General features: G+C 61.8%; 48 protein-coding genes and 1 tRNA gene (1 of these 49 running past the window's edge). 11 read left to right on the plus strand and 38 right to left on the minus strand.

Annotated features, from left to right (window positions below; all coding sequences use genetic code 11):
• The 4 genes from AC07TV_RS05375 to AC07TV_RS05390 form a co-directional block, all read right to left on the minus strand.
• On the minus strand, positions 1-131 hold a 131-nt coding region (locus AC07TV_RS05375; protein WP_494647748.1), incomplete at its 3' end, for a type II toxin-antitoxin system Phd/YefM family antitoxin.
• 246 nt (positions 132-377) lie between these two features.
• Positions 378-1,280 carry an arginase gene (locus AC07TV_RS05380; protein WP_494647382.1) on the minus strand — a complete coding sequence of 301 codons (903 nt, stop codon included), beginning with the start codon at positions 1,278-1,280 and terminating at the stop codon, positions 378-380.
• Positions 1,277-1,915 carry a YceH family protein gene (locus AC07TV_RS05385; protein WP_494647383.1) on the minus strand — a complete coding sequence of 213 codons (639 nt, stop codon included), beginning with the start codon at positions 1,913-1,915 and terminating at the stop codon, positions 1,277-1,279. The genes AC07TV_RS05380 and AC07TV_RS05385 overlap by 4 nt, the downstream gene beginning before the upstream one ends.
• A complete protein-coding gene (locus AC07TV_RS05390; RefSeq protein ID WP_494647749.1) occupies positions 1,908-2,564 on the minus strand; it encodes a 3'-5' exonuclease in 657 nt (218 codons plus the stop codon). The genes AC07TV_RS05385 and AC07TV_RS05390 overlap by 8 nt, the downstream gene beginning before the upstream one ends.
• 89 nt (positions 2,565-2,653) lie before the next feature.
• On the opposite strand from AC07TV_RS05390, the gene AC07TV_RS05395 reads away from it, so the two are divergent.
• From AC07TV_RS05395 to AC07TV_RS05405, 3 genes are all read left to right on the plus strand, one after another.
• Complete coding sequence (locus AC07TV_RS05395) at positions 2,654-2,905, plus strand: hypothetical protein (RefSeq protein WP_494647384.1); 252 nt, start codon at positions 2,654-2,656, stop codon at positions 2,903-2,905.
• Positions 2,902-3,174, plus strand: coding sequence for a GIY-YIG nuclease family protein (locus tag AC07TV_RS05400; protein ID WP_226494894.1), 273 nt, complete (start codon positions 2,902-2,904; stop codon positions 3,172-3,174). Before AC07TV_RS05395 ends, AC07TV_RS05400 begins: the two co-directional genes overlap by 4 nt.
• A gap of 80 nt (positions 3,175-3,254) precedes the next feature.
• Positions 3,255-4,883 carry a mechanosensitive ion channel family protein gene (locus tag AC07TV_RS05405; RefSeq protein WP_494647385.1) on the plus strand — a complete coding sequence of 543 codons (1,629 nt, stop codon included), beginning with the start codon at positions 3,255-3,257 and terminating at the stop codon, positions 4,881-4,883.
• Between the two features lie 33 nt (positions 4,884-4,916).
• On the opposite strand, the gene AC07TV_RS05410 is transcribed toward AC07TV_RS05405, so the two are convergent.
• Positions 4,917-5,966, minus strand: coding sequence for an SH3 domain-containing protein (locus AC07TV_RS05410; RefSeq protein WP_494647386.1), 1,050 nt, complete (start codon positions 5,964-5,966; stop codon positions 4,917-4,919).
• 103 nt (positions 5,967-6,069) lie between these two features.
• Here AC07TV_RS05410 and AC07TV_RS05415 point away from each other — a divergent pair, with 103 nt between their 5' ends.
• Both AC07TV_RS05415 and AC07TV_RS05420 read left to right on the plus strand, forming a co-directional pair.
• The gene (locus tag AC07TV_RS05415; protein WP_494647387.1) at positions 6,070-7,761 is read left to right on the plus strand and encodes an ABC transporter ATP-binding protein/permease; all 1,692 of its coding nucleotides are present in this window, start codon (positions 6,070-6,072) and stop codon (positions 7,759-7,761) included.
• 238 nt (positions 7,762-7,999) lie between these two features.
• Positions 8,000-8,629, plus strand: a complete 630-nt coding sequence (locus tag AC07TV_RS05420; protein WP_494647388.1) for a hypothetical protein — start codon at positions 8,000-8,002, stop codon at positions 8,627-8,629.
• Positions 8,630-8,704: 75 nt separating this feature from the next.
• Here the strand turns inward: AC07TV_RS05420 and AC07TV_RS05425 are convergent, their stop codons facing one another.
• The 5 genes from AC07TV_RS05425 to AC07TV_RS05445 all read right to left on the minus strand — a co-directional run bounded on the left by AC07TV_RS05425 (position 8,705) and on the right by AC07TV_RS05445 (position 12,142).
• A complete protein-coding gene (locus AC07TV_RS05425) occupies positions 8,705-9,067 on the minus strand; it encodes a DUF4124 domain-containing protein (protein ID WP_494647389.1) in 363 nt (120 codons plus the stop codon).
• Positions 9,068-9,518: 451 nt separating this feature from the next.
• Positions 9,519-9,668 carry a hypothetical protein gene (locus tag AC07TV_RS05430; protein WP_494647390.1) on the minus strand — a complete coding sequence of 50 codons (150 nt, stop codon included), beginning with the start codon at positions 9,666-9,668 and terminating at the stop codon, positions 9,519-9,521.
• Positions 9,669-9,762: 94 nt separating this feature from the next.
• A tRNA-Ser gene (locus AC07TV_RS05435) sits at positions 9,763-9,855 on the minus strand.
• Positions 9,856-9,909: 54 nt separating this feature from the next.
• On the minus strand, positions 9,910-11,130 hold the full coding sequence (locus AC07TV_RS05440) for an aspartate kinase (protein ID WP_494647391.1): 1,221 nt from the start codon (positions 11,128-11,130) through the stop codon (positions 9,910-9,912).
• Between the two features lie 85 nt (positions 11,131-11,215).
• Positions 11,216-12,142: a histone deacetylase family protein gene (locus AC07TV_RS05445; RefSeq protein ID WP_494647392.1), complete on the minus strand. Its 927-nt coding sequence runs from the start codon at positions 12,140-12,142 to the stop codon at positions 11,216-11,218.
• 120 nt (positions 12,143-12,262) lie between these two features.
• On the opposite strand from AC07TV_RS05445, the gene AC07TV_RS05450 reads away from it, so the two are divergent.
• The 4 genes from AC07TV_RS05450 to mltB are packed head-to-tail and all read left to right on the plus strand — an operon-like array spanning position 12,263 to position 17,140.
• The gene (locus AC07TV_RS05450; RefSeq protein ID WP_494647750.1) at positions 12,263-13,210 is read left to right on the plus strand and encodes an AAA family ATPase; all 948 of its coding nucleotides are present in this window, start codon (positions 12,263-12,265) and stop codon (positions 13,208-13,210) included.
• A gap of 5 nt (positions 13,211-13,215) precedes the next feature.
• Positions 13,216-14,169, plus strand: coding sequence for a DUF58 domain-containing protein (locus tag AC07TV_RS05455; protein ID WP_494647393.1), 954 nt, complete (start codon positions 13,216-13,218; stop codon positions 14,167-14,169).
• On the plus strand, positions 14,166-16,097 hold the full coding sequence (locus AC07TV_RS05460; RefSeq protein ID WP_494647394.1) for a transglutaminase TgpA family protein: 1,932 nt from the start codon (positions 14,166-14,168) through the stop codon (positions 16,095-16,097). The genes AC07TV_RS05455 and AC07TV_RS05460 overlap by 4 nt, the downstream gene beginning before the upstream one ends.
• Complete coding sequence (mltB, locus tag AC07TV_RS05465) at positions 16,094-17,140, plus strand: lytic murein transglycosylase B (RefSeq protein ID WP_494647395.1); 1,047 nt, start codon at positions 16,094-16,096, stop codon at positions 17,138-17,140. The genes AC07TV_RS05460 and mltB overlap by 4 nt, the downstream gene beginning before the upstream one ends.
• Here the strand turns inward: mltB and rpoS are convergent.
• The 8 genes from rpoS to AC07TV_RS05505 form a co-directional block, all read right to left on the minus strand.
• Positions 17,103-18,032: an RNA polymerase sigma factor RpoS gene (gene rpoS / locus AC07TV_RS05470; RefSeq protein WP_494647396.1), complete on the minus strand. Its 930-nt coding sequence runs from the start codon at positions 18,030-18,032 to the stop codon at positions 17,103-17,105. The two genes, mltB and rpoS, sit on opposite strands and share 38 nt — an antisense overlap.
• Positions 18,029-18,934, minus strand: coding sequence for a peptidoglycan DD-metalloendopeptidase family protein (locus tag AC07TV_RS05475; protein WP_494647397.1), 906 nt, complete (start codon positions 18,932-18,934; stop codon positions 18,029-18,031). The genes rpoS and AC07TV_RS05475 overlap by 4 nt, the downstream gene beginning before the upstream one ends.
• Positions 18,931-19,563 (minus strand): protein-L-isoaspartate(D-aspartate) O-methyltransferase, encoded by a 633-nt coding sequence (locus AC07TV_RS05480; RefSeq protein WP_494647398.1) that lies wholly within the window; start codon positions 19,561-19,563, stop codon positions 18,931-18,933. The genes AC07TV_RS05475 and AC07TV_RS05480 overlap by 4 nt, the downstream gene beginning before the upstream one ends.
• 26 nt (positions 19,564-19,589) lie before the next feature.
• Positions 19,590-20,330: a 5'/3'-nucleotidase SurE gene (surE, locus tag AC07TV_RS05485; protein WP_494647399.1), complete on the minus strand. Its 741-nt coding sequence runs from the start codon at positions 20,328-20,330 to the stop codon at positions 19,590-19,592.
• 2 nt (positions 20,331-20,332) lie between these two features.
• Complete coding sequence (locus tag AC07TV_RS05490; protein ID WP_494647400.1) at positions 20,333-20,650, minus strand: H-NS histone family protein; 318 nt, start codon at positions 20,648-20,650, stop codon at positions 20,333-20,335.
• A gap of 273 nt (positions 20,651-20,923) precedes the next feature.
• Positions 20,924-22,675 (minus strand): alkaline phosphatase D family protein, encoded by a 1,752-nt coding sequence (locus tag AC07TV_RS05495; protein ID WP_494647401.1) that lies wholly within the window; start codon positions 22,673-22,675, stop codon positions 20,924-20,926.
• 137 nt (positions 22,676-22,812) lie between these two features.
• Entirely contained in the window at positions 22,813-23,109 is a 297-nt protein-coding gene (locus AC07TV_RS05500) for a hypothetical protein (RefSeq protein ID WP_494647402.1), read from the minus strand.
• A gap of 146 nt (positions 23,110-23,255) precedes the next feature.
• Positions 23,256-24,767 (minus strand): 3-hydroxybutyrate oligomer hydrolase family protein, encoded by a 1,512-nt coding sequence (locus tag AC07TV_RS05505; protein ID WP_494647403.1) that lies wholly within the window; start codon positions 24,765-24,767, stop codon positions 23,256-23,258.
• Between the two features lie 308 nt (positions 24,768-25,075).
• On the opposite strand from AC07TV_RS05505, the gene AC07TV_RS05510 reads away from it, so the two are divergent.
• Entirely contained in the window at positions 25,076-26,491 is a 1,416-nt protein-coding gene (locus AC07TV_RS05510) for an esterase-like activity of phytase family protein (protein WP_494647404.1), read from the plus strand.
• Between the two features lie 54 nt (positions 26,492-26,545).
• On the opposite strand, the gene AC07TV_RS05515 is transcribed toward AC07TV_RS05510, so the two are convergent.
• From AC07TV_RS05515 to gspG, 7 genes are read right to left on the minus strand one after another with little or no spacing between them, the layout of a single operon-like run.
• Positions 26,546-27,094, minus strand: coding sequence for a hypothetical protein (locus AC07TV_RS05515; RefSeq protein ID WP_494647405.1), 549 nt, complete (start codon positions 27,092-27,094; stop codon positions 26,546-26,548).
• On the minus strand, positions 27,091-27,660 hold the full coding sequence (locus AC07TV_RS05520) for a hypothetical protein (RefSeq protein WP_494647406.1): 570 nt from the start codon (positions 27,658-27,660) through the stop codon (positions 27,091-27,093). The genes AC07TV_RS05515 and AC07TV_RS05520 overlap by 4 nt, the downstream gene beginning before the upstream one ends.
• Positions 27,642-28,169, minus strand: a complete 528-nt coding sequence (locus AC07TV_RS05525) for a hypothetical protein (protein ID WP_494647407.1) — start codon at positions 28,167-28,169, stop codon at positions 27,642-27,644. The genes AC07TV_RS05520 and AC07TV_RS05525 overlap by 19 nt, the downstream gene beginning before the upstream one ends.
• On the minus strand, positions 28,162-28,929 hold the full coding sequence (locus tag AC07TV_RS05530) for a hypothetical protein (RefSeq protein WP_494647408.1): 768 nt from the start codon (positions 28,927-28,929) through the stop codon (positions 28,162-28,164). Before AC07TV_RS05530 ends, AC07TV_RS05525 begins: the two co-directional genes overlap by 8 nt.
• A complete protein-coding gene (locus tag AC07TV_RS05535; RefSeq protein WP_494647409.1) occupies positions 28,910-30,619 on the minus strand; it encodes a GspE/PulE family protein in 1,710 nt (569 codons plus the stop codon). The genes AC07TV_RS05530 and AC07TV_RS05535 overlap by 20 nt, the downstream gene beginning before the upstream one ends.
• A gap of 8 nt (positions 30,620-30,627) precedes the next feature.
• Positions 30,628-31,812, minus strand: coding sequence for a type II secretion system F family protein (locus tag AC07TV_RS05540; RefSeq protein ID WP_494647410.1), 1,185 nt, complete (start codon positions 31,810-31,812; stop codon positions 30,628-30,630).
• Positions 31,813-31,825: 13 nt separating this feature from the next.
• Positions 31,826-32,269 carry a type II secretion system major pseudopilin GspG gene (gspG, locus tag AC07TV_RS05545; RefSeq protein ID WP_494647751.1) on the minus strand — a complete coding sequence of 148 codons (444 nt, stop codon included), beginning with the start codon at positions 32,267-32,269 and terminating at the stop codon, positions 31,826-31,828.
• A gap of 193 nt (positions 32,270-32,462) precedes the next feature.
• Between gspG and AC07TV_RS05550 the strand changes: the two genes are divergently transcribed.
• Entirely contained in the window at positions 32,463-33,077 is a 615-nt protein-coding gene (locus AC07TV_RS05550; RefSeq protein WP_494647411.1) for a lytic transglycosylase domain-containing protein, read from the plus strand.
• A 70-nt stretch (positions 33,078-33,147) separates the two neighbouring features.
• On the opposite strand, the gene phoB is transcribed toward AC07TV_RS05550, so the two are convergent.
• The 13 genes from phoB to AC07TV_RS05615 all read right to left on the minus strand — a co-directional run.
• On the minus strand, positions 33,148-33,846 hold the full coding sequence (phoB, locus tag AC07TV_RS05555; RefSeq protein WP_494647412.1) for a phosphate regulon transcriptional regulator PhoB: 699 nt from the start codon (positions 33,844-33,846) through the stop codon (positions 33,148-33,150).
• An 87-nt stretch (positions 33,847-33,933) separates the two neighbouring features.
• Positions 33,934-34,635 (minus strand): CAAX prenyl protease-related protein, encoded by a 702-nt coding sequence (locus tag AC07TV_RS05560; RefSeq protein WP_494647413.1) that lies wholly within the window; start codon positions 34,633-34,635, stop codon positions 33,934-33,936.
• Complete coding sequence (locus tag AC07TV_RS05565) at positions 34,632-35,156, minus strand: hypothetical protein (protein ID WP_494647414.1); 525 nt, start codon at positions 35,154-35,156, stop codon at positions 34,632-34,634. Before AC07TV_RS05565 ends, AC07TV_RS05560 begins: the two co-directional genes overlap by 4 nt.
• A 52-nt stretch (positions 35,157-35,208) precedes the next feature.
• The gene (locus AC07TV_RS05570; protein ID WP_494647415.1) at positions 35,209-36,840 is read right to left on the minus strand and encodes a putative porin; all 1,632 of its coding nucleotides are present in this window, start codon (positions 36,838-36,840) and stop codon (positions 35,209-35,211) included.
• A gap of 36 nt (positions 36,841-36,876) precedes the next feature.
• Positions 36,877-37,536: an energy transducer TonB family protein gene (locus AC07TV_RS05575; protein WP_494647416.1), complete on the minus strand. Its 660-nt coding sequence runs from the start codon at positions 37,534-37,536 to the stop codon at positions 36,877-36,879.
• 5 nt (positions 37,537-37,541) lie between these two features.
• Positions 37,542-37,946 (minus strand): ExbD/TolR family protein, encoded by a 405-nt coding sequence (locus AC07TV_RS05580; protein WP_494647417.1) that lies wholly within the window; start codon positions 37,944-37,946, stop codon positions 37,542-37,544.
• A 3-nt stretch (positions 37,947-37,949) separates the two neighbouring features.
• Positions 37,950-38,354: an ExbD/TolR family protein gene (locus tag AC07TV_RS05585; protein WP_494647418.1), complete on the minus strand. Its 405-nt coding sequence runs from the start codon at positions 38,352-38,354 to the stop codon at positions 37,950-37,952.
• Positions 38,355-38,369: 15 nt separating this feature from the next.
• On the minus strand, positions 38,370-40,103 hold the full coding sequence (locus AC07TV_RS05590; RefSeq protein ID WP_494647419.1) for a DUF2341 domain-containing protein: 1,734 nt from the start codon (positions 40,101-40,103) through the stop codon (positions 38,370-38,372).
• A gap of 58 nt (positions 40,104-40,161) precedes the next feature.
• Entirely contained in the window at positions 40,162-52,443 is a 12,282-nt protein-coding gene (locus AC07TV_RS05595) for a filamentous hemagglutinin family protein (RefSeq protein WP_494647420.1), read from the minus strand.
• Positions 52,444-52,472: 29 nt separating this feature from the next.
• Positions 52,473-54,053 (minus strand): ShlB/FhaC/HecB family hemolysin secretion/activation protein, encoded by a 1,581-nt coding sequence (locus tag AC07TV_RS05600; RefSeq protein WP_494647421.1) that lies wholly within the window; start codon positions 54,051-54,053, stop codon positions 52,473-52,475.
• 295 nt (positions 54,054-54,348) lie between these two features.
• Complete coding sequence (locus tag AC07TV_RS05605) at positions 54,349-55,797, minus strand: hypothetical protein (RefSeq protein ID WP_494647422.1); 1,449 nt, start codon at positions 55,795-55,797, stop codon at positions 54,349-54,351.
• Positions 55,798-55,855: 58 nt separating this feature from the next.
• A complete protein-coding gene (locus tag AC07TV_RS05610) occupies positions 55,856-56,611 on the minus strand; it encodes an FxDxF family PEP-CTERM protein (RefSeq protein ID WP_494647423.1) in 756 nt (251 codons plus the stop codon).
• A gap of 367 nt (positions 56,612-56,978) precedes the next feature.
• Positions 56,979-57,671, minus strand: the 3' portion of a protein-coding gene (locus tag AC07TV_RS05615; protein WP_494647424.1) for a hypothetical protein. Its footprint extends 138 nt past the window's final position; only the last 693 of its 831 coding nucleotides appear in the window; its start codon lies beyond the right edge, outside the window; the stop codon is at positions 56,979-56,981.

The following is a 57,671-nucleotide window of genomic DNA, read 5'->3' on the forward strand; positions in this document are numbered from 1 at the left end:
TCAATCACCATGGTGGCCTCACCATTCTGGGTGATCACAAACGGATTCCCGTTCATTTCCAATTCTTCAGAAATCTGCGCCGCATGGCTTTTCAGGTACGAAATGGATTTGATGTTGGCGATTGACTGCATGTTACCTCCTGGAATTCATTAGACCCAAATTTAGTACCGAATTTGGTTGACGTCAATGAGGTCGCGGCTTGCCGTCGAATTCGTTGGCAGCTTCTGCCTGTCAGAAAAGGCCCCAAACCTCAACAGAATGGGGCTTTCACCATATCGCTCGCAAGCGACTCAACCGGAATTGAGAGGGGCTTGCCCTGCAGGCCAGAAAGGGAATCGAGAAAAAGCCAAATGCTCGACGCCGGTCGTGCCGGCGAACTACCTGTCGCTACCCGGTGGCAGCAACTCCCCGATCAAATCCGAGATCAGCCCGGCCGTTGTGCCATGGCGGTCGCGGTCCGGGTTGTATTCGACGATTTCCAGGGCTTTCAGCCCGGGCAGGCCGCCGATTCGGCGCATGGCCTCGACGGCATCGTGCACGACCAGACCATCGGGCTCTGGGCTGCCGACGCCGGGGGCCAGGCGTGGGTCGATGGCGTCGAGGTCGAGCGTGACGCCAAAACCGGCCGGGGCGCTGGCGACGATGGCTATCGCTTCGTCGAGACAGGCGGCGAAGCCGCGGCGAAGTATTTCGTCGCTGTCGATAATGCGCACTTGCATGCGCTGCAGGAATTCGAGTTCTTCCGGTTCGTAGCTGCGCGGCCCGAGGACAACGGTGTGGGCAGCGCTGATCTGGCTGCCTTCCAGCCCGATGTTGAGCAGGCGTTTGTCGCCACGGCCGAGCAGGCAGGCCAGCGGCATGCCGTGGATGGCGCCGGAGTAGCTGGTTTCCGGGGTGTGGCTGTCGAGATGGGCGTCGATCCAGAGCAGGCCGATCGGTTCGGCAATGGCGCGGGCAACGCCGCTCCAGGTGCCAATGGCGACGGAGTGGTCGCCACCAATGACAACCGGAAACTCGCCGGCGCGCAGGGCGAGCACGACTTCGTCGGCGAGATTGCGGCATAACGCGGCGATTCGACCGGTGATCGAGGCATGATCGCCTTGCGGGGCAAACAGTGTCTTGCCCCAGTCAATCAACGGGTGATGTTCGAGTTCATGCCAGGCTTGCGAACGATGAAAAGCGACCGGGCCGTCTTCGCAGGCGCGATCCTGCGCCCCGATGCCGCTGGCGGCGCCGATGATGCGGATGCGGCCGGGACTGGCCGTATGGCGAGGTTTCATGCGCCGATTGCGGATAGCCGGGTGCGCATTTCAGCCAGCTCGGTTTCGAGCGCGGTCACCCTCGCCTTCAATTCTTCGATTTCCTGGTTGGGCGTATGCGACGACTTTGCCGGCAGCATGGTTTCGATTTCCGGCTCGCCGCTGAGCAGGTGCATCCAGCGGTTTTCACGCGATCCGGGCAGGCGCGGCAGTTCGACGACCAGAGCGCCCTCTTCCCGGCTGGCCAGTTCTTCGAGGAAGGCTTCGACCGACGAGATGTCGGCAAAGCGGTGCAGGCGTTCGCAGTTGAGGCGCAGTTCGCCGGCCGTTTGCGGCCCGCGCAGCATGAGCACGGTGAGCAGTGCCGAGGCTTGCGTCGGCACGCCGAGTATTTTCTCGAGACGGTGCTCGAACCGGCTGACCCGGCTGCCGCTGATTTCATTGACCAGCCAGAGGCCTTTCAGGACATCGATAGCTTGAACGACGTCGCTTTCGCTGGCTTCGATGACCGGATTCCGGCTGGTTTTCTGGTTGCAGCCAGCGAGCAGCGCATTGACCGAGAGCGGATAGGTGTCGGGCACGGTGCGCTGTTTTTCGACGAGGGTGCCAAGTACGCGGGTTTCCAGCAATGACAGCATGGGCAGTGATTCAGCCATGATTTTCGTTTCCTGAGCTTGGTTGAATTGCCGCGGCCGGCACGGTTTGCGCCAGACGCTCGGGGTCGCGCAGCCAGGCCCGGTAGATTTGCAGGGCGACGTGCGCGTCGTTGGCAGCGTATAACAACTGGCGCTCGTTGAGGCGCGCACTGGCCCAGTTGCTGGTGCCGACTTTTTTCGATTTCTGGAATTTCTGGCCGAAGTAGTGGGCGACGGCGACTTTGGCCCCGACCGTGCCGCGATGGCCGGGCCCGCGCAGGGCTTCGCCAAGGTCGAGGACATTGGCCAGTTCGATGCCGAGGCGCGCACGCAGGGCGCTGCGGTCGTTGCCAAGACCGAAGCCGACTTTGAGCACGTTCTGGGCGGCAAGGATTTGCCGCAGCACATCATGATTGGCGGCGAAGACGACGGGGAATAGATAGACGTGTTCGTCGGTGGCCAGTTGAACAAGGTGCGGCCCGGTGGAAATCTCGCCTTTCAGAAAGGTGGGTTTCGACTCGGTATCGAAACCGATGGCCGGCACCGCCAGCAAGGCGGCCAGGGCCCGCTCGGCCAGGGCGGCATCGCCGACCAGGGTGATTCTGGCCATCGAAACGCCGTTGTAGATCGGCAACTCACTCGCGGCGAGCATGCTGCGGCTGATTGTCACTTCGCTCAAGTTCGTGCGCTCCGCGTCCGTTGCATCTTCGTTGCCAGCTGCATCCATGTATCCTTCAGCTTTTATCAAGAAGCAAGTGTATGGGATCACGCCGGCCGACGGGCCTTTTCTCGCGCATATGGGCGCTGTTTTTCGGCCGCCCCGCCCCGCTTTCCGACTACGCGCGGGCCCGCCAGCTGATTGCGGCGGTTGATCGCGGCGGCATTCCGCTCAACCCGGCCAAGGTCAATGCCATCGCCCGCGATCTCGGCCTCGATGTGCCCCGCCAGGCGCCGGTCGAGGCGACCATCGAGCGCATCCGCAGCGCCCTGGCCCGCTCGACTGAAGCATGAGCAAGCCCTGGTTTCTGTACATGATCGAGTGCGTCGATGGCAGCATTTATACCGGCATCGCGGTCGACGTGGCCGGTCGCTACGCCGCTCATTGCGCCGGCACCGGTGCGCGCTATACGCGCTCGCATCCGCCGCTCCGACTGCTTGGCTACGAAAACCATCCTGATCGTTCATCGGCCTCGAAGGCGGAATACCGGATCAAGCAGTTGTCACCCGGCGAAAAGCGTCGGTATGCGGCCTCTCTGGGGCTTGGCCGGGCAGAAACTTGACGCTGGTTATGCCGGCGAATTTAGAATGCATAAAAATGACCGGTGAGAAATGCCCGGCCCGATTTCGATGGAGACTTGAAATGCGAGCAGCCCTGCGTGCAATCGGACTATTCCTGACGGCCATCATGCTGACAGGCGCGGCCTGGGCAACGCCGGCGCCGGAGACCAAGGCGCATGGCACCGAGGCGGCGACAGCGGAAGCCAGTCTGATCGTTTTCAACCGCACTTTGACGGTGTTCCGCGCCCACTTTCTCGGGGCAACACCGGCCGTGCGCGCGGCACGAGCCCGCTCGGTGATCGAGGAGGCCTTGCGTCAGGGGGGCGAATTGGTCGTCACCATCAGGACCAATCCCGAAGGGCAGTTGATCGTGCTCGATGATCGCCTGGCTTTCGTCATCACGGCCGGCGATGCCGACCCGCTGCTGCAGGAAACACCGGAGGCGGTCGCCGGGCAGGCGGCGCGGCGACTGGAGCAGATTGTGGCCGAGACGCGGGAGTCGAGAAACATGGAGTCGCTGCTCAAGGCGCTGGGCGCCACGGCGCTTGCCACGCTGGTCTTCGGCTTGCTGCTGTGGACGCTGAGCCGGCTGCGCGGCTGGCTGGCCAACGCGCTGTTGAGCCGTGCCGAGCGCAAGGTGGAGAACCTGAAGATCGGCAACCTGCAACTGATCGAGGGCGAATATCTGCTGCCTTTCCTGCGCCGCCTTCTGATCATCCTGCGCTGGCTGGTGGTGCTGTTGCTGAGTTATGAATGGCTGAGTTTCGTGCTCTCGCGTTTCCCGTACACCCGGCCGTGGGGCGAGCGCCTCAACGACTACCTGCTGAACGTCGCGGGCGGCCTGCTCGAAAGCATTCTCGGCGCCATTCCCGGGCTGGGCGTGGCGCTGGTCATTTTCATGCTGGCGCGCGTTTTCATTGGTTTCCTCGGGCGCTTTTTCGAGCGTGTGTCGCATACCGGAACGCCGGTCAGCTGGCTGGAACCGGAAACCATGCCGACGACGCGACGGCTGTTCAGCATCGGCATCTGGCTGTTTGCCATCGCCATGGCCTATCCGTATCTGCCGGGGGCCCAGACCGAGGCGTTCAGGGGACTGTCGGTGCTGCTCGGCCTGATGGTCTCGCTCGGCGCTTCGAGCGTGGTTGGCCAGGGTGCGGCCGGGCTGATCCTGACTTACACACGGACCATCCGGGCCGGCGAATACGTGCGCATTGGCGAGCATGAAGGCACGGTGGTCAGGATCGGCATGTTCACGACCTGCATTCGCACCGGCCTCGGCGAGGAGCTGACGCTGCCCAATTCGATGATCACCGGGGCGGTGACCAAGAACTACTCGCGCACTGTCGATGGCGCCGGCTATGTCGTCGATACGACCGTCACCATCGGCTACGACACGCCGTGGCGGCAGGTCGAGGCCATGCTGATCGACGCGGCGAAGCGAACTCCGGGGATTCTCGACAATCCCCCGCCCGTCGTCTTTCAGACCAATCTTTCCGATTTCTATCCGGAATACCGGCTGGTCGCCCAGGCTATCCCGCACAGCCCGCGGCCGCGCGCCGAGGTGCTGAGCCAGCTCCACGCCAATATCCAGGATGTCTTCAACGAGTTTGGCGTGCAGATCATGTCGCCGCATTACCTCGCTGACACGGCGCAGGCCAAGGTGGTGAAGCCGGACGACTGGTACCCGGCGCCGGCCAAACGACCGCTTTGAATTTTGGGCAAAATTTCCGGTTGACCGTGGAAATCAGCCGCCGGCGATCAGCGCATCGGGTACTTCGATGATTTCGTCGGTGCCGATGCGGATAGTCGTCACATCGCCTTGCCGGGTGTGGGTCAGCGTATCGGGGGAGTCGGCGGCGACCGGCTGGCCCTTGACGATAAGAATGCGCCGCGTTGCGCTCAGCGCACCGGGCGGCAAACGGACTTCCAGCGTGGCGGTGCCATCGAAACCACGACGAATGACGAAGGCGTCGCAGCGCTGGCTGGCCACCGTCGAGCCGTGGGCGCAGGGCAGCGCGGCCGCGGCGTGATACGGCGTGCCGGGAATCAGCGCATCGCTGCTCGCCGGCCTTGGCGCCAACGCCTGGCCGGACAAACCGAGTTTCAGGGTGTAGAGGCTGCTTTCATGGCGCCGTGCTGCTGCCCGCATGAGATAGACGCGCACCGTATAGACGCCGTCGGCCGGGAGCAGTCCGGAAAATCGATCACCCGAGAGGTTGCCGATGAACATCGCCAATTCGGAATCCGGCGGATTGAGGTTGAAATATTGCTGACCGTTGGCGGCGGCCAGCGACACATCCAGCTTCTGGCCGGCGTGGCCGCTCAGCTGGTAATCGACGAATTGCCGCCCACGCAGGGTAGCTTTGACCACCCGGGGGCCGGCCGAAAGGTCCAGCATTTCTGAGCGGCCCTCGCTTGGCGCCAGCCTGGCGCAACCGGACTCGGCGAGGTAGCGCCCTTCCACCCAGCCGGTGATGCCCTGGTAGCTGATCTTGCACCAGCGAGGATTCGCCGCGGCTCGTTGCTGCTTTTCAGCGGCGGACAGCGTGGCGAACTCCTGGTAACTCAGCCCCCCCTGGCAGCCCAGGCTGCGCAGGCAGTCGGCAGCCGCCGGCAGGCTGCCGACCGGCGTCGATGCCAAAGCGGGTTCGGCGCGCACAACGAGCCCGGAGCCGGAGGCAAGCCCGCTGACCCGGTAGTGGTCGGGACCGTCGGCAGTCGCCTGGGCAGCCGAACCGGTAGCCAAGGCCAGGAAGCCAAGCAGGCTGACAAAATACCCGTGTTTCGCACGCATCATTTATCCCGATCAAATACTATTCGTTCATACTTCCGACCATTCTATGGGGGCTGCCTTCCGCCTCCAAGCCAACCCGACAAATTACCCAGACCGACGCGCCATGACGACTCGCACCGCTCAGATTTTCCGCCTTGCCAAACCTTTCTGGCTGCATGCCAAGGGGCGCCAGAATGCCTGGCTGCTGCTCGCTGTCCTGCTCACGCTGGTCGCCCTCAACACCGGCCTGATGGCCTGGAACACGCAACTGACCAAGGGCTTCTACGATGCCCTGCAGAACCGCGACACGGCGGCCTTCAATTCGAACCTCGTGCTGCTCTTCGTGGCCATCGCCTTCATCGTTGCCGTCGCCGTGATCAGAGGCTACATGGAGCAGGCGCTGGAGATGAAGTGGCGGTGGAGCCTGACCGACAACATGATGGGGCGCTGGTTCAAGGACCGCAGCTATTACCGGATCGAGCGCGACAACATGCTCGACAATCCGGACCAGCGGCTGACCCAGGACATGACCGAATACGTCAAGCTGATGATCCAGCTTTCGCTGGGTTTCGTCGCCAACCTCGGCGCCCTCGGCACGATGGGCTGGATTCTCTGGCACACGGCCGGGCCGATGACGTTCGCTATCGGCGACAACTCGATCACCATCCCCGGCTACATGTTCTGGCTGGCCATTGCCTGGGGCGTTCTGCAGACCATCGTCACGCACCTGGCCGGGCACAAGCTGGCCGGCGTGACGGTCGAACAGCACAAGGTCGAGGCCGACTTTCGTTTCGCGCTGTCCAAGGTGCGCGACGCCGCCGAACAGATCGCGCTCTATAAAGGCGAGGCCGTCGAGCAGAGCCGCCTTGGTCATCTGTTCTCGGAAATCCGCCGCAACTGGTCGGACCTGATGCGTTATCACATCTTCCTTAATATGGCGTCGGGCAGCTTTGCGGTGGTTTCGCTGCTCGTCCCGATCATCGCCATTGCGCCCAAAGTGCTGTCGGGAGAACTCGGCATCGGCACGCTGATGCAGGACGTCTCGGCCTTTGCCGAAACGGCCGCCGCGATCGCCTGGTTTGCCCGCTCCTACAGCGACCTGTTCCAGCTTTCCGCTGTCGTCCAGCGTCTGAACGGCATGGATACCGCCTTGAACCAGGCTCCGCCCACGGGCATTGGATTCGACAACCAGTCGCCGTCGGCCAGTGTCGAAGGCGAGAACATCGCCCTCACCCTGCCCGATGGCAAGCCGCTGACCAACGTCGATGCGATGGCCTTCGCCCCCGGCGAACGCTGGCTGTTACGCGGCCCGTCGGGTACCGGCAAGAGCACGCTACTGCGCGCCATCGCCGGCCTGTGGCCGTTCGGCTCCGGGCACATCAGCCTGCCCCGCATGGCCCGCGTGATGTTTACGCCGCAAAAGAACTACCTGCCGGACGGCACCCTGAAAGCCGCGCTGACCTACCCGCTGCCGGCCAGCGCGGTCGACGATGCGACGTGCAGCCAGATGCTGATCGACTGCAACCTGCCGCAATTCGCCTCGCACCTGCATGAAGAAGCGCGCTGGGGGCATCGCCTGTCACCCGGCGAGCAGCAACGTCTGGCCTTCGCCCGCGCCCTGCTCTTCAAGCCGGACATCCTGTTCCTCGACGAAGCGACCAGCGCCCTCGACAACGCCACGGAAGCCCATATGTATCAACTGCTGGTCGACAGGCTGCCGGGGTGTACGCTGGTCAGCGTCGCCCACCGCACGACGCTCGAGGTCTATCACGACAAACAATTGAATCTCAGCGCAGCGTTGCCGGCAATCGCTTGAGGCGGGCCCGCCGACTTTTTCGTTTTTGGCCATTTTTCCCGGTTGACCGTGGCATCCGGATTGGCCAAAACGGCCGTGCTTGCAGTGTTTTGTACAGCTTCTCCTTGAATGCCAGAGCGATTGTTCTATGCTTTTTGTATGGACAATCGTTGGCAAACAAGCACACTTGGCAGATTTCATTCCTGTCGCAAGTGTGCCGCTTTGCAAATTTGTGCATCACTGAAAAGGAGCGTTTCTCATGCCCGACTTCACCAATAATGCCATCAAGCTCGGCGGCGTCATTTCACAGCGTCCTCCATTTCGCCCGCCACCCAATATTTGGCGAACGGTTTCCATTACTTTCGACGACGTGCCCAGTGGTACGGCCGTTGACTCTACCTATGCCAGTTCAGGCGTGAACTTTGCCAGCGTGACCTACCCGCCACGCACGTGGTCAGCATTCGCCAAGGAAATGCCGGTGGGCGGATCCGCCCAGAGCGGAAAAAATGTCCTAACCATCATCGAAGCCGATCCTTCCAATCCCTGGTTCGATGCGCGCTACGGCGCCCTCGAAGCGACGTTTTCCCAATTGCAGCAATCGGTCAGCGTTTGGGCTTATGCGATGAACTCGCCGGAAGGCTCGGGCAATGCCGATAACCGGCCATTCATGGAGGCCTACGACTCGACCGGCAAATATCTGGGCAAGGTACTGACGCAGTTGGGGGTTCACGATGCCAACTTCCTTGGCCACTGGCATCCGCTGAGCTTTTCCTCGCCCAGCCGCAACATCGCCAAGGTACGCCTCTCATCGCAAGCCAACGGCCTGCCCTGGACCTACGCCGCCTTCGACAACCTGACATTCGACCGGAATATCTTCGCCAGACCATAGACAGACAGTCCGGAGTAAGAAAAAAGCGCCCGAAAGGCGCTTTTTATTTGGTGTGGGCCCGGGAGAATGCTTGTCTCACCGTGTTCTTGGGGGCATGTCCGATTGTCCTGACGACGATGGCGACAATGGCGTCGGCAGTGGCGATGAAGGAGGTGGGCTGGAGTAATCCGGAAGGATTGCCGGCATGGGCGCAGCAGCCCTTGCCCGCGCATTTTCGGCCGCTTGCCGCTCGGTATAGGCCTTTTGTCGCTCAAGTTCTTTCTGGGCGGCAACCGGGTCTGATACCGACTCGCTCGGGCTTATTTTTTCGATTATCGATCCCTTGTCGCAGGGAACGTCGGAATAGACGACTTCTCCGGAACGCGTGTGGCAGGTAAAGACGTCGGCCTGGGTTGCACTGGATGCAAGCAGAAGCGCCAGAAGGATGGTGTAGTGCATGAATATCTCCCTTCGAACGTTTTCTAATCTACGCTCCAAACAAAGATGCCACAAGATGCCCGCGCGCAGACCAATTGATTGCCGAGAGTCTAGAAAACCGACTCGTAGGGCACTATCTGCGAATCACACGTGGGACCAGTCGAAGCGATCTGACCGTTGATCCGTTTGAGCAACTCGGCTTGCGCGGACAAACTACCGTTGGTGTGACCCATACAGTAGATTTCATCGACAAATTCCATGAACTGGTGAAACGACAGCCGCCCAATCCGGAGGTCTGTGTATTTCTGCATGTAGTCGGGAACCATATTCATATCCTTTACAGATTTTGTGCACTGCACAACAACGTACACACTCTAGGCCTGCGAAAGAAATATGTCTTCCCGTGTTTTGTAGCCGTTTGTGACTGCAGAGAAATGGCTTATCCAGTGAGTAATTTGGACCTGCGGACGCTTTAACAGAGCACGAAGGCCAACATGGCAGGATCATCGAGAAAATTCAGTACCGCGTAGGTGCTTAGCCGATAAAAATGAATCTGCAATTGGGCAACCAGGCCGAGATTCAAAGGCTGCTCTTCGACGACGGCTTGTATGACTGCTTCCACCAGAATTTATCCTGCGCTCAAACGTAGGGTGATTACCAACCCAAAAAAGCAAAAAGCCCCGAAAAATCGGGGCCTTAAGCATCGTTGTATTGCTTGGCGGACACGCAGGGATTCGAACCCTGGATCCAGGTTTTGCCCGGATGCACCCTTAGCAGGGGTGTGCCTTCGACCACTCGGCCACGTGTCCTTGCCTGCTACAACGAGGCGCGGATGATATAGGCTCCGCGCCTTTTGGTCAAACTTACTGATCGAGACCGAACGTGCGGTGCAGGACGCGAACAGCCAGTTCCAGATACTTCTCGTCGAGGACGACGGAAATTTTGATCTCGGAGGTGGAGATCATCTGGATGTTGATGCCTTCGTCAGCCAGGGCCTTGAACATCTTGGAGGCAACGCCCGGGTGCGAGCGCATGCCGACGCCGACGGCGGAGACCTTGCAGATCTTGTTGTCACCGGTCACTTCACGGGCGCCGAGCTTGGCCTTGACGCCTTCGAGGATGCCCTGGGCCTTGGCGTAGTCGCCGCGGTTCACGGTGAAGGAGAAGTCCGTGGTGCCATCATGGCCGACGTTCTGGATGATCATGTCGACGTCGATGTTGGCGTCGGCGATGGAGCCCAGGATCTGGTAGGCAATGCCCGGGGTATCGGGAACGCCGAGCATGGTGAGCTTGGCTTCGTCGCGGTTGAAAGCGATACCGGAAATGATCGGTTGTTCCATGTTCTTGTCTTCCTCAACAGTGATCAGCGTACCTTCCCCTTCGTCCTGGAAGCTGGAAAGAACGCGCAGTTTGACCTTGTACTTGCCGGCGAATTCGACCGAGCGGATCTGCAGCACCTTGGAGCCGAGGCTGGCCATTTCCAGCATCTCTTCGAAGGTGATGGTGTCGAGCTTTTTGGCTTCGGGCACGACGCGCGGGTCGGTGGTGTAGACGCCATCGACGTCGGTGTAGATCTGGCACTCGTCGGCCTTGAGCGCGGCCGCGAGGGCGACGCCGGAGGTGTCGGAACCGCCGCGACCAAGCGTCGTGATGTTGCCGTGCTCGTCGACACCCTGGAAGCCGGCAACGACGACAACGTGGCCGGCATCGAGATCGCGGCGCATGTTGGTTTCGTCGATCGACAGGATGCGCGCCTTGGTGTGCGTGCTGTCAGTCAGCACCTTGACCTGGCCGCCGGTGTAGCTTTTGGCCTTGCAGCCGATGTCCATCAGCGCCATGGAGAGCAGGCCGGTAGTGACCTGTTCGCCGGTGGACATGATGGCATCCAGCTCGCGCGGATCGGGAGTGGCCTGAACTTCCTTGGCCAGTGCAATCAATTTGTTGGTTTCGCCGCTCATTGCAGAGACGACGACGACCACTTGATGGCCCTGTGCCTGGAACTTGGCAACGCGTTTGGCGACATTCTTGATGCGCTCGGGATTACCGACCGACGTACCGCCGTATTTTTGAACAATCAACGCCATGGATTTGTCCGGTTAAACGTTGGAAACATGAAAAAGAGGGCGGGATTTTACCCCACCCTGTTCTTTTTCCGAAAGAAAACAGTGGCTAGAGATCAGCCAGCGAGCGCAGATGCGCGCCGACGCTGCGCGCCAGCGAGGTCATCACGTAGCCGCCTTCGAGCATGGAGACGATGCGCTTTTCGCACATTTCGGCGGCCAGCGTTTTCAGCTGATCGGTGACCCAGGCGTAGTCCTTTTCGAGGAACTTCAGGTTGCCCATGTCGTCCTCGAAGTGGGCATCGAAGCCGGCCGAGATAAGGATCATCTGCGGCTTGAATTCGCGCAGGCGCGGCATCCAGACCTGCGTCACGGCGTCGCGGAATTCTTCGCCGCCGCAACCGGAAGCCAGCGGCACGTTGCACATGTTGGCTGCCGGCTTGTCGGTGCCGCAATAGGGATAGAACGGGTGCTGGAAGATGGAGCACATGAGCACCTGCTCGTCACCGGCGAAGCAGTCTTCAGTGCCGTTGCCATGATGAACGTCGAAATCGATGATCGCGACGCGCTCCAGGCCATGGGCGACAAGTGCGTGCTTGGCGGCAACACCGATGTTGTTGAAGAAGCAGAAACCCATCGGATTTGCTTTTTCGCAGTGATGACCGGGCGGTCGCACGGCGCAGAAGCCGTTTTCGATTTCACCCTTCATGACGAGGTCGACGGCGAGGCAACCCGAACCGGCAGCACGCAATGCGGCCTGCCAGGTATGCGGATTCATCGCGGTATCGGGGTCGAGGTGCACGACGCCCAGTTCCGGCGAGGCGCGCTTGAGGCGTTCGAGATGGGAAGCGGGGTGGACGCGCATCAGTTGTTCAAAGGTGGCGAGCGGCGCGTCGTAGTAGACAAAATAGGCGTCGATTCCCTGGGCGATCAGATGATCGTTGATGGCGGTCAGACGCTGCGGACATTCCGGGTGATGCGAACCCATGTCGTGCAACTGGCAGTCACGATGGGTGATGATGGCAGTGGTCGTCACTTGTTCTCTCTCTGCGAAGCGGCGCACAAAACGGCGCACGTCGAATTGTCATTATCGTCCCATTCATCGCGCCGCTTCAAGCATTAGAATGGTTTCGGACTGACACAGCGGACTCATATGATGTTGAAAAGTACACTTTCCGGCCTCACCGGTCGCCCGCGGGCATTCGACGGCGTCCTCGAGCAGGCCGGCCGGATCATTCTCGGCAAGGATCATGAAATCAGGCTGGCCATTGCCTGCCTGCTGGCCGACGGCCATTTGCTCATCGAAGACCTGCCCGGCATGGGCAAGACGACGCTGGCCCACACGCTGGCCCGGCTGCTCGGCCTGCAGTTCTCGCGTATCCAGTTCACCAGCGACCTGCTACCGGCCGACATCACCGGCGTTTCGGTTTTCGAGCGCGAGCGCAGCGAATTCCGTTTCCTGCCCGGCCCGGTCTTCGCCCAGCTCGTCCTCGCTGACGAAATCAATCGCGCCACGCCGAAAACCCAGAGTGCCCTGCTCGAAGCGATGGAGGAAGGGCAAGTCACGGCCGAAGGCCAGACGCGGATGTTGCCGACACCCTTCTTCGTCATCGCGACGCAAAACCCGGCCCACCAGATCGGCACTTTTCCGCTGCCCGAATCGCAGCTCGACCGTTTCCTCATGCGCCTCGAACTCGGCTACCCGGACCGCACCGCCGAACGCGCCCTGCTCGCCGCCGGCGGCCAGCGGCGGCGCGTCGAGGAATTGAAGTCACTACTCACGCCCGATGACCTGCCGGCCTTGCAGCAGGAGGCATCAGCCGTCCACGCGGCCGGACCGCTCATCGATTACGTCCAGGCGCTGGTCGAAGCGACCCGCCAAAACCCGGCTTTCCAGCACGGCCTGTCGCCACGTGCCGGCCTCGCCCTGCTCGCCGCCGCGCGCGCCTGGGCCTGGCTGGCCGGGCGCGACATGGTGCTGCCCGATGACGTGCAGGCGGTTCTCCCCGCCGTTGCCCGACACCGTCTGCGCTCGGCACAAGGTGGTGGCTACGCGCTGGCCGAAGACATCGCCGCCCTGATCCGCAGCGTCGCCATCCCCTGAAAAACGTGGGCATCGTCGCCACCCTGCAGCAAAAACTGTTTCGCTGGCGCAGCGACGGCACGGCACCGCTGCGCCTCGGCCAGCGGCGCGTTTTCATCATTCCGTCGCGCGGCGGCCTGCTCTACGCTCTGGCGCTCGTCGTCATGCTGATCGGTGCCATCAACTACAACCTGGCGCTCGGTCATGCGCTGGTTTTCCTGCTCGTTGGGCTGGGCATCGTCGGCATGATCCACACCTTTCGCAACCTGCACGGACTGGTCATCACGCCAGGGCGGAGCGGGCCGGTTTTCGCTGGCGAGATGGCGCATTTTCAGATCACCCTCGACAACGACCGCCCTACCCCACGCCTGGGACTGGAACTGGAGGCCGAAAGCGGCAATCCGGTGTTTGCCACGGTCAACCGGAAAAAAAGCACAAAATTGAATATTCCGGTCAGCGCCAAAAGCCGCGGCTGGCTGGCCCTGCCGCGTGTCCGCCTGGCCACACGCTATCCGCTCGGCCTGTTCACCGCCTGGGCCTACCTGCAGCCGGCCATGCGCTGCCTGGTCTATCCGCAGCCGATTGCCGCGCCGCTGCCCCCGGCCTCGCCGACAGCGCTCGGCGGCGAACGGAGCGGTGACGGCGGCCAGGAGGACTTCGCCGGATTCCGCGAACGCCAGCCGGCCGACTCGCCACGCCACGTCGCCTGGAAAGCCAGCGCCCGCAACGCCGGCGAAGGCCCGCTACTGATCAAGCAGTTTGCCGGTGGCGCACAGGTCGAGCTGATGCTTGACTGGCAACTGACCGATGCCGCGCTGGCCAATGAAACCCGCATCGGCATCCTGACCGGTTGGGTGCTCGCCGCCGATGCCGCCGACGCCCATTACGGCCTGCGCCTGCCCGGCTTCGATATCCCGACCGGCAGCGGCGAGCGTCATCGCCAGCTGTGCCTCGAAGCCCTCGCCCTTTGCCAGCCATGAGCACGCCAGCCCGCGAAGCCCTCGACCGCCACGCCACGCCCTGGTTGTTCGCCACAGCACTGGCGACGACGGCGCCGCACTTCATGCATCAGCCGCCGTGGCTCAGCGCGGTGGCCGGCGCCCTGCTGCTGTGGGCCGTCTGGCTGTGGTGGAAAGACCAGCGCCTGCCCGGCCGCTGGATACTGATCCCGCTGGTTGGCGCCGGCAGCGCCGGCATCCTGCTCGAATTCCACACGCTGTTCGGGCGCGACGTCGGGGTCGCCATGCTGGTCATGTTCATGACCATGAAACTGCTCGAGCTCAAGTCGCGACGCGACGCGATGGTCGTCGTCACCCTCGGCTACTTTTTGCTGCTCACCCACTACCTGTACTCGCAAAGCATCCCGACCGGCCTCTGGCTGCTCGCCGCAATGTGGCTGGTCACGGCAACGCTGGTCCGCCTGCATGGCGGCCCGACCAGCCAGCCGCGCGACACCCTGCGCTACGCCGGCGTGCTCTGCCTGCAGGCCATTCCTTTCATGCTCGTCCTGTACCTGCTCTTTCCGCGCATTTCGGGGCCGCTCTGGGGCCTGCCAACCGACGCTTACGCCGGCAAGACGGGGCTGTCCGACAGCATGTCGCCAGGCAGCATCGCCGAGCTTGTCCAGAATGCCGACATCGCCTTTCGCGTCCGCTTCGACGGGCCGCTACCGCCCCGGCCAAAGCTCTACTGGCGCGGCCCGGTCATGGAGCAGTTCGACGGCACAACCTGGCAACCATACAAAGGTCGCCACCCGGCGCCTCAACTGGAACGCATTTCGCCACCCATCGCCTACGAAACGACGATCGAGGCGCACAACCAGCGCTGGCTGCTGGCCCTCGACGCGCCGGCCGAACTGCCGGCCGAAATAGAGGTGAATGGCACACTGACCGCAGTCAGCCGCAATGCCATCAACGAGCGCCAGCGCTTTCGACTATCGGCCAGCCTCGATTACCGTTTCAACGCGAGCGAAGACGCCTTGGTGCTACGCCGCAACCTCGCCCTGCCCGAAGGCAATCCGCAGACCCGCGCCCTGGCCGCCCAATGGCGTCAGGGCAACACGCCGGAAGCCGTTATCGGCAAGGCGCTCGCTTTGTTCGCGGCCGATTTCACCTACACGCTGCGACCACCGCTGCTCGGCCGGCACGGCATCGACGATTTCCTTTTCCAGAGCAAACGGGGTTTCTGCGAGCACTACGCCGCCGCCTTCGTGACGCTGATGCGTGCCGCCGGCATTCCGGCCCGCGTCATCGGCGGCTATCAGGGCGGCGAATTCAATCCGCTCGATCAATATCTCGTGGTTCGCCAGTCCGATGCCCATGCCTGGGCCGAAGTCTGGCTCGATGGCAAGGGCTGGGTCCGCGTTGATCCGACGGCCGCCGTGTCGCCGAGCCGAATCGAAACCGGCATCGCCGATGCACTGGGCTTCGGTGAACCACTGCCGGCACTCGTACAATGGCGCGCCGACTGGGTGCGTACACTGCGTTATCGCTGGGAGGCGATCAACAACGCCTGGAACCAGAACATCCTCGGCTACGATCCGCGACGCCAGCGCGAACTGCTCGCCCGCCTCGGCCTGCCCGACACCGACTGGCAAGCTCTGGTCATCGCCCTGGGCAGCACCTGCGGCCTGCTCGTCGCCGGTCTGATGGGCTGGGCGCTCTACAAACGCCCGGAAAGCGACCCGGTCGTTCGGCTGTGGCACAAGGCGCTGCGACATCTGGCCCGAAGAAAGGTAGACTGCTCGCCTTGGGAAACGCCTCTGGACTTGGCCCGACGCGTTCGCGAACAACGCCCGGAACTGGCCGAACCTTTCCAGCGCGTGGTCGACGCCTACCTTGTAGCGCGCTACGGCAACACCGACAAACACCTGAAGACACTGCGCGATGCCATCGCGCAATTGCGATGATGAAACTCAAACTGACGCTTGCCCCGCTGCTCCTCGCCGCCCTGACCACGCTGGCCAATGCCGGGCAACATGCCAAGCCGAACACGCCGACCTTCGCCGACGATCCGGCCGCCATCGAATTTGCCCGCGACCTCGAAACCCGCCACGGCTTCAAGGCTGACGAGCTGATCAGCCAGTTCGCCCAGACTGGCCCGAACGCCACCGTCCTCAAGCTCATCCAGCCGCCCGCCTCGCCGCTGCAGCGCTCGTGGGAACGCTACCGGCCACGCTTCCTGAACGAGCGGCGGATCGATGGCGGTGTCAGTTTCTGGCAGGAAAACGCCGGGCAACTGGCCAAGGCCTCGGCGCTCTATGGCGTCCCCGAGGAAATCATCGTCGCCATCATCGGCGTCGAAACCGAATACGGCCGCAACACGGGCGGCTTCCGTGTCTTCGAGGCACTGTCCACGCTGGCTTTCAACTACCCGCGGCGGGCCGAGTTTTTCCGCACCGAACTCGAACAGTTCCTGCTGCTGGCGCGGGAGAACAATCTCGACCCAATGGCCGTCAAAGGCTCGTTTGCCGGCGCCATCGGCATCCCGCAATTCATGCCGGGCAGTCAGCGCCGCTATGCTGTCGATTTCGACGGCGACCAGCGCGTCGACCTGGGCAACAGCGTCGACGACGCCATCGGCAGCGTCGCCCGCTTTCTCGAACAACATGGCTGGCAAGCCGGGCAACCCATCGCCGTACAGGCCATGACGGCCGGCACGCCGGAGGCTGAACTGATTCAGGCCGGCATCCGCCCCAGCCTCAAGGTCGCCGATCTGGCCGACAAAGGCATCCGCGCCAACATCGACCCGCAAACGACGGCGGCGCTGATCGACCTTGTCTCACCCGGGCGCGAGACGGAATACTGGCTCGGATTCGATAACTTTTATGTGATCACGCGCTACAACCGGTCAAGCTTCTACGCCATGTCGGTTTTCCAGCTGGCCGAAGAAATCCGCGGCCGGATGTGCGCAGCTACAGCAGAGAATCGCGAGAGATATTGCCGCGCTTGACGATCTTGCGCAGGCGATCCAGACCTTCCATCTGAATCTGCCGGACCCGCTCGCGGGTCAGTCCGAGATCGTGGGCGATGACATCGAGCGTCGCCACGTCAGCACCATTCAAACCGTAACGACGCTCAATGACTGAACGCTGGCGCTCGCTCAGTTGATCAAGCCAGTCGCCGACCAGCGAGCCAACTTCGCTCAACTGCAGCAATGACTCCGGATCGCTGCCGCCGTCGTCAGCGATGACTTCGGCGATGGTGTGACTGGGATCAATGTCGAGCGGCGCATCGAGCGAGGCAATATGTTCGTTGAACGACAGCGTGCGCCGTACATCCTCGACCGGCCAGTCGATCAGCGCGGCAATACGTTCCACCGTCGAATCCCGCTTGTCGGCGGATTCCAGATGGCGCATGGCGCGCAGAACGACGTTGATTTCCTTGACGATATGCACCGGTAGCCGAATGGTGCGCGACTGGTTCATGATGCCGCGCTCGATGTTCTGGCGTATCCACCAGGTGGCGTACGTCGAAAAACGGAAACCGCGTTCCGGATCGAACTTTTCCAGCGCGTGGATCAGGCCGAGATTGCCTTCCTCGATCAGGTCAAGCAGCGGGATTCCCCGGTTCAGATAATGCTTGGCGATATTCACAACGAGCCGCAGATTGTGCTCGATCATGCATTGGCGGGCGGCAAAATCGCCAGCCCGGACGAGCCGCGTCGTCGCCAGCTCCTGTTCCGGGGTGAGCAGCGGCTTGGCGCCGATCTCGCTCAGATAAAGCTGGGTGACATCCTCGAGCAGCTCGATTTCCGGAGACGCTGTCTCAGGCTCCGAAAGCAGGACCGATTCATCGGGCTGCCCCTCGAACTCGTCATCCACGCCCTCGCCGATATCGCTCATCTTTTCGGTAGATACTGCGCCGGATCGACCGGCTTGCCCTGTTTACGGATTTCGAAGTGCAGCTTGACCGAGTCCGCATCGGTATTGCCCATTTCGGCGATCTTCTGGCCGCGGCTGACCTGCTGGCCTTCCTTGACGAGAATCTTGCGGTTGTGGGCGTAAGCCGACAAATAGGTAGCGTTGTGCTTGACGATGACCAGTTCGCCAAAGCCGCGCAGGCCGCTACCGGCATAGACCACCTTGCCATCGCCGGCGGCCAGGACGGGATCACCGGCCTTGCCGGCGAAATCCAGGCCCTTGTTGCCGGCATCGCTGTATGGCGCCGAGAGCCTGGCTGACGTCGGCCACATCCAGGGTACATCGTCGGGACCGGTGGCAACGGCCGGTGCCACCTCGGGTTTCGCTTCCGGCTTGATCTCGGCCGGCTTGGCGGTTTCGCTGCCGGCCTTGTTCAGGCGGGCGTAGGCTTCATCCGAATAAGGCTCCTTGCCGACACGCGGCTCACGCTTCAATGCGCCATTTTGCTGGGTAGCGGCAACACTGCCGGCCGGCTGATCAAGCGAGCGAGACTCGACGGCAGCGCCAACCTCAATCGGTTTGGTGACCGCGCCATCTGGGACAGGCTCGGCGCCAGCGCCCGGCGGTGCAACGCGCAGGATCTGGCCTTCCTTGATCGCCGACGGGTTGGCGATATTGTTCCAGGTCGCGACATCGCGGTGATCCTGGCCGTGTTCCAGTGCGATCCGGTACAGGGTATCACCGCGCTTCACCGTGTAATAACCAGGGCCGGCCGGCTGAGCAACAGCCTTGGAGGTCGAGCGATCGACCGCCGGCACCGGTTGCTGGGAGATGCAGCCAGTCAGGAGCAGGATGGGAAATAGTGCGACGACGATTCGAATCATTGCGTTCCTGAAAGTAGCGGGACGAAACGTACGGCATCAAGCCGGGTTTCGACATACCCCTGCGGCGTGTGTTCTATAAAACTAAGATACTGCTCCGCAGCACCGACTGGCAATACCAGACGCCCATTAGGAGCAAGCTGCTGGAGCAAGGCAGGCGGTACACTGGCCCCGGCTGCTGCCACAATGATACTGTCAAACGGCCCGGCCTCGGGCAATCCGAACTGGCCATCGGCGTGTTTGAGGCGAACATTGAACTGCTGCAGGGTACGCATGTTGCCCTTGGCCTTTTCGAGCAAGGGCGCCAGCCGCTCGACGGCATAGACTTCGTTGGTCAACTGGGCCAGCACGGCGGCCTGGTAGCCACAACCGGCACCGATTTCAAGGGTCTTGCCCAGCGTCTTGCGGCCATTGAGCAGCAACTCGATCATGCGTGCCACGACATAGGGCTGCGAAATGGTCTGCCCCATGCCGAGCGGCAGGGCGGTGTCCTCGTAGGCCCGCGAAGCCAGAGCCTCCTCGACGAAGACGTGGCGCGGAACAGCGGCCATCGCCTTGAGAACGGCTTCGTTGCGGATACCTTTTTCGCGCAGGCGCTCGATCATCCGTGTCCGGGTTCGCTGCGACGTCATGCCGATACCTTGCAACACGCCGTGACTCACTTCATCCACTGGCGAATCGAAGGCAGCTGGGCGGCATGCGTCAAGTCGATCTGCAACGGGGTAATCGAAACAACACCGCGCTCGATGGCATTGAAATCGGTTCCCGGCCCTGCGTCGGCGGCTGCACCGGCGGCGCCCACCCAATAAACGGTTTCACTGCGCGGCGAGGTCATTTTCACCACCGGCTCGGCTTTATGCCGACGACCAAGACGGGTCACTTCCATGCCATTCAAATCAGCGTAGGGAATATCAGGGACATTTACATTCAATAAAACAGGTTCGCGAATGGGATCGCGAATAAAGCGCTCGACCAATTCGCGGGCGACACGGCCAGCCGTCGCATAATTGTCTCCCTCGAAGTTGGTCAGGGAAATGGCGATGGAGGGAATGCCGAGCAAATAACCTTCCGTCGCTGCCGCAACGGTACCCGAATAAATCGTGTCGTCGCCCATATTGGCGCCGTTATTTATTCCCGAAACGATAATATCCGGTAATTCATCGAGCATGCCGGTAACGGCCAAATGGACACAATCGGTTGGCGTGCCATTTACAAAATGAAAGCCATTTGCCGCCTTTTTCAGAAACAATGGCCGATCCAGCGTCAGCGAATTACTGGCGCCGCTGCGATTCTGCTCGGGAGCAACGACGACGACCTCACCCAGGTCGTGCAGCGCCTCAGCCAGGGCGGCAAGCCCCGGCGCAAAATAACCGTCGTCGTTACTCAGCAGAATACGCATGATCAAACCAGCAGATTATCCAGAGAGCCACCATTGGCCACCCAGGCTTCGACCCATTTCGGCTTGCGGCCGCGACCAGTCCATTCAAGTTCGACATTTTGCGGATGACGGTATTTAACCTTGACCTTATTACCGGTCGTCGTCTTGACCTTGACTTCCTTGCCGAGCAAATCCTCAATGGCATAACCATGGGTTTTGGCCAAGGCACGCAATTCATTCAGGACATTAATCTTTTCCTGGGCTTCGCGACGTTTGATTTCGGCCGGAATCTGCTGCTGCAAATCGCGCAATTGAGCAACGGTAAGCGTAGAAATATCCATGATTATTTCCTTATATAAATAGGTGGCGACAATTTAATTTGTTTGAAACATTTTTTCAACGCCACCCATTAAAAAAACCGGCATTTGCCGGTTTTTTTAATGGGTGCAACCGGCGGCAAAAATGCCGCACAGCCGCCAGTTTACTATTGTTTGCCAGCGAAGTCTTGGCTATTCAGGAATGTAGCCGACCCGGACAGGACAACGGACAGGTCATTCCACGGTCAACCGGAAAAAACGGCCCATTTTGAAATGGCTGCAAACACGACCTCTCCATCAGACCGGGATCAGGCGCCGGTTGGCGACACCAGGCAGCGTGCGCAGCGATTTGCCGGCCAGCATGGTGTACTCCTCTGCCTTGACGGTGCTGACATAGCGCCAGTCGCAACGGCACTCACCCGGTGTGGCGGTGACCACCATGTAGCCGCGGTCGCCGGTGTTGGCGTACTTGAGTGGCCCGATGATGGCTTCGAGCCCGGCCGCCACGGCGAGCGGGTTTTCGCTCGGGAAATATTCCTCGAGACCCGGCGAGGAGACCGATGCGACGGCATACTCGACGCCGACTGCGTTGCCCTGGTAGTCCTCAAGATCGCTCGCCCAGGCGTTGTGGGTATCGCCGGCCAGTACGACGAGGTTCTTGTTCAGCCCTCTGGCCATGGCCAGCACGGTTTCCCGCGCCATGGCATAGCCGTCCCAGGCGTCGAGGTTGTAGGGAATGGCCGGCTGGGCGAGGATGAACTGTTCCTGCGGGGTCAGCGTGGCGGGTGCCGTCTGCGCCTTGTAGACCAGCGCCGAGTAGGCGGAGAAGCTGATCTGACCGAGGACCAGCGGCGCCGGGATATTCATGCGGCCCATCAGCACCTGCTGGCCGAGCATCTGCCAGGTGGCACCGGAACCGGCGAGTTGATCCTGCAACCAGAGCAGCTGTTCGGCACCGAGCAACTGGCGGTCGGTATCGGCCAGGTCGGCGGCGAAACGCACACTGTCGAAGCTGCCGTCGCTGCCGAAGTAATTGGCGTACTCCATCTGCCGGTCGCGGGCGATGACGCGGGTATCGAGCATGTGCAGCGCCAGCAGGTTGCCGAAGGCGAAGCTGCGGTTGATCTGCTGCGGTCGACGGGGGTCCGGGGCGCGAATCGGCAGCCATTCGTGGAAAGCCTGCAACGCGGCGGCGCGGCGGACGGTGAATTGACCTTCGCTGGCCGAGTCATGATTCTCGGCGCCGTCCTTCCAGGTGTCGTTGGCGATCTCGTGGTCGTCCCAGACGTTGATGAAGGGCATGGCGGCATGCACGGCCTGGAGGTCGGCATCGGTGTGGTACTGGGCGTAACGCTGGCGGTAGTCGTCGAGCGTCAGCAGCTCGCCGGCCGGCAGCACTTCGCGGCCGAGCGCGGCGGCATCGGTCGAAGCGTAGCCATCGCGGCCGTATTCATAAATGTAGTCGCCGAGATGGACGGCGGCATGGATGCCTTCGAGCTTCGCCGCTTCACGGTAGGCGTGGAAATAACCGGCCGGGAAGTTGGAGCAGGTGAACACGGCGAGCTTGACCTTGGCGACGCTGCCCACCGGCAAGGTGCGCGTACGACCGGTCGGCGATACCGTATGGCCGACGGCAAAGCGATAGTGATAGACGGTGTCCGGCTTCAGACCGCTGACATCGACCTTGACGGTGTGATCCTTGCGGCCATCGGTGAGCGCGATACCGGCGCGGACGACGCGACGGAAAGCCGCGTCGAGGGCCATTTCCCACTTGACCGGAACGATGCCGCCGCGCTCGCTGCTAACGCGCGTCCAGAGGATGACCTTGCGGGCGAGCGGGTCGCCGCTGGCGACGCCGTGTTCGAAACTGACCTTGTGGCGATGCGGAAAGTGGGCCAGGGCGCGCTGGTCATCGGAGAACAGGTCGTCCGCATCGAAACCGTGGGCCATGGCACGCAATGGCAGCAGGCTGCCGGCCGAGGCGGCGACGCTGCCCATGGCGAAATGACGGAGAAAACGGCGACGTTGGGTCGGAGTGCGAGTGGTCATGAGGGCTGCCTGGAGGAGATGAAGGTAGCCCAGCCTAGCGCCGGAGAATTACAACAGCATTGCCGGAAAATGTCAGTGAAATTGGCCAGTGGCGACACTGATTGAGGCGTGCGTTCCCGCGCTGCCAGCCTGACGGCTTATTGCGAGAAGTCGGCGGACTGCTTGAGGATGAAGACGTGACCGACTGACAGGCTGGAGTCAAACAGGCCGTCGTCGGCAAAGGTATCCAGATCGTCATCCAGCCCGTCGGCGACATCGAGCTGGCCGTCCAGTCCGAGCGCCTCGATTTCGGCCGCCAGCTCATGGTCTGACAACCTCCGGAAGCCACGAAAACCGTTTTCGAGCACCCCTTGCAGGTGCAGATAGCGCGCCTGATCATCCCGGTATTCAAGGCGGTCAAGGACCAGCAATCGGATCATTTCGTCACGCGTCATGGCGTTCTCCTTCACTCAAGCAACTGAAATGTAGTGCGTCTCCGTTACCTCCCGGTGAACAAAATATGACGACAGATTGCAAAGCGGCACATGCTCCCGTCGGGAGCATGTGCCGCTGCGAATGCCGCCAAAAAAGCGGCGTCAGATCAGGGCGCCAGCAGTTCGGCGCAGTGTCCGGGCTGGGCCGGTGCGTCGGCGATGGCGGCGCCGCGTGCTATGCACTGGTCAGGCGGCAGCGCCTTGCCGTGCTCGACGTGGCTGACCAGCAGATCGAAAGCGCGCTGGGCATGCGGCTGGATGAACTCCAGTTGCGGCAAAGTCAGCTTGTAGGTTTCGATGTGGTTGCCGTTTTGCACTTCGTAGAGCCGGTAGGCCGGATTGCGATCATGGTGATGGTGACGACGCCGATGATGGTCATCGTCATCAAAGCGCTCAGTGCTGCTCGCCGCGACCTTGCGGGCGTAGGCGCGGGCGTGGTGATCGATCGGCAGCAATGCATCCATGGTGCCGGCGACGGTGATGAGCGGACGCTGGATGCGGCCGGTGGTGGCGAAATCGGCGACGTTGTCGTCGGCACTGGACACCGGCAGGCGGGCGAAGTAGTTGTAGTTTTCCGGTCCGCTACCGTAGGTGTCGTAGGTCGGATCGAGGCGCTTCTGCCACTGGCACAGCGTCACTTCCCAGAATGAGGCGGAATTCATCGACCACAGCGAGGTGGCGCCAGTGCCCAGATCGGGCGGGTAGCCGGCGCCGCGGATGTTTTTGGCGGCGGTGCTGGTCGAACTCATGCCGCCGGCGACGTAATCAGGGAAGTTGAGGACAGCCGTCGGCAGATCGGTCAGCAGGTTCGGGCCACCTTCGTCGACGAAAGTACCTTCCCAATCGACGCCACCATCGAACCATTCCGGCGCTGACTCGACGGCCCGCCGGACCTGGTAGGCGCCGTTCGAGGTGCCGACGGCGTAGGTGTAGCGCGGCGATTTTCCGTAGTTGGCCGCGGCGCCTTTGTGGGCGAGTTTGGAGGCGAGCACCATGTAGTCGCGCCAGCGGGTGAATTCCTGGCCCGGGCCGTTATCGTAAAACTGGACCCACAAAGGCGAAGTGGGGTTGAGGCGGCAGGCCAGCGGGTCGCTGGCGTCACTGAACTTCAAATTGAGCACGCCCTTGTTCTGCGAGGCGTAGGCGTAACCCTTCTGGACGACGTAATCGCTCCAGGCAAAATCGCCGTTGAACTCACTGCGCGTGCCGGAGGCACCGGCGACGACGAGACGACCATTCCATTTGGCCGGCAGCCGCAACAGGAAGCGCGCCTGACCGGTCGGGTCGCTGGCGATCCGCGCGTTGAGCTGAACGCCGGGCACCGCAGCGGTGATCGGCGGGCGATTGGCGGCGTCCGGAGCAATCGTCGCGCGGTCGGTCTGCGGGGTGAAGGCAAAAGGCGGCAGGCCGGGCAGCGAGTTGTTGGCAGGGGTCGTCGCCGGGTTGGCGGTGGTCAGGTCGGCGCTGTCGACGCAACTGACATCGACCAGTTGATTGCCGAAAGCCTGAATCAGACTGGCGCACCGGTCAGCCTGGGCAGCGCCGGCGCCGAGCAGCATGATCAGCGCGCCGAGGTAGCGGACGGCCGGTAGCGACGACGCAATATTGGGTCTTTTCATGTTTTGTCTCCTTCTGATTTTGGGGAAAATTTCCGGTTGACCGTGGCAGCCAACCGCATGACATCCTAATACAGCCCGGGGCTGCCTAGTCATGAAAAATGGGTATGGAAAACCCTTAGAAAGATAGCAAAAAATGTCTGGATCATTCGCCATGACGCCATTTGTCATATGCCGGCAACAAACCAGATCTAGAGTCAGGCGCGGGGGAATGCCGGCGCAAAGACGAAGGCGTGGCGCAACAATCAGATAGCGCCCGTTCGATATCCGGCGATCCAACTTTCGACAACATCGAACCTGAAAAAGAGATCATGAAACTCAAACCAACAATCGCATTGCTGAGCATTTTGTTCGCCGGCGCCGCCCAGGCTGCCCCGACTTTCGTCAACGGCCTGACCCTGGATGGCGGGATGCTCGACCTGTCCGGCGGCACGACGGTCAACAACGGCCGCCTCGGCTATTTCTCCGATATTTACTACGACACCAACCGCAACGAGTGGTGGGGCCTGTCCGATCGTGGTCCGGGCGGCGGCACGCTGAGCTACGACACCCGCGTCCAGCGCTTCTCGCTCGACGTCGATTACAACACCGGCGCCATCTCCAACTTCCAGATCAAGCAAACCATCGTTTTCAACAATGCCGGAAGTTCGCTCAACGGCATTGCCCCGAGCCCGACCAGCACATTGGGGAATTCGATGGACCCGGAAGGTTTCGTCGTCAATCCGAAGACCGGCAACTTCCTGGTTTCCGACGAGTACGGCCCGTCAGTACGTGAATTTGACCGCAACGGCAATCTGCTCCGCACCTTCGTTACGCCGGCCAATCTGATCCCGCGCAACGGTGCATCCGGCGTTGCCAACTTTGCCGGAGACACGGGCAACACGGCAGGAAAACGGACCAATCGCGGCTTCGAAGGTCTGGCCATCAGCCCGGATGGCAAGTACGCCTATGCCATGCTGCAAAGCGCCATACTTGACGAAGGCGGCAGCAGCGGCAAGACGAATCGTATCGTCAAGTTCGATATTGAAACCGGCACAGCAGTTGCCCAGTACGCTTACGACATGAAGCGCTCCAGCCAGGGGCAAGGAATCTCCTCGCTGGTCGCCATCAATGATCACGAGTTTTATGTTCTCGAGCGCAACAATCAGGGCATCGGGGTTGGCGCTACGCTTGGAACCGCTGATAAGGAAGTCTACAAAATTGACATAGCCGGTGCGACCGATGTCAGCAGCATCGATCTCGATGCTGTCGGCGCCGTTTACACCAAGGTCAGCAAATCGGCCAAGTTCCTCGATCTCGATGCCGACACGCTGGCCGCCCTCGGCAACAAGTCGCCGGAAAAATGGGAAGGCCTGGCCATCGGACCAAAGCTGGCCGACGGCAGCTTCCTGATGCTGGCCGGCACCGATAACGACTACAGCGTCACGCAGAATGGCTCAAATGAGCAGTTCGACGTCTATTTCCGTTTCAGCGATGCTGATCCGTATGCCACTTCGATCCAGTGCCCGCTCGGCCAGACCACCGGCTGCATCAGCACCGCCGATGCAACTGGCGCCACGCTTAACAGCGACTACAAGCTGCTGCCCGGTGTCCTGCACGCCTACAAGGTCAGCGCCGCCGACCTCGCCGGCTATACGGCACCCGTCCCGGAACCGGAATCGTGGGCCATGCTGATGGCTGGTCTTGGCTTGATCGGCTTTACCGCCCGTCGGCGTCAGGCGAAGTAAGCTTCTGAGCCGTCCCGCACAGCAGTGCGGGACGCTGTGCAGCACGGCTCCGCCTTACTTGTCGGAGCCGATGCCCAGCACCTGCTTTTCATTCAGCTGCTGGTAGAGAAAAGTCATCTGGCCACCGGAAATCTCTTCAACGCCATACGTGCCATTGATCACGTCGCCGACCTTGGCGATGATGTGTTTGCCCTGATGGTTGAGAAAGACGCGTGTTTCGCCCCCCTCGCTGAGCTTGCCGAGATACTGGAAAGGCAGCGGCGGGGCTGTCGGTTTGGGCGGTTTGGGTGGCGGTGGCGCGACGTACCAGCTCTTGTTGCGGAAGGGGTCGATGGGCTTGGTGCCCTCCTCCGTCTTGCTCTCATCGACTGCCTCGAGCAGCGCCGGCTCGGGAAAATTGAGTGGCGCGGCGGCCAGCTCGGTCGTCCGTTCCTTCGCCCCGACGCGCCGGCTCTCCGCCGCCGACGAAGCGGCTGATTTGCTGGCAACACTGCCCTTGCGCTTGCTCTTTTCCGGCACCGGTTCGTCGTCAATCAGGTAGCCGGCGACGAGGGTAGCTGAGAGCAGGCCGCCGAGAATGATCCAGCGTTGTTTCGGCGTCATGCCGTCTTCCTCCGGCCGAAGAGGATGAAGCGCAATTGCGCCTCAACGTCGCCGCTGCCGATGTTTTCACGGCGCAGGCTGATGTCCTCGACGGCCAGATCGGGGAACTCCTGGCGCACCGCGGCCACGTAGCGGCGTATGGTCTGGTAGCTGCCCTTGACTGGCAGGTTCAGCACGTAGCGGTCAAAAAGACCATCCTTGCCGGGCACCAGCCGATAGTCGCCAGTCGGAATTTGCAGGCCTTCCTTGCTCGCCAGTTCAAGCAGGCTGCCAAGCTCGGCATTGAGCTGGTCCTCGGTGGGAAAACGGTCGAGCAGGCGCTGCCGGGTATCTTCCGGGGTCACGCGCTCGGTCTGGCTTTCCATTGTGGCGCGGCGGGCGCTGCGTTCGAGGCTGGCCAGACGACGCTCGGCTTCCTCGATGGCGTCTTCGCGACCGGGCAACACGACAATGTGGGTCAGCGCGGCGGCAACGACCAGCAAAAAGGCGATCAGCGGCAGCACCGGCAGATTGGCCACGGCAAAGCGCAGGCGAGCGAGCAGGAGGTTCAGGAACCGGTCAGCCATGTTGCGGCAATCTCGAAGAGGATGGGTTGTTGCGGGTCGCTTTGCTTGATCTGATGCGAGAGCAGCACGGCTTTGTCGAGCGGTTCGCGGCGCAGGGCTTCGACAAAGGCGAGCGCCGCCGCCATGTTGCGCGCCTCGCCGGAAATCTGCACCGCCTTGCCGGCCGCGCTGGGGCGAATGGCGAGCAGGGCGACGTCCTCGCTGCTTGCCGCGTCGATGCTGCGGTAGAGCTTTTCCCAGTCGATGCGGATGAGGCCGATGGTCTGGCGCAGGGTCTTGCCTTCCTCGGCCGAAAAAACGTTTTCCGGGCGGCTGTCACGACGGCCGGCATCGACCCGATCGGCCCGCCGCTTGGCCTGGGCCAGCCGGGCTTCGACTTCCTCCTGCTGGCTGAGCAGCGTGCGGTCTTCGAGCCAGGCGTCAGCGCAAAGCAGCACGCCGGCGAGGAGCAGGACAACCGTCAACAGGCCGGGTCGGCGCGGCTGAAAATCCAGGCCCAAATCACGCATGGGTGCCTCCGGTGACTGGCGTAACCAGCATCGTTTCCCAGCCGCCGGCGAGCTTTGGGGCGACGACGGCAGATGCAGAAATCAGCACTTTTTTCCCGTTGACCGTGGCAGATTCGGCGGCCAGCAAGCCGGCCAGCTCACCCGCCAGAATGGCCGGCTCCGTCGTACTGGCGCGGTGATTGCGCAGGCTGGCAAGCTCGCCGTCGCGCACGCCGGCCAGGGTCAGCCAACCGAGGTCGAGGCAGGCCAGCCAGCCGTCGTTCAACTGTGTCTGCTGCGCCGCCAGCTCGGCGATCAGCCGCGGCTGCACGCTGTTCAGGCGCAGGCGCCGGGCCTTGGCGGCAGCGCGCAGGCCAGCCAGCAACTGACGGTCGATACCGGCGGCAATGCCGCTCTTGCCGAAGGACGGACGGTCGAGCGCGATGTCCAGCGCCGCGGCCCGTTCGCCCAGCGCGTTGCGAAACAGGGCGCGGGCCATGTCCAGTCGGGCCGCCTTGCCGGTCAGCATCTCGCTCCACGGCAGCAAGGTGTAGCGGACCAGATGGTCGGCGACGATGATGCGCAGGGCAGCCCCCTGGCCGGCAGTCTTGAGCAAGGCATCGGCAGCGGCCAGCACCGGCTGCCAGTCGGCTTCGCCCGGCGTCGGCGGCGCCACCTCGGCCGTTTGGCTGGACGGCGCACCGCGCCACGGCTGCCGTTCGAGAACGACGCGCTGCGGGTGAATGAAGAGGGTCAGGCGGTCAAGCCACGAAAGTGACACGGTTGGCTTCTTCCAGGCTGGTTATCCCGTCGCGGACGAGGTCGAGGGCGCTTTCGCGCAGTGAGCGGGTGCCGTTACGGCGGGCCGCTTCCTTGAGTTGGCGGATCGGGGCGCGGCTGATGATCAGTTCGCGGATTTCGTCGTTGAGAACGAGCAGTTCGGCGATGGCCTTGCGGCCGCGATAGCCGGTTCCGCGGCAGGTGCCGCAGCCGACCGCGCGGCGGAATTTCCAGTCGGCACCGGCCACCGTGCCGATATCGGCATCGGTCAGTTCTTCGCCGGTCGGTGTCGTCGGCTGCATGCAGGCCGGGCACAGGGTACGGATCAGCCGTTGGGCGACAACGCCGTTGAGCGCCGAAACGAGGTTGTATGGGTCGACTTCCATGTGCAGGAAGCGGCCGATGACGTCGAAAACATTGTTGGCGTGCACCGTGGTGAATACCAGGTGACCGGTCAGCGCGGCCTGGACGGCAATCTGCGCCGTCTCCGAGTCGCGGATTTCGCCGACCATGATCTTGTCCGGGTCGTGACGCAGGATGGAGCGCAGGCCGCGGGCGAAAGTCAGGCCTTTTTTCTCGTTGACCGGGATCTGCAGGACGCCGGAAAGCTGGTATTCGACCGGATCTTCGATGGTGATGATCTTGTCTTTGCCGTCGTTGATTTCAGTCAGTGCCGCGTAGAGCGTCGTCGTCTTGCCGGAACCGGTCGGGCCGGTCACCAGCACCATGCCGTAGGGCTCGCTGGACAGCCGGCGGATGCGCGCCATGATGTCGGCGTCGAAGCCCATGGCGTCGAGACGCAGGCCCTGCAGGTGATCGGTCAGCGCCTGCTTGTCGAGCACGCGCAACACGGCGTCCTCGCCCCAGATACTGGGCATGATGGAGACGCGGATGTCGATCTCGCGGTCCTGCCAGCTGACCTTGAAACGGCCGTCCTGCGGCACGCGGCGCTCGGAGATATCGAGCTCGGAGAGCACCTTGACGCGGGAAATCATCTGCTCGGCGGTGTCGACGCCGTCGATCGACCCGGCGTAATTGAGCACGCCGTCGATGCGGTACTTGATGGCCAGGCCGCGATTGTTGGCCTCGACATGGATATCGCTGGCCCCGGCTTTCAGGCCATCGTGCAGCGTTGACCGCAGGAGACGGACGACGGCGCTGCCGTCTTCGGAAATGCGTTGCAGCGAGAGGTCTTCGGCCACCGAACCGATGGCGATCTGGCCGCCCTCGCCGCTCAGACTGCCGTCGAGCGCCCGAACCCGGGTTTCTTCACGGGCCAGGAAGGCAGTTAAAACCGAAGGCGGCGCCAGGCGCCAGTGCAGCGGCTTGCCGAGCGGCACCAGGCCTTCGAGCCAGTCGCGCACGGTGACGTCGAAGGGGTTGGGCGTGGCGATCAGGTAGGCATCGCCGGCTTCGAGGACCAGCGCCTGACGCCGGATGAATTCTGCAAACGGCGCCAGCGACAGGGCCAGCGAGTGTTCGGAAAGCTCAGCCAGGCTGATCGCATTGAGGCCGAAGGCCAGGGCCGTCAATTCGCCAGCCGCCTCTTCGCTCTGGCCGAAATCGGCCTGCAGGGCAGCCATCACGGCCGGCAGGCCACGACCGGCCGCCGCCAGCTGGCATGCCTCGCCGAGCAGGACATCGTGTTCCTGGCGTTCCATCGACAAGTGCGCCTCCCTTGGTGAGTTCATCGCTTACTCTACTGAAAATTGCCGGCCAGTTCGAAGATCGGCATGTACAGAAGCAGCACGATGCCACCAATGACGCCGCCGATCACCGTCATCAGCAAGGGTTCGAACAAACGGGTGAACATGTCGACGAGGCGATTGATTTCCTCGTCGTAGAAGGTGGCGACGGCTTCCATCATGTCGCCGAGCTGGCCGCTGCGTTCGCCGACGGCAATCATGCGCAGCGCCACCGGCGTGGTCAGGCCGCCGCGTTCGGCCGCCTGCGAAAACGGTCGCCCCTGTTCGATGTCGGCCACCGCCTGCAGCAAGCCGGCGCGCAGGGCAACGGGGAGAATGTCGGCGACCATGCCGAGCGTCGTTTTGAGGGGAATGCCGGCGCGCAGCAACATGCCGGTGGTCCGGTAAAAACGCGCCAGGAAGATCAGCCGGATACGCTCGCCAAGGGCCGGCACGCGCCAGGCGGCGCGGGCGACGGCGGCACGTACGGGCGGCAGCGAGAACAGGCCGACCAGCGCGGCGACGCCCAGCGCGACGCCAACAGCCAGCCCGGCAGCGTGGTTGTTGATGAAGCCGCCCCAGGCGAAAAGCAGACTCGACAGCCCTTCCGGATCGCGCCCGCTATCGGCGAAGACCAGGGCAAAGCGCGGCACGACATAGCCGAGCAGAAAGAGCGTAACAATCGCCCCGACCGACATCAGCAAGACCGGGTAGATGGCAGCGCTGACGATTTTCTTCTTGAGGTCGGCCAGTTTTTCGTGGAAGACAATGTAGCGCTGCAGCGCTTCGGGCATGTCGCCGGTGCGTTCGCTGGCCCTGACTGTTGCCACGTACAGATCGGGAAAGGCCTCGGGATGATGCTGCATCGCCGTCGACAGTGACTGCCCTTCACGCAGGTGGCCGAGCAGACGGCTCAGGACCTCGGAGGTCGCCGAGCCCTGGTCCTGCTCGGACAGCGTCTCCAGGCCTTCGACGACGGTCAGGCCGGCCTTGAGCAGCGAGAGCATCTGCCGGGTGAACAGCGGCAGCGGAAACTTGCCGCCGCGCGCCCGTCCGCTGCGCTGGCCTATGGCCCGCGACGAGACGATGACACCGCCCTGCAAGGCCGGCGCTGCGCCAAGCAGTTCCGGTGATTCGGCCGCCACCGTCAGTCGGCAAACACCCCGACCGGGAAAGACGGCCATCACGTCGTAATCCATTGTCAGCCGCGACTCACCAGTTGGTGATATCGGCGTTTTCGTCCTCGCCGCCGGCCTTGCCATCCTTGCCGAAGGAGAAGAGATCGAAGTCGCCGTGTTCTCCGGGCTGGGCGTACTGGTAGGCGGCGCCCCACGGGTCTGCCGGCACCTCCTTCTTGAGGTAGGGGCCCTGCCAGCGGCTCTCGCCAGCCGGACGCTTGGTCAGCGCGGCAAGTCCCTGCTCGGTATTGGGGTAACGACCGACATCGAGACGATATTGGTCGAGTGCCTTTTCCAGGCCGTCGATCTGGGCGCGCGTCGCCTTGATTTCCGATTTGCCGATCTGCGAAAAATACTTTGGCCCGACATAACCGGCGAGAAGACCGATGATGACCATGACGACGAGCAGTTCAAGCAGGGTAAATCCGCGCTGACGCAGCCGGGAAACGACGCCGGGCGCGAAAAGGCGGCCAAGGATTCGGGAAATTAGTTTATGCAACACGGGTTCGCCAAGGGAGATTAAGTATCCAGGGAATAATACTATGCAAGCTGCGTTACATGACCATGACGCTACCGTCACTGAAAGCTGGCCAAGCCCCGGTTACCCGCCGGTCAATTCCCGGTAACACAGGCAGGTTAAGCTGGGCGGACAACTCGATTATGATTCGACCATGCGCCTCAACTCAGCCCTCTTCTGCCTTGCCGTCACCGCGCTTGCTCCCCTGCAGGCTCAGGCGGTCGGCGGCATTTTCGGCTTTGTCGACGAGGACGGTGTCGAGCACCTGAGCAACATTCCGGACGACAAGCGCTACCGGCTGGTGCTGGCCGACCGTTTCGAACCGGCCCGCACCGCCTTGCGCGCACCGCGCGGCGTACTCGCCCTGCCCTACGGCCAGCGGCCGTTTCACGATTCGGTCATGCGCGCCAGCAACGAGTCCGGCGTCGACGCCAAGCTGCTGCATGCGGTGATCACCGTCGAATCCGGCTACAACCAGGGCGCCGTTTCACCGAAGGGGGCAACCGGCCTGATGCAGTTGCTGCCCGGCACTGCCAAACGCTATGGCACGGTCAACCTGCTCGACCCCGGCGAAAACATCCGCGCCGGCGCCCGCTACCTGCGCGATCTGCTGGCACTGTTCGACAACAATCTCGAACTGGCGCTGGCCGCTTACAACGCCGGTGAAAACGCCGTCATCCGCCATGGCCGCCGCCTGCCGCCCTACGCCGAAACCCGGCGCTACGTGCCGCTGGTCGTCGCGCATTACCGCCGGATGCAGGGAAACTGAGCGCCTTTCCAGACCAATCCCACGGTCAACCGGAAATATTGGCCAAAATCAAAAAGTCAGGATTAGTGGCTTAGTTGCCATCCGGGGTGATCGAGAAGCGATAGCCCATACCGCGCACGGTCTGCACCATGCCGTCCAGCGCGTGGTTTTCGAGAACGCTGCGCAGGCGACGGATATGCACGTCAACCGTCCGCTCCTCGATGTGTGAACGACCGCCCCAAACATAATCGAGCAACTGGCCGCGGCTATGGACGCGCTCGGCATGGGTCATCAGGAAATGCAGCAAGCGGAATTCAGTCGGTCCCAGACCAATCGGCTCCTCGCCGGCCAACGCCTTGCGCGAATTGGGCACCAGGCGCAAACCGCCGATTTCAACCGAACCTTCAAGCATTTTCGGGTCGCGCCGACGGATCACCGCCTTGACGCGGGCGACCAGTTCGCGCGGCGAGAATGGCTTGGTCACGTAGTCATCGGCGCCGATTTCAAGTGCCGAAATCTTGTCGACCTCTTCGCTGCGGGCGGTCAGCATGATCACGGGAATTTCACGCCAGCGGGAATCGGCGCGGACATGGCGGATCAGCTGAAAACCGGACATGCCGGGCAGCATCCAGTCCACCAGCAACACATCGGGCGCGTTCGACGACAGAACCTGCCAGGCGGCCTCGGCACTGTCGACGGCATGCACCTCAAACCCCGCGTACTTGAGGTTAATCGTGATCAACTCGTTGACGTACGGCTCGTCTTCAACGACAAGAACTCTTGCAGACATCTCTCGCCCATTTGCTTGCATTCACAGCCGCTCAGGATATTCCGGCAACATTACCGGATGATGATATTTAGATTTCCGCCACGCTTCTTACCAGAAATACCAGGCACCAGTCGCCAGCACCCAAACCCCCAGACCGGCGTTGGTCACGGCATGTGCCGCAATCGGAATCCACAAATTGCCGCTACGCACGTATAGCCAGCCATAGACCAGGCCAGCCAGCATGCCCGCGGCCCACTGGCTGTGTTCAAGCCCGAAAGCGATACTGGAAAAGAGCATGGCGCGCAGGCCGATGCGGGCCGGGTCGACCGCCAAAAAATCGGCCTCGTCGAGCCAGCGCATGATCAGCGAGCGCCAGAACAATTCTTCCATGAGCGGCACCACCAGCGCCGAACCGGCCAGTCGCATCAAGGCCAGCGACCAGTCGATACTGCCATCGGCCGCGCGCGGCTCGAATCCGGAGCCCGACTGGCCGAGCACGAAAATGCCGGAATCCAGCAACAACCAGATGCCCAGAACCATCAGGCCAGCCGCCAAGGCCAGTCCGAATTCCCGAATGGACAGATGACGCGCCGCAGTCAGTTCAGTGAAGCTCGGCCAAAAAACGTAGAGCAGACTAGCCACTACGGCCGAACGAATACCGTAAAACCAGCGCGGGTCGATTACCCCGCCCAACTGCGCCGCCAACCACGGCTCGACCGCCATCAGGCCGATGAAAACCGCGAACGGCAAGGCACGGGCCACGACCGGAGCCGGAAAAGACAAGCCGCGCGCCAGAACGCCGACGCTCATGAGCCGACGCGCTGGCTATCCACCTTTTCGCGCATATCCTCGACCGCGTTCTCGATCTCGACCCGCTTCAGGCCGGTGAACGGCTCGCCCTGCAAGCTGCTGTCGAGACAGCTTTTCTTTTCATAGAGATCGAGCACCTGATTGCTCACCTTGCGCAGCTCCTGGCCCCGCTCGGTACACATCTGCAGTTGCTGCTTCTCGGCCGCCAACGCAGCCTGCAGGCGCTTGCCTTCGGCCTCTGCGGCACGCTGCGCCTCCTGAGTCTTGCGCAACTCGGCCTCGGTTTCGGCCAGCTTGGCGGCAGTCGCATCGCGGGCTGCACGCAGGGCAGCAGCATCACGACTCAGCGCCGCAGCCCGACGTGACTCGCCTTCCACCTTTTTGCGAACATCCCCCAACTCGCTTTCCGCCGCAGCCTTCTGCTCGGCCAGTTCGGTCTTCTCCCGCTCCAACTGGCGCTGCATCTGTTGCAAGCGGCGGACTTCACCCTTGTTCGGATCGGCTTTTTTTTCTGCGGCCAAAGCTGGCGCCGCAGCAAACGTGGCTGCCAGAAACAGGGCTACGAGCGTTGTTTTAGAAGCGCACATTGACGTCAGCCTGCAGAAGATCGACCCCGAAACGATGTGCCGGATCGAGCGAGAAGGATTCAATGGACTGAGCCGACATCCAGCGCAACGAGAGCCAGGCGTTCTGATCGACACCATAGTTCAGGCCCAGCTGGTAGCCCTTGAGGTTGGTACCACCAAGGCCGAAATCGGAGTCCGTAAAGGCGTCGACCGTGGCATCGGAACCAAGATAGCGGTAAGCGAAGGAACCCTGCCAGTCATGCCGTTTTTCCAGCTTAGGCATGCCGACAGCAAGCTTGAAGAGGTAGCCGTAATCCTTGCCATCGGTCAGCGCAACCCCCGTCCGACGCTGGATTTCGCTGCGATCGAAAGCGGTATTCTTGACGTAATCGGCGGTCAGCACGACATGGACGGGATCAAAGTGGGCCAGATCGAGCGAGGCGGTCAGGTTGATCGGGCGGAACTTGGAGGCTAGGCCCCAGATGCTGTTCGTATCAGACTGGTAAGCGGTATCGAACAGCGTATTGCCCTTCTGACGCAGGCCTGAGCCATATTCATACTGACCGTAGGTAGCTGATCCACCAAGTTGATAGCTTTGGTAATTTGCCTGCGTTTCCGGCCGGCCCTCAAGATTCTCGTAATCGTATAGCGCTACCCCGAAACTCAAGCGGCTATTCGGCATCAACTGCCACTTGGCGCCGAGCTGTGCGCCACGCAACCATCGACTGCTCTTTGACGGTGGGCCGTCCTCACGTAGCGGGAAGGCACCGATGGTAAGGAAGGGGCGAAAATCGCCATTGGCAAAACTGGGCTTGAACGTCGCCGCAACCCCTTCAAAATTCAGATCCTCGTCCCAGACGAGATCAGTCGAAAACCAGGGATTCGGGACACGTCCGCCCGTCACTGACATCCATTCGACCGGATCGTATTTCACGTATGCACGATCCACCAGGAACTGATACTTGTTGAAATCCTGTCCCATTGTCTGATTCGTCGACACCCGGTCGCTCGTCGTGCCCGTCGCCAGACGGACCCCGGCACTCCAGTCATCGGAAACCTTGGCCAGCATACCGAGTCTGGCTCGCACGCGGAAACGCTCGCGGTCAGTCTGGGTATTCGCCGAAACTGGAATGAAGCCGGCGGCCCGGGTCGTTTCGGGCGAAGATGTCAGCGCAAGGAAATAATCGTCGGGCGAAGCATTGCTTTTCGCAAACTCCTCCAACTGGTAGCGGACCCGAATGTCGCCCTCCCACTTGATCCGATCCAGCCACGATGGCACAGCATTCGGTTCGGCCCAGCGCTCGGCCTTGGCCTGGGCCAGCACCTCTTGGCGCAATTGGTCGCGAATCTCGTTCTTGACCGTTTCCGGCACGTACTGGACGCGGACCGGCGCGGCCGATTTTGACTTCTCGCGGGTCACTGTTTTCGCTGCCTTGGACTGGGCAGCCTTGACCATCGCATCGGCCTTTTCGCGGCTGAAAATACCCTGCTCGACCAGCGCATCGATCAAATTGAGCGTCGTTTCGCGCAGGGTTTCGAGCGATTCCCGGTCGTCGGCAAGCGCCGGCTGACCGGCCGCCAGCAAGCCGACAAAGACGCCGACCATGGCTTTGTGCAAAGGTTTTTGCGTGAATTTCATGGATTTCTCTCGTGGTTTCTTCAATTCAATTCGTAATCAGGGCGCGCCGCGGGCAGTGATGCGTATGCGGATCGGCTGCGGCATGTTCTCGGGTGGCGCTTCGCGCATGGCGGCGACTTGCAGCAAGGCTTCCCGGAGCAGTTCGTCCAGCCCGCTGTTACCGGTGCTTTGCGCCAGATCGGCTTTCTCGACCGAGCCGTCGCGACGCAGCCAGACGCGCACGGTGACGCGATAGTCGGATTCCTTCAGCTTGCGATTGCGGCTCAGCTGTTCCTGCAAATGGCGCTGCAGGCGGCCGGCGTACATACCCTGCGCAGCGCCTGTCGCCCCGATGTTGCCGCCGGCGTATTCGCGACCGACCGTGCCGGCGCCGAAGGCACTGTCGCCGTCGCCGGCCGCGCCTTCCATCTTGAGCGGCTCGTTCTGCGCCGGCTGCGGCGCTTCCTTGGGCGGCTCGATCTTGACGTCCTTGTTTTCCTTGGGCGGCTCGGGTTTCTTTTCTTCCTTGGGCGGCGGCGGTGGCGGTGGCGGTTTATCCGGCAGCAGGGTGACGACCGGCGGCTTGCGCGGCTTGCCGGACTTGCCGCCCATCAGGCTCATGATGCCCCAGGTCACAATGGCAATAATCGCGGCGCCAAGCACGGCGATCACGACAATACTCACCCAGCGCCGCGACGGCTTGATCTTTGTTTCCATGGCCGTCAGTTACCAATTCTCGCCGTGACGAGTCCCACGGCGCCGATGCCCATGGCGCCAGTGAGATCGAGCACTTCAACAACGCGCGCGTAGTTGACCGCCGGGTCGCCCTTGAGCACGACCGACGCCTTCGGGTCACGGGCCATGGTCGACTTTAGCTGGACCTCCAGTTCGCGAACCGAAACGCCGACACCGTTGAGGTGCAGCGAGCCGTCCGGCTTGATCTGGATGATCTTGATCTCGTGCTTTTCGGTGCTCGGCTTGCTCGACGGCTTGGGCAGATTGATCGACATGCCCGACACCGAGGCGGTGGTCATCAGGATGAAAATAACCAGCAGCACATAGGCGAGGTCGAGCATCGGTGTGACGTTGATGCTGTCGTAGGGTTTGGTTTCCGCTTGAACGTGCATGACCTACCTCTGCGCCCGCGTTGTCGCCAGGCCGAGATCGGTGATGCCGTTGCGTTTGAGCAACTCCATGACCTCCATGACCTTGGCGTACTGGGCCTGTCCGTCGCCCTTGATAACGATCGACAGCGCCGGATTGGCCGCTAGATACTGAGCCAGACGCAGGTCCAGCTGCTCCATGGTCACCGGGTAGGCGTCGATGAAGACGTCACCGTTGCGCGCCACCGTCACTGCCTTGGTACCCGGCTTGGCCAAACTGGTGCTGGCTGCCGTTTTCGGCAACTCGACCTTGACGCCCTGCACCGAAGCCGTCGTCATGATGATGAAAATGACCAGCAGCACATAGGCGAGGTCGAGCATCGGTGTGACATTGATCTCGTCGTAGGGCTGATTGTCTTCCTGAACCTGCATCGTCCTCGTTCCCGCTTAGACGGCGTACTGCTCGGCCGACTTGGTCAGGAACTCGTCGGCGAACACCTGGGTGTCGGCCGAGACGTTCTTGATCTTGATAGCCAGCCAGTTGTAGCCGAACAGGGCGGGAATCGCCACGGCCAGACCGGCGACGGTGGCGACCAGCGCAGCAGCAATACCCGGCGCGATCGAGTTCACATTGACGTCGCCAGCCGCGGCAATCGCCGCGAAAGTGATCATGACGCCGACCACGGTGCCGAGCAGGCCGAGGAAGGGGCCGCCGGAAATGGCGATGGTGAGCAGCACGATCTGGCTGTTCAGGCGCTGGTTCTCACGAACTAGCCCGGCATCCATGGCGGCGCGGATCGAATTGAGGGCAGCATCGGAGAGCTTGTTCTGGACACCGCTCTTGGTCTGGGTGTCGAAGCGGTGATGCATTTCCTGAATGCCGATCTTGTAGAGACGGAAGATCGTCGAATGGCGCATCGCCTCGTCTTCGCTCAGCGCCTTGGTATCCATCGAATCGGGTTGCAGCAGCTTGCGCGGATTGTCGCGGAAGCGGTTGAGGAAGGCATCGTTGGCCTTTTCCGCCTTGCCCAGGAACAGGGTCTTGCCAACCATGACAGCGCAGCTGATGACGGCCATGACGGCGAGAATGCCGATGACGATCCAGCCGTCCACCGTCAGCGCGCCGAGCAGGATGCCGACGTAGGAGGCCTCCCCAGCCGCCTCTTCTTCCTCGGCGCCATACATCAGGCTGTCCGGTTGCTGGCTGCCATGCAGGGCCTTGATGTAATCGGCCGAACGCGAGGTCGCGGCCAGCGTCACTTCATCCAGCTCGCCCTGGAAACCGGCACCGATCTGGATATCGCCAGCCGTGTCGTCGAGCGCGATATCGGCCGTGCCGGCTTCGGCGCCTTCCATGTAGAAGGTCAGCTTGCCGCCGATCAGCGTCATCGCCACGTGCTGCCAGGTATCGGCCAGCACCGTCGCCTTCGACGGGAATTCCTTGCCATTGACCACGGCCACCAGCTTGCCGCCCTTGAGCGCCAAGGCCAGGCTCTTGCCGCCTTCGCTTTGCTGGAACAAGGTACCGGAAGCATTGGCCACCGGCTTGATCCACGCCGTGAAAGTCAGGCCATTGGCAGTAATCAGCTTCAGCGAGGGAGACGCAGGAACCGTCAGCGTCGTACTGCCATCCAGGCTGGCTGCGTCACCGAGCGGACCAGCGACGGGTTTAATTGTCAAATTTTGCGGATTATTCCGGTTGACCGTGGAATCCTGTACCGGACCATTGTCGGAGAAATGCAATACGAGATTCTGGGCGGCATCGTAGCTGCCCTTCGCATCGCTGGCGGCAGCCGCCTTTTCATTACCCCAGAGCAGCGTGATCGCGTCCGTTTTGGCCAACGGGGCCAGCTTGGGCTGTTGCACCCAGATCACCGCCAGTTCGTTCGTCGAATCATATTTTTCGATATGAAAACGCAGTGGCGTCTTGCCATCGGCAGCCGTCACGCGCAGATCGCTACCGTCCGGCTTGGCTTCGGCAAAGGCAAAATTTCCGGTGTGCAGGCGCAAGGCCAACGGCAACTGGGCAGCCCCCAGCTTCAATTCAACGCCTTCGGCCGTCGTGTCGATCGCGGTCTTCTGCTTGTGCGCCCAGTCGTCGGCATTGAAGCCGTCGGCGGCGTGTGCGTTCAGGGCAAAAAGGCTCGCGGCCGCCATCATCCAGTGTGCAAGGTTTCTCATCGTCTTCAAAGTTATTGGGTTGATCTATCGATTATGAAAGTTGTTCTTTACAGCCGTGCTACCCCGCCGCACGTGCCCGTGCTTTGCGCTTGCGTTCTTCTTCCTCGAGCAGGGCGGGGTCGGCAGCCGGTTCGCTGTCGAGCACCTCAACCGTCAACATGCCGCCCGCCCCATCGCGCTTGCCGGCCGAGGGCGCGGCATCTTCGAGGGCCTTGTTTTCGTTGTTTGTCGGTGTAGTTACAGCAGCAACGGGAGCAACCGCCGCTACCGGGGCTGGAGCCCCGCTGACCCCGCCGGCCGCCTGGATGTTGGTCGCGTTCAGTACCACCCGCGCGCCAAGCGTGATGTTCCCGGTACTGCGCAAACCAGCATCGCCGGCATCGATTGCCCCTTCCGGTGCGAACAGGTCCATGTCGCTGGCCGGCGTATCGTCGCGCGACGCCAGAACCCCGATCCCCGAACCCGACACCGAGTTGGCTGTATCAAGGACGATCTGACCGTTACGTACGACCAGGACCGGCGGCGGTGTCGAGTTCACCGTCTTCGCACCGCTACCGGCATCGATGTTGCCCCGATTTGCCCAAATCATGATGTTGCCGCCGTCGAGCGTGAACACCCGCGACTGATTGACCAGGAAATCGTCGGCAACATAGGCCAGAATATCGCCGCCGTTGATGGTGAAGATGCCCTGATCCGAAGCCACTTTCGACAAAGAAGGCGCTGCCACGCCAACAACGGTACTACCTCCCGGAACGAGCATCTGGATATTGCCACCCTGCTCGGTCTTGATCTGGCTCATCGAAAGCAGGAGGTCGCCCTTGCCGATGTTCTCTTCGGGGAACAGTGCTGCTGCCAGCGTCCGCCCCTTGTCATACTGCGACTGGTCGCCGGTATTCTGGGCAACCCGGCCAAACTCGGTGAGTTTGGCGTAGAAGACGTCGAGCACTTCGGCATCGCTGACGGCCTCGCCATCGATGATTTTCTGATGGGTGGCCTGCAGGCCCGCATTCCTGGCCAGCTCAGCCGCTGAATAGGATTTGCCAGAGGCAATCAGGTTGACCAGTTCTGTTCTGTCCGAGGCCAGTTCGCTGTACAACCCCTGGTAGTCCGGCGTGCCACCGGCGATAGCCAGAATATTGGCGCCCCCCTCCGGCAGATAGGGATTGTCAAGGTTGCCGCGCGTCACGATGCCCTGGGTATCGGCCAGATCGATCGTTCCCTTGGCCTGAACCAAGACAGAACCACTGCCACCAACCTGTATTCCCTTGAGCGGCTGGGTCACTGGCGTGGGCAAATTCCTCGGATCGGTCACCGTCTTGTAGTCGTACTGGATGTCGCCCCCTGCCTTGATGACGCTAACGTCATCGGCATGGTTATGCTGAATATCGAGACTCATGTTCTTGATGTCGCCGCCCGCGTCAATAACGACAGCCTCATTGAACAGGTGCACCTTGTCGTCGATCGCGTTGGTCGCGCGTTGGTCAGCAATATCTCCGGTCAACGCGACGATGCGGCTCGGCTCGTTATCGTTGGCGTGCCAGTTCGTTGCCGAATGCTTCTCGAGGGCGCTTCCTGAATTCAGCACACCTAACAGGACAAAGCCGGTCTCACCGAGCAAACCGTTGCCAAGTACCGGATTGCGGACGCTCGGCAAATATTTTTCGGACAGATCCAGTTGCTGGACCGGTGCATCAAACGCTATCGAGCCCTCAGCCAGCAAATCCAGTTGCCCCGACAACCCCGGCACCTGAACAATCGATCCGCTGATGTCGCCGCTCAGGGCCGCCACCTTGACCTGCGCCGGCACGAGCCGATGGGTCTCGCTGTCGGTCACCCCGTAAACCGTATCCTGCGCTTTCAGGCCGACATCGCCGGCCAGGGAGACGACATCGAGAGCCGAACGCTCGCCAAAGGTACCCAAGCGAACGTTATAGTCACCGGTCACCGTGACCAAACCCGACGTCGCCTTGGCGCCCGTCGTGTAGGTGCTGTTGTAAAGCCAGTTCGTGTTGGCCCACAAAGGGTTGTACACATTGCCCAGTTCGACGTCCTGCCGGCCAACAACATCAACGGTACTGTTACCGATGGCAACGGTCGTGTAGAAATTGTTGTCAATCAGATCGCCATTGCTATTCGTGGTAACGATGACATAGGGCTTGATCGCGTCAGCTGTCAGCGTCACCTTGCCGGTTTCGGCATAGAGCATCCCGCCGATGATCGAGCCTTGCGCCTGCACACTCAGGTCACCACCGCCCATGATCAACGCCCGGTCGGGTTGCGCCTCGCCATCCACGGTCGGCACACGGCCGCTGGTCGGAATAGCAACGATGGCATTGCTGACATCGCCGCCCGCCGTCAGGCTGATATCGCCACCGCCGAATGCGGCGATACCCGACTGGAACGAAGCAACCCGCGACCACCATTGCAGATTCTTGTTGCCCCCCACCCGCATCAGCCATTCGTTGGGGTTGCCTTGATAAACCGACGTTAGAGCAGGCTTTTCAACCTCGATCGAACCGCCGGCCTTCAGCGAGATGTCGCCACCGCCGGTCAGGAAGGCCGAGTACACACCCTTGGCTGTGTAGTTGTTATTGACGAAAGCCGGGTTAAAACCATCAAGGGCCGTCGTATCGGTCACACCTGCCGTATAAATCGCTGCCCTGTCACCAAGCTCAATGTCTTTCGCGGCTGCAATATCGATGCTGCCCGTGCCGGTACGGATCAGTTTGTTATCCGCCAGCACGACACTGCCAGTGGTGGCCGAAGCATCCGTTCCCAGCGGCGAAGCCTGATCGACATCCGCCCCGGCAACGAGCCGGAACGACCAGCTATCAACTCCGCTGCCGACGCGTGCATCGCGATAGATATCAGGCACCACGTTGGTTCCAGAACCGTTCGCAACAAAGCCGTCGGTCAGGGTACCACTGAGCAGCAAATCGCCCTCAGCGCGCAGCGTCAGCGCACCAACTGCACCGGCCGCACTGGTCTTGGCAAAGCTCCAGTCATTGCCAACCAGCAAGTTACCAGTCGACCGGATTTCCTCGCCGACCCGGAAGACCGTACCCAGGCGCTTGTCGGGGTCGGCGGCCTCAACAAAGGCAGTCCCCTTGAGCGCGGACACTTCACTCGCGGTCTTGAGCAAGGCAGCCTGCTCGGCCGTACCAAGCACGAAATCGCCGGTCTTGCGCGTCACCCGTACCGCCTCCAGCGCAACAGTAGCCGCGCCCTGAACGTTGCCATCCAGTTTCACCTTGGCCATGCTCGACCCGACGACGGGTGCCGAAGCCAGTGGCACGTCATTGACTAGCCTAAACTCGCCCTTGCTCTGTCCATCGACATTGACCACCGTATAGACCGCCGTCACCAACCTGTCCGTCTTAAGATCACCGGACTTCAGCACGCTACCGTCAGCATTCTTCAATTCGACCGACGTCTTTTTGGTATCGGCCGACACGATTTCCAGCGTAGATGCGGCGGTATTGTTGCTCTTTGGACGGAATGTGACCGTGTAACCAGGGTTCTGGAAATCAGCAGCCGTCAGCGGCTTAACGGCCGGTGTCAGGCTGTACTTGTTGGCCAATCCGGTATCTACTTCGGCCGCAGTCGATATTTTGAAGACGCCATTGTCGTAGATGGCGACAACGCCCTGGCCTGCCTTGATCGCACCTGCAGCCAGTGCAGAGCCATCGGCATTGACCAGTGCCACCTTACTGTTACCGCCCACGGTTACCGTGGCGCCCACCTTCGATGCGGCATAGGCGTTGAATGAAATCACCGTCCCGTTTGCCAACGAATTGGGGTTGGTAACCCCGATCAACAAGTAATCAGTACTGGCTGCCCCCTGCTTGGTTGTCACCAGCGCTGCCATGGCATCGTTATCGACAATCTCGGCTCCAGTGCCACTGACCAGCTTGCCCAAACTGTCTTGGCGCGGCGCGCGGAACGTCACGCGGCCACCGCTTGCCTTGCTGCCTGTAGCCATCGAGACATCAATGCTGGCAGCTGCAACCTCGCCATCCTTGGCCAAGAAATTGATCTCAGTGTCCAATTCGTCCTCGGCCTTCGTCGCACTGACGCCGATGGTCACCGAACCGCCCTCGCCTGCCGTGCCATCGCCACTACCGACCACTTCCGTGGCATTGGCCTTGAGGGCGCTGCCGGCATGCAGTTCAACCTTGCCACCGACGGCATTCGAGCCATCGGTATCGCTCACCCGGTTGGCATAGAGACCGATAGAACCACCCTTGTTACCGGACGCATCGACGGTGCCAAAAATGCCGATATTGCCGGCATCAGCCGACAACTGGAATTGATGTGCCTTGATCTGCTCATTCAGCACAAGATCGCCAACCCGACGACGGACATCCCAGCTTTCGCTGAGATGGCGGTTGCCGGATGAATCAACGACCGCATTGGCCAGGCGATCAAGCGCAACCGACGCTGCATCGACCACCAGGCTACCCTGTGTCTTGCCGTTGGCCGCGTTGCCGCGCAGAGTTTGCGCCGCAGCATCAACCGTGCCTTTTTCGGCCAGCAGGCGGATCGTGCCGGCATTGCCACCGCCGGCATCGGCGGAAACCGTGGCAACGGCACGTTCGTTGATCTGGACATTGCCTTCCGTCGATTTCAACGTGATACGACCACCCGATGCGTAAGCCGTGGTATCGGCAAACTTCACGGCGGCACCGGCGGCACTGACCAGCGCACCGCTGTCCAGTGTCACGCTCTGCGTACCGGCCAGGGTCAGATCGCCGGCCGCCAGGTCGATATGTCCCGACACCGTAACGCTCTTGCCGGCCAGTTCCAGTTTGCTGCCGAGACCGGCGGCCGTTGTCGGCGTCGTGGCGTTCTCATGGCGCTGGACAGACAAGCCGCCCGTAGCCGTCAGGACATGATCCGCCCCACTCGTGCTGGTCACGCGTCCCGCGATGATGTCGAGTTTGGCATCGACGGGCTGGCTGTTGGTATCAACCCGGCCGCTCTCGACGCGAGTCACACCGCGACCGGCAAACACAAGGTCACCGCTTGCCTTGAGCTCGACAGCATCGAAGCCTGCGATCTTGAAGCCGCTGGTGCCCGCCTTGCGCATCGCTTCGGTCGCGTTGTCGCTAAAAGTAATCTGCTTGGCATCGACATTCAAATCACCGCTGCCGAAGGCCCCGCCAGCGACGAACTTCGCGCCCTCGGGATTGTCATTCTCGAACACCACCTGTTTGGCGGAAATATTGGCGACACTGTTGTCACCGCCATGTCCGGCAATGCCGGCAGCCGAAATAACCAGTTCATTGAGCGTGGCCGACCCCAGCGTTGCATCGCCGTAGAGGTCAAGCGTCGAATAGCTCACCAGGCGCATTTGATCGACATTGGCGAACCGCTCCAGATCAGCCTTCTTCAGCGTAACGCCGTCAGCCGGCACCGAACTGTCGGCCACCACGTTGATCCGGCCGGCACCGATGCTGATCGCCCCGCCGCCATCGCGCGAACCGTCGGCCAGACGCTTGCCCGGGGAAACCATACCGGCCAGCTCATTGCCGCGCGTCGCATCGAATACCAGCGACTCGCCAGCCACAGCAGCAGTACTTTCGACCATCAAATCGCCCTGCAGGCGATTGACGCCGCTCCGGCTGACCTTGACCTGGCTGCCTTCGGCAACGCGCAGGAAGGCGCCGTCGCCGGTCAGCGCAATGTCTCGCCCCGTCGCATCGCCAGCCGAGTCGATCTTGCTCTTGCCTGCCACGGTCAGCATCTCGCTAGCCGTCGCCAGAATCTCGCCAGCGCTCAGCGCCGTTCCGCCCTCGCGGTTCCCATCATTGTTGATCAGTACGGAACTGGAAATTGTGTCGATCTGCGTGCCGGCTGCCGTCTCCGTACGCACCCCGCCGAGCAACAGGCTGGCGATCGTCACACCTTCGAGCTTGGAGGGATCAACCACCGAATAGCCCTCCGGCGTATTGCCCTGGTTGCTGACATACAGCTTGGGCGCGGCCAGATCCAGCGCCAGCCCTTGCGCGGCGCGATTGCGCCCGTCAGCGGCGCTGATTTCGGCCGCGGTCTTGGCCACGACGCTGGGATTGAACTCCAGACTGCTGCGGCCGACTACCGATAGATGACCGGCATCGCCGGCCAGACGAACGCCGGCTTGGTCGTAGAAGAACGACGAAGCCGTCGTCAGCGTGTATTTCGCCCGGTTGGCCACCACCTCGCTGCTCGCCAGCTCAAGGGTCAGATGCGACTGCGAGTAAGCCGTCGTCGAGCCGTCGGCGTTGAGTGCTTTGAACGCACCGGCCACCAGCCACGAACCGTCGGGCTGGCGCTCAGAGGCGGCCAGAACATTATCGTTGCCGCCTTTCACCGTCACCAGATAGGCACCGGGCAGCACGGCATAACGGGCCGGCAAAAGAACATAGCTGCCACCGAGGCCGAGCGTGTTGGCACCCAGCGAGACGGCATCGCCGACCTTCAACAGCGGCAACGAACCATCGTCGGTCGTGGCATAAGCGGCCAGGAGTTCGGCATCGCTCGCGCTGACCCCGTTCCAGCCCGGCACGATGGCGAAGGTCGTCGTCGAACCCTTGAGCACATCGCTCTTGCCGCCCGGACCGGCGGTAAATTCCCAGGCCAGCGCCTCGCCACCGCCCGAGAGATCGAGTTCGGCGCCGGTCTGCACCTTCGACACGGCGGCATCGATCACAATGCCTTTGGACGGCAGAGCCTCGATTTCGCTCCCCTGGTAGTTCCAGCTGCTTCCAGATTCGCCGGTAGCGCCGAAGAGCAAGCTGCGATCTGCTGCCACGGAGGTTTTGCTCCCCGCGGCCAGCGTCACCGTGCCGCCCGGGGCATTGAAGACAACCTCGCCGAGCGGTGCGGAAATCGTGCCCTCGTGGTTTATGGTTTTGGCCGAAAATTCCAGTCGACCGTAGGGAGACAGCGATACGTCGGCCGAGGCGTCCACCGGGCGTGTGATGGCAATGCTGCCCTTTGGATCGGCCAGCAGGTCGATACGGAAATCGCCATAGGTCGATGGGCTGAGGCGAGCGGCCGAGAAGGTCAGCGCGCCGGAAGCCGTCATCTGGCCATTGAACAAACGGCCGTCGGTGCGGTTCTTCACCGTGTTCTGGACGCTGTCGAAATGGATGGCCCCCGTGCTGGTGAAGGTGCTGTTGTCGAAGCCGCTCCAGCCGAAGGTACCGACCAGCCCGATGTCGCGGGCTGTGATCGACGCATCGGCCAGGCCAGTCCCGGCCACCACGGCAGCGCCGGCCCCGTCGCGGAAATTGCCGATGCGCGCCGTGGCCGCCGTCAGCTTCAGATCGGTCGTATCGTCGGCGGCCCTGAAGTTCGCCGCATTCATGCTGAGATGGTTATTGACCGTCGCCTCAACCGTGCCGGCAAACACGATGTCGCTCTGGCTGGTCAGATACCAGGAACCGAAAGCCGCGTCGTTAACCGAACCGAAATCCTGCAACAGTGCGACATCAAGCTCCGCCTTGCCGTTGTAGGTTTTTGCATTGAGCACGGCGGTACCTGCCAGGTACTTGGCAGTGTCAATGTCGGCCGGCCACAAAGCCTCATGGTTTTCCCGGCCGCTCTTTTCATCGGTAGAAGCCGTTTCTTCGGTGGAAGCCGTTTGATAAACCGTCAGCACGCGCCCCTGAGTCAGCGCGTCAATCACTTCCTGAGTCTGTCCGACGCCGGCCCCCCACGGGTTGACCTCAGTCTTCACTGGATCGGCCGTAAAGCGCAGGGCAAAGACACCACCGAGCGCATCCTTGCCGCCCCTGGCCTTGAAGTTGCCATCGAGGAACATGCCACTATGTGCCGCCAGGCTGACCGTGCCACCGGCACTGCCCAGCGAACGCGCCGCATAGGTATAGCCGGTTGCCGTAGCAGTCGCTGCATTCAGCGTACCGGTGGCGCCCGAAACATCGATCAGCGCGCCTTCGCGCATGATCAGGTAGCCGAGGCCGGAATCAATGCTCACCGTCCCCCCGGCCAGCACCTCGCCCCGATAGGCTTGCCTGGCCAGCAGTTGCCCGGCCGAAATTCCGGCATCCAGCGCTTGCTGCGTATCGGCATCGAGCACCGTCGTGCCGCCGACCAGCAACTTGCTGTTCTCGCCGAGGTAGATCGATTCGGACTGCTTCTTGCCGGCATCGATCAGGGCGTTCTGGACCGCCGCATTCAGATCACTAGTCATTTCCGCGCGACCCAGCTTGATCGTGCCGCCAGCCGCTTCCAGCGTGCCCAGCACCGTCATCTGACCGGCCGCTTCCAGCGTCACGCTACCCTTGGCAGAAGCGCCGACATAAGCGTTTTCGGCAACGGTCAGACGCCCGCTGTAGATATCGGTCGTCGTCAGGCTGATGCTCGTCGTCCCCGAACGTAGCGCTTCGGGCAGAACCTGCGTTGCGGCAAAAGAGGCGATGGTGGTACCGGTAGGTCGCTTGAAGTAGTCACCAACAGCGAGCAGCGACCAGTTGAGCGGATCCGGTTTGAAAATCTTCTGGACTTCCGCGGACCCACCTTCAACGGTCAACGCGGATCTGCCGGTGAAAATATAATTGTAAAAACCGCCCCTATCGAGCACATCCTCGGTTGCAACAAACCCCTGGCCCGTATCGCTGCTTGCAGCATGGCCCAGCGTGACCTGCGACGAGGTAATCGACAGCGTACCGCCCTTGCCGAGCGCCATCCCCGACAGGGTGCCATCAAGGAACAGGCTGTTGCCCAGCCCGAATTCACCGAAACCGCTGCCGCTGGTCAGTGCGATCGATCCAGCGTTGCCCTTCTTGAGGGAACGTTTGGTGTTGACCTGGCCGCCACCGTCGACGGAGATGCTGCTGCCGCCTTGGATATCGAGGTCATGCGCCGAATTCAGAACGATCTTGCCGCCGTTCAAGGCCAGCGGCGCCGTGCTCAATTCGCCGTCGAGAAAATCGTTAACCCAGACGCCGGACGTTGACAGGCTGGCGCCATCGGCAACGATCAGATTCGAGTACACGCCATCCAGATTGTTCGGCGCATCGGGCACCGACGCACTGCGGTCAACGGTCTTCAACTCGATGCTGCCGGCCGGCGCGCTGATATCGCCAGCCAGATAGATTTGTCGCCCGGTAGCAGCAAATTTGCCACCTGCCGGCAGATTCAGCGAAATCTCAGCCGGGATGTCGATCCGCCCGTCACTAGTAACCGAGAAACGCGAGAACCCGGCATCGACCAGGGTTTCCGACAACTCCAGCCGATCCGGCCCGGCGCTATCCTGCGTCAGACCGGCGGCTGAGTTGGCCGCTCCCTTGACGAACTCCACCTGCGCCTGGAGGAAGGCAGCGTCCTTCTCGGCTTTGCTGGCCGTATCGCGATTGGCGACGGTGTAATGCTGGCCGCCATCCTGGACGATCAATTGCCCGCCCAGCGGAATCGCGCTGCGACTGCTCGCCGGATCGCCAACCTCGCGCTGACGCGTACCCACCGTGGTATTCGCCTGCAACTGCCCGTCGACAGCCAGGCGATTGCCGCGAATCTCCACGGTACCGGCGCTCTTGCCCTCGACATAAGCCACTTCGTCGCGCGTTGCCGTGGTCAGTGACAAATACTCAGCCCAGACCGGCGCATCGTTGAGACGATAGGACTTGCGTCCGGCCAGCACCCGCGACTCCTCGACGCTTCCTGCCGCGAAATTGACCACGCCACCGGAGACATCCAGCGTAGCCCCATTCTTGACGATGACATTGCCTGTGGATACCAACGAGATCTTGCCGCCGGTGCCTGCCAGTTCGTTGGCTGTCAGGCCGACATTGTTGAAATAGCTGCTCAGGTCGGCGATCTCGACGGCGTCACGAATGTCGACCCAGGCTTTCTGGCCGCGCAGCACGTCATTGCGCTGGACGGGATTGTCGGCGAACTGGTCGCCGCGCAACTCGACTTCAACAAACAGGTCGCGAACCGATTTCTGGGCGCTGATACCGGAAACATCAATCTTCGCACCCTCGGCCACGTAGATACCGACATCGCTTTGCGCCGTTCCTTCGACGCCCGGCGTCATCGTGTCGACGACGAAAGCATTGTTTTCGCTGAACGCCGTAGCTGAGCGGAAATCGACATTCCCCCCCTTGGCCTCGATATCGGCGTCACCAACAACGATTTTCTTGCCCTGCACTGCTACCGACGACGTGACGAAATGTTGGCTAGCGGTCAAGGTTTTGCCATTGCTGCCATCAATGGCGATCTCCGTGCGGCTGCCATCGGAAAAGGTGACCGTACCGCCTTCCTTGCCGAAAATGAAGTCGGTCGGCTTGATGTTCTTGTATTTTGGATCGTAAGCCAGCACCCCATCGACACCGTAGTCGCGGGAAATCTGGAAATAACTGCTGTCAGCAATATCCTTGGTTGCAGTGGCGATCACGTAATCGATCAACACCATGTCACGCGCCTTCAGGTTGATCGATCCGTTGGCCGTCGCCGACGTCGAAGCGTAGAGCGAACCGGCCTGAACGATCTGATGCCCGACCATGGAGATGTCGCCGAAACTGGCCGAGATCGAGCCGGTGTTGGTCACGGCATTTGCATCAGCGCCGCGGGAAAGCGCCACCAACGAGTCGATTCCGCTCTTGTTGGCATCCTTGACCAGCAACGGATTTACTTCCGCCGTGAAACCGCGTAGCGCAGACGAATAAGCCGGCTTCAAGTAGAGGTCGGCACCAGCGGCGAGCAGAGCCTGGCCGTTCGGCGTGCTGATGCTGCCACCCTGATTGACGCTGCCGCCGGCGAGGACGACATAGCCCCCGCTGGCACTTTCGATTTTTGCCCCATTTTCAACGTTGACCGTAGCACGGCGATATTCGCTCAGCGCCCGCGCCTTATCGGCTGCCGCCGTGCTTTCATCGCTGCTGTCGAAGGTCGCGTAATTCCGGTTCAAATAGAAGGCGCGCGAACGGACGTTGGTCTGCCCCAGCAGTCCGGATGAAACGATGCCCGGATTCATGCCCAGCGCCGAGGCAACAAAATTGTTCGCCGATACCCGGGCATTCGCGCCGAAAGTGATGCCCAGCTCGTTGACCAGCACGAACTGGCCGCTGGCCTTGAGCACGCCGTCGATCAGCGAACGACCGGCGGCCAGATTGTCCAGCTTGTTGGTCGAACCATCGACCAGGCTCTTGTCCGGGTCGTAGACATAGTTGTAGGCAACATCGCCCGTTGCCTGCACGAACTCGACCGTCTTGCCCTGCCCGACGTTAAAGCCGGAATACCAGTCGATCTCCGCCACGCTGCCGCGCTGGTTGATGGTCAGGCGGTCGGTTTCAGTCGTGCCCGAAACGAGCATGGTTGAGCCATTGAGATTGACTGCCTTGGTCGCATTGACGACGCCCTGCTGATTGACGATCAGGCCGGCCAGTGTCACCACACCGTCCCGGCCCATGTTTACGCTACCCGTGGCCGCGTTGGTCACCTTGCCGTCCAGCGTGGTGCTGATGCCAAGATCGTCCTTTCCGGTAAAGGAATCCGTCTCGACCAGAATGCCGCGCAGGTTGGGATCGCTCGGCACGGTCAGGATGACCTTGCCGCCGGCCGCCAGGATCGTTTCGGCACTGCCGCCACCGTCGACGCCGATGCTGCCCTCGTTGGTCACCGAGCGGGGCGCAATCAGTACCACCTTGCCGCCGTCCCGGGTATTGATCGTGGCGCCAGTCTCGACGACCACAGTCGACTTGAAATCGCCGACTTTCCCCTCGTAGTTAAAGGTCAGGCTGTCGCCCGAGGCGCTGGGCAGGCCGTTGGTCAGCAGCCGGTTCATCATGGTGTCCGACATGCCGAGCGCCGAGGCGACCAGGCCGCCGACGTTCACCTGCGAGCCGGAGCCGAACAGGATGCCGTTCTGGTTGATCAGGTAAAGCTGGCCGTTGGCCGTTACCTTGCCGTAAATCTGGCTGGGGTTGCTGTCCCAGATGCGGAACAGGGCGCGCGACAGCGCATCCGGCTGCTTGAGTACGAAGGCCGCATCGCTGCCGACGTCAAAACTGTCGAAATTGAGGCCAAGCATGCGGCTCTGAGTGGTCACCGTCATCGTATTGATGCCGTTGATCATCGCCGTTGTCGGCTGGCCGCCATCGACCGAGCCGGCAAAGACGAAAGGCCGGGACGCCGACGGCACCGGCAATTGCGCCGCCACCGGCCGCGCCGCCCAGGCGCCATCCAGCGCCGCGAACGAAACCGCCACCCCGAGAACCACGGCCGCTACCCGCTTGCGTGCACTCTTCTTGCCGCGTCCGCGCACACACTCGGCTACCGCCACCCAGGCGTTGCGCTCGACATTGAAGACCAGCCGATAGATTCCGTGGTTCATGTTTGATTCCTGTTCTTTCTGTGTCCGGTCTAAAACTCGTAACCTAGGCGCGCATGCACGCGCTGCGTTCCGGACGTGGTTCGCGGACCATCCTTGAGTGCCTGGCCAATATCGACAACGACTAACGGCCCGCCCTTGCTACCCTTCAAACGCAAGCCGATGCCGGCGCTGGCCAGCGTGAATTCATCGGTTTGCCCGGGCAACGGGCTGTTCAGCCAGACCTGCGCGCCCTCGACAAAACCAAGCAGGCGCAAGCCTGCCCCGCCAATTTCAAACAAGGTCGGCGTCTTGACCTCGGTGCGCAAACGCCAGCCGACATCACCGGCGGCCTCACCCTCGTAATAACCGCGCACGGTATCCATGCCGCCGGCCAGAATCTGCTCCGGCGAGACCAACGGCTGCCCGGCAATCTGGAAATCGAGCTTGGCCAGCCCTTCCCAACCAAGCAGGCGCTTCGAATAACTCAGGTCGCCGCGAAACACCGCAAAACCGGGGCGGGCATAAGCCCGGCGGCAGGCAAACTGCTCCATTTGCACGCCCTGGCAGTCCACATCGCGCGAGTTGTAGCCAGTATTGACGACCAGCCCGAGATTGCCGGCGAATTCGCCTGACTCGCCGAAACGGCTGAAGGTGTATTGGGCCACCAGCGGCATGTAGCGCAGCGGCGTTTCCTTCCGGTCGGCCCCCAGCGCATTCTGGGTTTCCTGCAGATTCTTGAAATCGGCGCCAAGCGACAGCGAATGGAAGAAATTGGCGATGCCGGCCGGCTGCGGCAACGTAAACGACATCCGCCCGCCCAGCGTCGTGCCCTTGCCCACCACATTGCTACCCACTGCCGAGGCGATATTGCTGTTCGAATGCTGAATGAAGGCCGACAGCGAGCGCGTCGCACTCAAAGGGGCGCTATAAAAACCGGCCAGCACACTGACCTCGTCCGGCTTTTCCGGCGAAACCACGTAATTCAGCCCGGCGCTATGCTGTTTCTGGAACAGGTTGGTGTAGCGCAGCCCGGCCTCCAGACGCAACAGCGACGTATCCGGACTCTGCCGGTTGTTGAGCTCGACGTTGCCATGCAGGGGCAATTCGTCCTCGACGGCCAGTTCAACCTCCATCGTGCCCGGGCGCGCACCTGGACGCAGCAGCGGCGTCACCCGGCGGTCGGCCGACCGGCCGGCCTGCGCCAGTTCGGCCTGCATGGTCGGGAAATGCGGCACCTTGCCCGGCGCCACTTCCGGCACCTCGGCGCGCAGGTCGCTGCGCGAGGTGTATTGATTGCCGCTGACCTTCAGGCGCTCAACCTGCCCCTCAATGACCTGCAGGCGGATGACGCCGCTCGCCACCGACTGCTCGGGAACGACGACGGAAACCGACAAATAGCCCTGCTGCTGATAAGCCGCCTCAAGCGCGGCACGGGCTTTTTCGACATCGGCCACCAGCTTGCCGGGGCCGAGGGAGGGATAGACGGCGCGCTCGATCTCGACTTCATCGAGCACCGTATTGCCCTCAACCGAAAACTCAAGCAGATCGAAAGCGCCCGGAGCCGGTGCGGCCAGGACGAGGGAAGCCGCGCCCAAAAGGCCGGCAGAAAGGAGAATTTTGTAGACATGCATAGCCCGAGGATTATCGACAGACGACGTTACCTCCCTGTGAAACCAGGGGCATAAAACATGAGCCGATCGGACTATTCGGGCATCGGCCATGGCCGCACCGGCTCTTATCCGCTGCTCTGCGTATCGCCGCCGGAACTGAGACGAGGGGTGTTTTCCGGCCGGACGGATTGGGTTTCGGGTCCAAACTGCACAATGAATCGACTGAAGCAGACGACAAAAAAACGGCCCGGAAAATCCCGGGCCGTCCTCATACTGCGAAAACCAGCCGTTGCCGGCTGGCCCGTGACAGCAACGATTAGTCGTTGTAGTTACGGTTGTACGGGGCGCACTGGTTGCCACCGAGATACACGGCATCCAGAGTCTGGGCGCCAGTGTAGCCATTCGGATCGCCCGGGATGGCCATGGCGACGTTCTTCAGGTCGCCGATGACGCCCAGCTTGGCCGGATCACCAGCGTTGGCGACGAACTTGTTGAGCAGCTCGAGCTTGGCGCCGGTGGTGCGCGACGGAATGTTGAAGGAGATCCAGCCCTGGAGATCCCAGTCGCCATTTTCGTAGGCTTCCTTGGTCGGGAACTTGCCGGTGCCGGTGGTCACCGGGGCAGCAGAGGTCACGTCCCAGGTCATCTTGCCGGCGCCGTCAAGCGAACGGAACTGCCAGTTACCGGCAGACTTGGAGTCCTTCAGACTGTCCATGGACAGCACACCGATGGCCTTGTAGCCGCCAGCGCCGAAGTTGACGGCAACGGCATTGCCGTCGCGATCCTTGCCGGCGAAGGTGCCACCAACCACGGCCTTGTCCAGGCAGGACTTGACGTCGTCGGAGGTTGAGTTCTCGATGACGATCAGGCCACCGGCGCCATTGGCGGCGGTGAAGGCACGCGTACCGGCATCCCAGGCGCCGGAAGCATCGCGGTCAGCCGGCTGCTGCGAATCGGCTGAGCAGGGATAGTTGCCAGCCCACAGGTTCATGACGGCCTGCGTGCCGGAACCCGGCACGCGGCGGCAGACGACGATTTCGCCGGACAGGCTGCTGTCGACCGCATCCCAGGTCCCGACGTTGCCGGTCATGATGGCAGCGACGGTGGAACGGGTGAACTTGACGGAAGCCGGCACGTTGCTGGTGACCGGGATGCCGAAGGACAGGCCGTAGATGGCGGAGGAGGTGAGTTCGGCACGCTCGGCTTCGGAAAGCGCATCGGCGGCGACTTCGCCTTCGGTATTGACCGGCGACTGGAACAGGATCGGGGCGACGTCGGAAACACCGGCATCCGGAATGCGGCTGTTGGTGGTGCACTGATACGGGCTGGAGGCAGTGCCGGCACCGGAGGAGCCACAGGTAGCGTCGGTAACGTCGAGCGAGGTGATCGACGTGTTGCGGGCAACCGGATTCACGCCATAGACCGAACCACCCTTGAGACGGTAGATGATGATGGTCTTCTCGCCAGCCCAGGCGCCGGTACCGGCAGCCAGGGTACCGGCGATGGCGACGTAGTCAGCCTTGTCGACAGCCGAACCCTTGGAGCTGGCCAGGGAGAAATACTTGGTCGTGCCGGTGAACATCGTGCCGATCATGTCGACGAAGCCCTTCTGGACAGCAGAAGCACCGGAAACGAAAACAACGCGGCCATTGGCATTGGCGGTATCGATGAGGTCTTTGGCGGTAGCATCGACGGCAGCGTGGGCGGAACCGGCCATCGCGGCGAAGGCGGCGGCGCAGAGCAGAGCGGATTTCTTGAGTTGCATGAATTTCTCCTGATGGATTCAAGACCGGCGCCCATCAGGGCGCCGGCGAAGACAAAAATTACTTGGCGCGGCGACGAGCCACGAAACCGATCATGCCCAGACCAGCCAGCAGCATGGCGTAGGATTCCGGCTCCGGCACGGCGGCGACGTTCAGGGTGGAACCATCCCAGTAGGCCTTGACGCTCTGACCATCGACGTACGGGGTGTAGACCGAGGTGGCGACACCGGTGGAGGCAGCGTCAATACGCATGAAACCAAGGCCACTGGCGTAGCTGTTGTTGGCGACAGTACCGGCATTGCTGAAGAACAGATAGCCGCCCGCAGTGTCCTTGAAGGCAGACTTGCCGGCCCAAGCTGCGCTAGAAGAACCAACCGCGACGGAATCGGCGGCGCCGATCACGCCGTTGACTGCCGTTGCGAAACTTTGGGTATTGTTGGCAGCGGTACGGGTAACGTCGTTGGTCTTCTTTGGCGACGGCAGGGTGGTGTAGGTTTCCAGCAGGCGGTTGGCGCCCGACTTGTCGACAGCGACGATGTTCCACTTCAGGGCATTGACATCACTCACGCCAGCCAGGAAGGAGGTGAAGGTGGCGTCGGCAGTCCAGGACAGATTGATGTTGCCAGCTGCGCTCAGCGTGGCCTGGAAGCTGTCGATGGAATAGCCGAGGTCACGGGTGTAGGAGCCGGAGGCATCCCAGACATTGAAGAACAGGTCGCCATTGCCGCCAGCACCATTGTCGATGGCAGCGTTAGCGCCGGTAGCAGCGGCAGCCATGACAACGGCAGCAGCGAGAGTCTTGAGAGAAAACTTCATTGAAAACCCCTTTTGAAAAATTGACTGTGCTCCAGAGCGAAGCGGATGTAGGCAAAGAACGACCAGCTTGGTCACTGCCTGCCGGGAGCCCACGCTCACGGACCGTGGGAAGCAGTTTTTCACCCGGGGCAGAACCTTGCTGATACAGCCACTTTAGGAGGGCAAGATGACTCCAGATACGGCGCCGGCAGGGCTTTTTGACCCGCCAATCGGACTAGGGAACTAGTCCGATTGGCTCAGCCCGGGCAGGGCTCGTTGTCATAATCTGAAACATTGGCGGTATTCGGGGCTGGCTGGGGGTTTCCATGGATTCGGCAGGACGCCGCAGAGCACTACCCCCCAGCCCCCGCCGTGGCCGGTAGCGCGCCTATTTTCCCTGGGCGAACTTGCGTTGCAGGGTGCTCCACACCGCCTTTTGCGTGTTGCGGAAGGCGGTCATGTAAATCTCGTTGCCTGTCTGCAGAAAGGCGAGCTTGCTGGCATCCATGGCCACCAGGTTGTCGAAGTAAGGCAGCCAGCTTTCTTCGCTGAGCGGCATCTCGAACGGGGGGTAGTTAACGACCTTGAGGCCGGGCGTCGTGGCGAGCAGAGTCGATACCACCCGTTCCATCAGAAAGATCTTCATCTGCACCGGCGTGCGGTAGCGGGTAATGGCACAGAGCTTTTCGTGCAGCGGCGAGGCAGGGTTTTCGGCATGGGCGTGGCAGCGCTCGAAGATGGCATACCAGCGCCGCCAGAAGCTGCCGCGGGCGACGAAGTAGTTGGCGTAGACGCTGGTCCGCACGTCCATGACAACGCGACGCAGATCGACGCCGAGCTGGATGTCGTCAAAGAAGGCCTGGGCGACCTCGACCAGGCCGGGATGGGCGCTTTGCCCCTGTTCGAAGACGTTGGCGTAGAAGCAGGCTTCGTCGGGTGTTGGCGAGAAGGTGTAGACGTCCGCCCCCGGCTGCGCCGCGATGAAGGCGCGAACCTTGGCGCCGGTCAGCCAGGTCTTGTCGCGGAACTTGGGGGAGAAGAAGCCGTAGTAGCTGTCATCGACCAACGGCTGGCGCTGCAG

The organism is Azonexus sp. GW821-FHT04F04 (genome assembly GCF_059420025.1).

Bases quoted from the DNA above. Each gene is read 5' to 3' on its own strand.
- AC07TV_RS05405 (WP_494647385.1), top strand. From the start codon at position 3,255: ATGCGAGCAGCCCTGCGTGCAATCGGACTATTCCTGACGGCCATCATG.
- AC07TV_RS05560 (WP_494647413.1), bottom strand. From the start codon at position 34,635: ATGAGCGTCGGCGTTCTGGCGCGCGGCTTGTCTTTTCCGGCTCCGGTC.
- AC07TV_RS05500 (WP_494647402.1), bottom strand. From the start codon at position 23,109: ATGACGCGTGACGAAATGATCCGATTGCTGGTCCTTGACCGCCTTGAA.
- AC07TV_RS05575 (WP_494647416.1), bottom strand. From the start codon at position 37,536: ATGGAAACAAAGATCAAGCCGTCGCGGCGCTGGGTGAGTATTGTCGTG.
- AC07TV_RS05415 (WP_494647387.1), top strand. From the start codon at position 6,070: ATGACGACTCGCACCGCTCAGATTTTCCGCCTTGCCAAACCTTTCTGG.
- AC07TV_RS05605 (WP_494647422.1), bottom strand. From the start codon at position 55,797: ATGCAACTCAAGAAATCCGCTCTGCTCTGCGCCGCCGCCTTCGCCGCG.
- AC07TV_RS05580 (WP_494647417.1), bottom strand. From the start codon at position 37,946: ATGCACGTTCAAGCGGAAACCAAACCCTACGACAGCATCAACGTCACA.
- AC07TV_RS05595 (WP_494647420.1), bottom strand. From the start codon at position 52,443: ATGAACCACGGAATCTATCGGCTGGTCTTCAATGTCGAGCGCAACGCC.
- AC07TV_RS05520 (WP_494647406.1), bottom strand. From the start codon at position 27,660: ATGGCTGACCGGTTCCTGAACCTCCTGCTCGCTCGCCTGCGCTTTGCC.
- surE (WP_494647399.1), bottom strand. From the start codon at position 20,330: ATGCGTATTCTGCTGAGTAACGACGACGGTTATTTTGCGCCGGGGCTT.
- AC07TV_RS05535 (WP_494647409.1), bottom strand. From the start codon at position 30,619: ATGAACTCACCAAGGGAGGCGCACTTGTCGATGGAACGCCAGGAACAC.
- AC07TV_RS05440 (WP_494647391.1), bottom strand. From the start codon at position 11,130: ATGGCGTTGATTGTTCAAAAATACGGCGGTACGTCGGTCGGTAATCCC.
- AC07TV_RS05550 (WP_494647411.1), top strand. From the start codon at position 32,463: ATGCGCCTCAACTCAGCCCTCTTCTGCCTTGCCGTCACCGCGCTTGCT.
- AC07TV_RS05480 (WP_494647398.1), bottom strand. From the start codon at position 19,563: ATGACGTCGCAGCGAACCCGGACACGGATGATCGAGCGCCTGCGCGAA.
- AC07TV_RS05515 (WP_494647405.1), bottom strand. From the start codon at position 27,094: ATGACGCCGAAACAACGCTGGATCATTCTCGGCGGCCTGCTCTCAGCT.
- AC07TV_RS05495 (WP_494647401.1), bottom strand. From the start codon at position 22,675: ATGACCACTCGCACTCCGACCCAACGTCGCCGTTTTCTCCGTCATTTC.
- AC07TV_RS05380 (WP_494647382.1), bottom strand. From the start codon at position 1,280: ATGAAACCTCGCCATACGGCCAGTCCCGGCCGCATCCGCATCATCGGC.
- AC07TV_RS05395 (WP_494647384.1), top strand. From the start codon at position 2,654: ATGGGATCACGCCGGCCGACGGGCCTTTTCTCGCGCATATGGGCGCTG.
- AC07TV_RS05505 (WP_494647403.1), bottom strand. From the start codon at position 24,767: ATGAAAAGACCCAATATTGCGTCGTCGCTACCGGCCGTCCGCTACCTC.
- AC07TV_RS05570 (WP_494647415.1), bottom strand. From the start codon at position 36,840: ATGAAATTCACGCAAAAACCTTTGCACAAAGCCATGGTCGGCGTCTTT.
- AC07TV_RS05460 (WP_494647394.1), top strand. From the start codon at position 14,166: ATGAGCACGCCAGCCCGCGAAGCCCTCGACCGCCACGCCACGCCCTGG.
- phoB (WP_494647412.1), bottom strand. From the start codon at position 33,846: ATGTCTGCAAGAGTTCTTGTCGTTGAAGACGAGCCGTACGTCAACGAG.
- AC07TV_RS05540 (WP_494647410.1), bottom strand. From the start codon at position 31,812: ATGGATTACGACGTGATGGCCGTCTTTCCCGGTCGGGGTGTTTGCCGA.
- AC07TV_RS05425 (WP_494647389.1), bottom strand. From the start codon at position 9,067: ATGCACTACACCATCCTTCTGGCGCTTCTGCTTGCATCCAGTGCAACC.
- AC07TV_RS05450 (WP_494647750.1), top strand. From the start codon at position 12,263: ATGTTGAAAAGTACACTTTCCGGCCTCACCGGTCGCCCGCGGGCATTC.
- AC07TV_RS05525 (WP_494647407.1), bottom strand. From the start codon at position 28,169: ATGCGTGATTTGGGCCTGGATTTTCAGCCGCGCCGACCCGGCCTGTTG.
- AC07TV_RS05475 (WP_494647397.1), bottom strand. From the start codon at position 18,934: ATGATTCGAATCGTCGTCGCACTATTTCCCATCCTGCTCCTGACTGGC.
- AC07TV_RS05600 (WP_494647421.1), bottom strand. From the start codon at position 54,053: ATGCATGTCTACAAAATTCTCCTTTCTGCCGGCCTTTTGGGCGCGGCT.
- AC07TV_RS05400 (WP_226494894.1), top strand. From the start codon at position 2,902: ATGAGCAAGCCCTGGTTTCTGTACATGATCGAGTGCGTCGATGGCAGC.
- AC07TV_RS05490 (WP_494647400.1), bottom strand. From the start codon at position 20,650: ATGGATATTTCTACGCTTACCGTTGCTCAATTGCGCGATTTGCAGCAG.
- AC07TV_RS05410 (WP_494647386.1), bottom strand. From the start codon at position 5,966: ATGCGTGCGAAACACGGGTATTTTGTCAGCCTGCTTGGCTTCCTGGCC.
- AC07TV_RS05385 (WP_494647383.1), bottom strand. From the start codon at position 1,915: ATGGCTGAATCACTGCCCATGCTGTCATTGCTGGAAACCCGCGTACTT.
- AC07TV_RS05610 (WP_494647423.1), bottom strand. From the start codon at position 56,611: ATGAAGTTTTCTCTCAAGACTCTCGCTGCTGCCGTTGTCATGGCTGCC.
- rpoS (WP_494647396.1), bottom strand. From the start codon at position 18,032: ATGAGCGATATCGGCGAGGGCGTGGATGACGAGTTCGAGGGGCAGCCC.
- AC07TV_RS05420 (WP_494647388.1), top strand. From the start codon at position 8,000: ATGCCCGACTTCACCAATAATGCCATCAAGCTCGGCGGCGTCATTTCA.
- mltB (WP_494647395.1), top strand. From the start codon at position 16,094: ATGATGAAACTCAAACTGACGCTTGCCCCGCTGCTCCTCGCCGCCCTG.
- AC07TV_RS05585 (WP_494647418.1), bottom strand. From the start codon at position 38,354: ATGCAGGTTCAGGAAGACAATCAGCCCTACGACGAGATCAATGTCACA.
- AC07TV_RS05510 (WP_494647404.1), top strand. From the start codon at position 25,076: ATGAAACTCAAACCAACAATCGCATTGCTGAGCATTTTGTTCGCCGGC.
- AC07TV_RS05590 (WP_494647419.1), bottom strand. From the start codon at position 40,103: ATGAGAAACCTTGCACACTGGATGATGGCGGCCGCGAGCCTTTTTGCC.